The organism is Amycolatopsis ponsaeliensis (genome assembly GCF_030182635.1).
Taxonomy (GTDB): domain Bacteria; phylum Actinomycetota; class Actinomycetes; order Mycobacteriales; family Pseudonocardiaceae; genus Amycolatopsis; species Amycolatopsis ponsaeliensis.
In genome coordinates, this window is record NZ_JAPZLD010000072.1 from 1 (window position 1) to 41,661 (window position 41,661).

Genomic DNA, 41,661 nt, shown 5'->3' on the forward strand with positions numbered 1-41,661 from the left:
CGAGGCCGGCACCCCGCGGATGGGTGACCTCAAGGACCGGCTCGGCGTCACCGGCAGGTCGATCACGTCCCTCGTCGACGGCCTGGAGGACGAAGGGCTGCTCAAGCGGTGTGACGATCCCGGTGACCGCCGGTCGATCCGGCTCGAGATCACCGCCAAGGGCCACGAGCACCTGAGCGAGATCAAGGCGCTGCACGACGCCCACGCGGAGCTGACGTTCGGCATCCTCAGCGACGCCGAACGCGCCACGCTGGTCGACGTGCTCGGCCGGTTGCGCGACCACGTCGCCGGCCGGTTGCCCGAACCCGACCGGTAAAACGAACCGACAATTCCATACCGGCAGAAAACCCGCACTAATCACCATTCCCGTTGCTCGTGAGAATGATTCGTGCTCATGATGTCGGCATGGTTGATTCGATCGCGATCACGGCCGATCTTTCCGATCCGGAATTCCTGCAAAACCCCTATCCCGCCCTGGCCCGGCTCCGGCGCGAAGCCCCGGTCGCGCGCGTCCGGACCGCGTTCGGGTTCGACGCCTGGCTGCTGACGGAGTACGAACTCGTCCGGGAGTCGCTCGCCGACCCGCGGCTGGTCCGCAACGTGCCGGGGGAGGTGGACCCGATCCGGCAGGGGATCCCGGGTGGCGGGGCCGCGGTGGCCGGCCGCGACTTCGTCCCGCCCAGCGTCCTCGACACCGTCGACCCGCCGGAGCACACGCGGCTGCGCGCGCTCGTCCAGCCGGCCTTCACCAGCCACCGGATCGACGGGCTCGTCGGCCGGATCGAGACCGTGGTCGCGCCCCTGATCGACGAACTCGCCGAGACGCCGGAGTGGGACGTCATCCCGCGGATCGCCTACCGCCTGCCCCTGGCGGTGATCGGGGACCTGCTCGGTGCGCCGCGGGGCGACGACCTGGAACTGATGCGGATCATCGCCGGCTTGCTCGCGGAAGACACCGACGAGGACAGCTTCATGGCCCACCGCGTCGCGCTGCACTCGCTGCGCGACTACCTGGTCGCGCTCATCGCCGAGAAGCGCCGGCAGCCCGGTCCGGACCTGACCAGCACTCTCGCCGAAGCCGTGCCGGCGTCGGACGAGGTGGCCGGGTACGAACTGGTTTCGCTGCTGGTCAACATCGTCGTGGCCGGTTACGTGACCACGGGCAACATGATCGGCAGCGGGGTGGCCGCCCTGCTGACGCACCCCGGCCAGCTCGCCCTGCTCCGCGAAGACCGCGCGCGCATCCCCTCGGCGGTCGAGGAGTTCGGGCGCATCGAGGCGCCGTTCACCTCCGTGCTGGCCTTCGCCGCGGAGGACCTGGCGTACGGCGAGGTCGCGATCGAGCGCGGTGACGCCGTGATCGCCTCGCTGACCGCGGCGAACCGCGACCCCGCCCGGTTCGCCGACCCCGACCGGTTCGACATCACGCGCACCGACCACGGGCAGCTCGCCTACAGCCGCGGCATCCACCGCTGCCTCGGCAGCCACCTCGCGCGCGTGGAGCTCGCGGTCTTCCTCGAGCTGCTCCTCGACCGCTTCCCGGTGCTGGAGCTGGACTGCGCCCCGGAAGACCTGCGGTGGCGGGCCATCGGCGAGATCCGCGGGCTGCGGGCCGTGCCGGTCCGCACGGCCTGAGCGGGCTACGCCTCCCCGGCGTGGATCGGCGCCCGGGCCCGCAGGCCGGTCCAGTTCCGCTCGACGTAGCCGAGCGCGGACCGCCGGTCGGCCGGCCCGGACGCGATCCGCCAGCCGGCCGGCACTTCGGCGAAGGCCGGCCACAGCGAATGCTCGTTCGCGTCGCCGACCAGGACCAGGTAGCGGCCGTCCTGGTCTTCGAACGGGTTGGTTCCCACGAAGTTCCCTCCACACCAGAGATGTTCCCGGCCCGGACCGGCCGGGCGCGGCTACGCGTCGACCAGGCCCTCGTCCTCCGCCGCGACGAGGGCATTGGCCCGGCGCACCGCGACGCGGTCGACCTTTCCCGCGGTGCTGACCGGGAACCGGCGCCAGCGCACGAACCTGACCGGCGCGTGCGTCGGCGTCATGTGCCGGGACACGTGGTCCCGCAACGCATCGAAGCCCGGTGGGCGGTCCGCGGCCAGCACCACCCCGGCGTGCAGCTCCTCCACGAGGTCCGCGCGGCGGTGGCCGTAGACGCACGCGTCGACGACCCCGGGGTGGCCCACGAGCACCTTCTCGACCTCCGTCGGCGCGATCTTGGTGTCGTGCACCTTGACCACGTCGTTCATCCGGCCGAACAACCGCAGGTAGCCGGCGTCGTCGAAACTGCCGTAGTCCCCGGTGCGCACCCAGCCGTCGCGCAGCACCGCCTCCGTCAGCTCCGGATCGGCGGCGTAGCCCCGCATGCCGTACGGGCTGCGGACGGTCACCTCACCGACGTCGCCCACCGGTACCTCCCGGCCGGTCTCCGGATCGCGGATGACGACGGCGATGTCGGGCCGCGGCCGGCCGACGGTCGTCCGCAGCGCGGGATCGCCGTGGCCGTCGGCGGGCAGCATGGCGATCGGGCCGGCCTCCGTCGTCCCGTAGGCGTAGTGCAGCACGCCCGGGAAGACGGCGAGCGCCTGCTCGACGCGTTCCGGGGACGCCGGGCAGCCGCCGTAGAGCAGTCCCCGCAGGGACGACAGGTCCGCCGAGCGCGCGGCGGGGTGGCCCGCCAGCTCGTAGAGGAGCGGCACGCCGATGAACGTGTCCGTGATCCGGTACTTTTCGATGTCCCGCAGGAACGGTTCCGGCTCGAACCGTTCGCGCAGCAGCACGCTGCCGCCGGAGGCGATCGCCACGTCGGCCAGGACGCCGCCGGTGTGGCTGGCCGCGCTCACCACGAGGAAGTGCTTCGGTTCGTCCGCGCCGGCGAGCACGAGGTCGTTCCACGCGGCGAAAGGCTTGTACACGCCTTTGGGGCGGCCCGTGCTGCCGCTGGTGTAGATCACCGTGGAGCACTCGGGAGCCTGGGGCTCGAACTCCATCCGGTAGTGGCCGAGCGGCCGGCCGTCCACCGTCACCGTGTCGCGGATCGGCCGGCCCACCCCGCACAGGTGCGGCTGTTCCGGCAGCAGTGCGGCGATCTTCCCGACCCGCTCGGCGTTCGCGTCGTCGAACACCACGAACGACGCGCCGGTCTCCCGGATCATCCGGGCCCGGGCCGCGACCGGGAGCTCGTGCGTCACCGTCCCGTGGTTGGCGCCGCTGATGTGCACGACGACGGCACCGAGCAGGTGCGTGGCGTACCGCGCCACCAGCATCCACGGGCTGTTCACCGCGGTCAGGATCGCGACCGTGTCCCCGGGACCGGCGCCGGCTTCGTGCAGCGCCGACGCGACCCGCAGGACCGCGTAGCGCAGTTCGGCGGCGGTGAACGTCTCGTCGCGCCAGCGGAGGACCGGCCGGTAGCCGTCCCCGGCCAGTTCGCCCAGGATGCGCGCGACGTAGTGCCCGGGGGCCGCCGGCTCAGTGGCTGACATGGCTGTCCCACTTCCCGTTGGAGGTCTGGAGCTGCTGCCGGTCGAGGCCCCGGGGCGGGCGCGACCAGCCCGCGACGTAGGTGCCCTGGCCGGTGATCGCACCCGCCCGGTCGTCGACCAGGAATTCCGCCACGTGCGCGACGCCCGCCGAGTAGGGCTCGGTGCCGTCGCCGGCCGAGCTCAGGCGCGGGCGGGGGTTCGTGGCGCACGCCCGCGGCGCGATGTAGTTCGCGGTGATGCCGAACGCCGCCAGCTCGACCGCGAGGGTCCGGGTGAACCCGATCAGGCCGGACAGCACGGTCTGCGCGTCGCGCCACTCGTCGTCCCCGGTGCCCGTGGCCAGGCCGACGTTGATGACCCGGCCCCACTTCCGGCGGGCCATGTGCGCCGTGGTGGCCCGGCAGCAGACGAACAGCGAACGCAACCGCCGCCGGACCGTGCCGATGTGGTGCTCGAGCGACGGCGACAGATCGGCCGGCACGCCGAGCGGGACGCCGGTGACGAGGACGGCCGGGCTGCCGAGTTCGGAACCGGCCGCGCGTACCGCGCTCTCGAACGAAGTGCTGTCGGCGCAATCGGCTTCGAGGGCGACGCACTGCCGGCCGGCCTGCGCGATCTGCCGGGCCGTCTCTTCGAACCCGGTGAGGTCGGTGTCGATCAGCGCGACGTCGAATCCGCCGCGGGCGAGCCGGACCGCGGCCGCCGGGCCGACGTCGTCGTTCGCGCCCGCGATGACGGCGACCCGGGTCACCGGGCGTCCGGCTGCTGCAAGGTGCGTCGCATGGCGATTCTTTCTGGTCGTTCGAATGCCGAACCGTGCTTTCCGGCCAAGGCTAAGCAACGCACGGCGAATCGGGCCATGCGGTTCCGGTGGAAAGAAGAAACTTCGCCACCGGCAGTTTCCCGGCAGATGCCCCGATTCACTGGCCGGGAAAGTCCGGCGGTCCGCATCCTGGGGAAAGTGGTGTTCGAAAACCGGCTGCGCCGAACAGAGGAGTCCACCGTTGCGAGTACTGTTCACCACCCTGTCCGGCGTCGGCCACCTGTTCCCGATGGTGCCGCTGGCGCAGGCGTTGCGGGACGCGGGCCACACCGTGCTCGTCGCCGGTGACGACGAGTTCGCCCCGGCGGTGCGGGGGGTGGGCCTGCCCGCCACCGCCGTGCTGCCCCCGAGTGACCTGTCCACGCTGCTGAAACCGCCGACGGGCGTCACCTTCGGCCGGTTCGACCCGCAACGGGCGGCCGAGGGCAGCGGACGGCGGTGCGGGGAGGCGGCCGTCCGGGCGCTGCCGGCCGTCCGGCGGCTGGTGGGGGAGTGGCGTCCGGATCTGGTCGTTTCCGAGCCCATGGAGCTGGCCGGCCCGGCCGCCGCGACCGAGGCCGGCGTGCCCTGGGTGCGGCACCACTGGGGGCTGTTCCCGCCGGAAGGCATCCTGGCCGCCGCGACCGCGTCGATGGCGGCCGCCGGGCTGCCACCGCTGGCCGAGCCCGTGCGGACGCTCGACATCTGCCCGGCCGGCCTGCAGTTCCCGGCGGAGGTGCCGGTGACCCCGATGCGGTACGTCCCGCACCACCGGCCGGCCGACGTACCCGCCTGGTTGACCGACGGCGCGCCGGCCCGGCCGCGGGTGTGCCTGACGATGGGCACCATGCTGCCCCGGCGCGACCCGGAGGTCGCCCCGCTCTGGCGGCGGCTGCTGGACGAATTCCTCGGGCACGGCCACGAAGTGGTCATCGCCATCGACCCGAAGGACCGGTCGGTGCTGGGCGACCTGCCCGACGGCGTGCGAGCGGACTGGGTGCCGCTGGCCGTCCTGCTGCCGACGTGCACGGCGATCGTGCACCACGGTGGGATGGGGAGTTCCCTGACGGCCGCGACGTGCGGCGTGCCCCAGCTGGTCATCCCGCACTTCGGCGACCAGTTCCGCAACGCCGGCCGGCTCACCGAAGCCGGCGCGGGCATCAGCCTGTCCCGGGCCACGGAGGACCCGGCGGAGATCGCCGCGGCGGCCGCCGGAGTCACCGACGCGGAGGCGCTCAAGGAGGTTTCGCGGCGGCTGGCGGCGGAAAACGCGCTCCGGCCCAGCCCGGCCGAGGTGGCCGCGGAGCTGGCCGAGCCCGCGACGACGCCGACGGCGTGAATCGAGCTGCCGGGCGGCGGTGGAGGAATCCTTCACCGCCGCCCGGCAGCGCCGTTCACCGGGGGAGCGCGGGCTCGCCCGCCGGAACGTACCGATCGAGCAATGTGGACAGATACCCCGGCCCGAAGCCGAACGTGCCCACTTCGGGCACCAGCCGCCGCAAGCGGTCCAAGCTGACCACCGGGGTGCTCGCCGGTCCGTGCACCACCCGTTTGACGGCCGTCGTGCCGAGCCGGGTCTCGATGCCGGCGATGATGCGCTCGACCGGGACCGGCACCCCGGACGCCACGTTCACCACGGTGTCGCGCACGCCGGCGCGCAGCAGGCCGTCCAGCGCGGCGAGGACGTGGCGGACGTCCACCAGGTCCCGGGAGACACCGCGGCGCACGAGCACCGAACCGGACCGGACCTGGGCGATCAACGCCGGCAGCAACTGGTGCTCACGTTGGCCCGAGCCGACGAGGTTGCTCAGCCGCAAGGTCAGCCAGCCGGCCCCGCTGGCCGCCAGCACCGTTTCCAGCGCCAGCTTGTGGCGGCCGTACGCCGAAGTGGGGAACACCGGCCCGGTCTCGGTGCCCGGTGACGGCGTCCCGTACAGAACCGGCGACGCCGTCGAAAAGAACAACGCCAGCCGGCCGCGGTCCCGGCACTCGAGCGCGACGCGGTACAGCAGCTCGGCTTCGCGGTCGAATTCGGCCGCCGAGTCCACGATCGTGCTCGACACGCCGGCCGCGATCGCCGTCACGCCGGGGTGCCGGTCGCCGAAGTGCGCACGCACGTGCGTGGCCAGGAAACCGCCGCCGATCACCTGCATCGCGGCCGGGCGCTCACATCAGCGCCCGCAGCGCCGCGACCAGCGTCCGGGCCTGGACGTTGAGGTAGTGGCGGTGCTGCAGCAGCACGGTCAGCTGGCTCAGCGTCAGCCACTGGAACTGGCCGTCCGGCCGGACCGAGAACCCGTCGTCGACCTCGAGGATCACGTACCGGCTCCGAGCGTCGTAGAACCGGCCGCCCTCCTCGGAAAACTCGACGTCGAACCAGGTCCGCTCCGGCCGCCGGGCGCGCACCAGGTCCACGTAGGGCGGCTGGCTCTCGGGGGGCAGGTGCCGGTAGTTCTCCGGGACGCACTGCACCGTGGGCGCCAGCTCGACGACGTCCAGGTAGCCGGGCTCGACCCGGGCGTTGATCAGGGCGTGCATCACCCCGTCGAACCGCTTGACCAGCAGCGCGACGATGCCGACCCCGTGCGGCTCGAGCAACGGCTGCTGCCACGAGCCGACCTCCCGGCAGCCGGCCCGCACGTCCACGGCCATGACGCTGAAGAACCGGCCCGACTCGTGGGCGATGGCGGAGTCCGTCCGGTGCCAGCGCTCGATCTCGCGCAGCGGCACCGGTTCGGCGTCCAGCTCGTGCTCGGTGTGCATCCGGGTGATCCAGCTGAGCACCTCCGCCGTGGTGTGCAGGCTGCCCGAGCTGCCGTCCGCCGAGCGGGCGATGGCCGGGCGCGCCGCACCGCCCCGGTCGGCCGCCGCCGGCAGGCAGGACAGCACCGTCCTGGCGTCCATGTTGACCACGTTGTCCAGGTGCAGCAGCCGGTGCAGCTGCCCCAAGGTGAGCCAGCGGAAGTCGTCGCCGTCCTCGACCTCGGGACCGACCTCCACGACCATGTTCCGGTTGCGCTTGCGGTAGAACCAGGCGCCCTGCTCGGACTGCAGGACGTCGGCGATGACCTGCCGCGGGTCGGCCGGGGCGAAGTGTTCCAGGTAGGGCACCACCCGGCCGCCGTGCACCCGGGTGTAGTTGCTGCGGGTCGCTTGGACCGTCGGCGCGAGCTGCAGCCCGTTCGGGTTGCCCGGCTCCGCCTTGGCCTGCATCAGGCAGTGGAGCACGCCGTCGATCTCGCGCACGGCGATGCCCAGGATGCCGATCTCGGGCTGGTGGATGATCGGCTGGGACCACTCGCGCACCGGCCCGAAGTCGCTGCGCACCCGCAGGCCCTCGACCGAGAAGAACCGGCCGCTGGCGTGCGCGAGATTGCCGGTGTCCGGGTCGAAATCCCAGCTGCCCAGCTCGGCGAAGGGGATCCGCCGCACCTCTTGGACGTGGTGCGGCCGCCGGCTTTCCAGCCACGCCGTCACTTCCCGGTGGGTCAGCACCCCGTCGAGCGTCGCGGCGGACTCGGCGATGCGCTCGGGCAGCGAAGCGTCGGTGTGGCGCAGCAGCCCGGTGGACATGGCCATCGGCATTCGGATCCTCCGTTACGCCAGCAGGACCGGCAGTTCGGCGAGCCCGCGGAACGCGGGGATCTCGACCCCGAGCCAGGGCACCTGCGCGGCGGGCACCGCGAGCCGGGTCCCCGGGAAGCGCGTGAACAGCGTCGACAGCGCGATCTGCGCTTCCATCCGGGCCAGCGGCGCGCCGAGGCAGTAGTGCGCACCGTGGCCGAAGCCGAGGTGACCGCTGGTGGCGCGGCCGAAGTCGACGGTGTCCGGATCGGGGAAGCGGGCCGGGTCCCGGTTGGCCGCGGCGATCGCGATCTGGACGAGCGCGCCCTGGGGGATCACCTCGTCACCGATGCGGATCTCCTCGGTGGCGTACCGGAAGGTCGCGTTCTCGGCCGGCCCGTCGAAGCGCAGCAGCTCCTCGAGCGCTTGCGCCATCAGCGCCGGCCGCTCACGCAGTTCGGCCAGCCGGTCCGGGCGCTGCAGCAGGTGGAAGATCGAGTTGCCGATCAGGTTGCCGGTGGTTTCGTGGCCGGCGAACAGCAGCAGCCAGGCCGACGACACGAGCTCCCGCTCGTCGAGCCGGTCGTCTTCGCGAGCGCTCACCAGCGAGCCGATCAGGTCGTCGCCCCGCTCGACGCGCTTGCGGGCGATGAGGTCCACCAGGAACTCGTGCAGCCGGCCCTCGGCCTCCTGCTGGGCGCTGGTGGACTCCTCGTCGAACCCCGTGTGCGCCACCGTCGCCGACCACCGCTGCACGTCCGCCCGGTCCGCTTCCGGCACCCCCAGCAGCTCGCAGATCACCGTGATCGGCAGGGGGAAGCTGAACGCGTCCATCAGGTCGACCGGTTCCCCCAGGGGGATGCCGTCGAGCAGCTCGTCGGTGATCGCCTGCACCCGCGGCCGGAGCGCTTCGACCCGGCGCGGGGTGAAGGCCAGGTTGACCAGCCGGCGCAGCCGGGTGTGCTTGGCCCCGTCGGAGTTGATCATGTTGTCGTCGAGGTGCACCGAGCTGTCGCCGAAGATGGCGACGTAGGCGTCCCACGCGCCGTACATGTCCTTGCTGAGCCGGGGATCGGCGAGTGCGGCTCGGGCGTCTTCGTAGCGGGTGATCACGTAGGCCGGGAACCCGTGGGGTGCCGTCACCGGGCACGCCGCGGCCGACTCGCGCAACCGGGCGTAGGTCGGGTACGGGTCACGGCGGAAGTCCGCCGTGAACATCTCCGAAACGGGGCTGCTGCCCGCGATCTCCGTCATCCGATGGCTCCCTTCGCGTCGAACCGGACCGGCAGCTCGTAGACCGAGCGCAGCAGCAACCCCGAACGCCAGCGCAGCTCGGCGGGCTCGACGGCCAGCCGCAGGCCGGGCAGCCGGCGTACCACGGCCGAAAGCCCCGCGGTGCTCACCAGCTGGCCCACCTTCTGGCCGAGGCAGTTGTGCGTGCCGATGCCGAACGCGATGTTGAGCTCGCCCTGCCGGGTCACGTCGAGCCGTTCGGGCTCGTCGTAGTGCCGGGGATCCCGGTGCGCCGCGGTGATCACCGGGCACACGACGGCGCCCTTCGGGATCACGGCGTCGCCGTACCGCAGGTCCTTGGCGGCGAACCGGAACGTCGCCGTCTGGGTCCCGCTGTCGTAGCGCAGCAGCTCGTTGACGGCGTTGTCCATCAGCTCCGGCCGGGCCCGCAGCAGTTCCAGCTGGTCCGGGTGGGTGAGCAGCGAGTGCAATGCGGTCCCCAGGAAAGCGGTGACCGAGTCGACGCCGGACAGCACCATCGTGACCACCATGGCCAGCAGTTCCTGCTCGGTCATCTCGTCGCGGTCGTGGGCCCGGACGAGATCGCTGATCACGTCGTCGCCCGGCTGCGCGCGGCGCAACCGGATCACCTCGAGCACGAGGTCGCGGATCTCGTACTTGATGCGGTCGAAGTCCTCGGAGTGGTGCTGGTAGCTGGGGCTGGTCAGGTTGCGGCCGAGCTCGCGCAGCCGGGCCCAGTCGGCCGGCGGCAGCACGTGCACCCCGACCAGCTCGCCGATGATCCCGTCGGCCAGCGGCGAGGCGTACCCCTCGATCAGTTCCGCCTCGCCGTCGGCGGCGAACTTGTCGATCAGCTCGTCGGCGAGCCGTTCCGCCGGCTCCTGCAGCGAGCGCGCCTGCCGCGGCGTCATGTTCTTGGAGATCACGCGGCGCAGCCGGGTGTGCTCGGGCGGGTCGAGCATGGACAGGTTGCGGTGGAACGGTTTCAGCTCCGGGTCCATCAGCTGGTGCGCCGCGAGCGAGCCCTCGGTGACCGAGCTGCGGTCCTTGACCAGGTCGGGATCGATCAGCGCCGCGCGCACGTCGTCGTAGCGCGTGAGGAACCAGAGCCGGTTCAGGCCGCCCGGGTAGAACCGCTGGGAAACCCCGTCCTCCTCCCGCATGTGCTCGTAGGTGGCGTGCGGGCAGGCCACGAACTCGGGACTGAAGAGCTCGGGCACCGCGTCCTGCTGGGTCATCGGCTTTCCTCGTCGGTGAAGGTGACGGGCAGTTCGCGGACGGCGCGCAGCAGGATGCCGGGCCGCCAGTCGAGGGTGTCGGGAGGCGCGGCGAGCACCAGATCGGGGAGCCCGCGCAGCACGGTCTCGAGCGTGATCCGCGTCAGCATCCGGCCGAGTTCCGCGCCGAGGCAGTTGTGGATGCCGTGCCCGAGCGCGACGTGGTGCTTGGCGTCCCGCGTGATGTCCAGCCGATCGGGGTCGGGGAACTGCCCGGGGTCGCGGTTGGCCGCGGCCAGGGTCAGCGCGACGACCGCGCCGCGGGGGATGACCGTGCCGCCGAGCTCGACGTCTTCGCTGGTGAACCGGAACGACGCGGTCTGCATGGCGCCGTCGAACCGCAGCAGCTCCTCGACCGCCTTGTCCATCAGCTCGGGGCGGGACCGCAGCAGCTCCAGCTGACCGGGGTCGAGCAGCAGCGCGAGCAGGGCGTTGCCGAGGAAGGCGGCCGTCGTGTCCATGCCGCCGAGCACGAGGGTGACCACCAGGCCGAAGAGCTGGTCGGCGGACAGTTCGCCGCGATCGGTGGCCGCGATCAACGCACTGAACACGTCGGGCCCCGGGTGCTCGCGGCGCCGCGCGATCAGGACCTCGACCATCGCCTTGATCTCGAACTTGATTTCGTCGTAGTCGACGGTCGTCGCGCTGTTGTCCGGGGTGGTCAGCCGGTTGCCGAGCACCCGCAGCCGGTTCCAGTCGAACCCGGGCCAGTCGTCCTCGGGCCGGGAGCCGAGCATTCCGCCGATGATGTGGTAGCACAGCGGAACGGCGAGCTGGCCGACGAGCTCCGCTTTCCCGTCCGGCCGGAACCCGGCGACGAGCTGGTCGGCGTAGGCCGCTGCCTTGTCCGCCATCGCCCGGATGCGGCGTGGGGTGAACTCCTTGGCCACCAGCCGGCGCAACGTGGTGTGCTCCGGCGGGTCCAGCATGATCAACGTCCGGTGGAACGCGGCCAGTTCGGGGTTTCCCCGCCCCTTGGCCAGCCCGCCCGCCGACACCGATTCGCGGCTCTTGCGGAAACGTGGGTCGCGGAACGCCGCGCGGACGTCTTCGTAACGGGAGACGAACCACACCTGCATACGCTCGCCGGCGTACCGCTTGCAGGCCACCGGTTCGTTTTCGCGGAGTGCCTGGTACGTGGGATAGGGATTTGCGGTGAACTCTTCGCTGAACAATGCGGGAGCGTCTGTTTTCGGCATGGTCACCTCGAGTGGCCTGACGGGAAAAAACTCGAACTCGACGTCACCGACGACCTTATTGGCTCACCACGTGCCGGACACCTGAGAGAACGGCAGCAGTGTTCCGGCGGTTTCGGTGCACGTTCGCGCCGGCGCTCCTTCCGGTCCGGCGCGGCGGTTCCGCGGGCCTCTCGGGCGAACTTGGATAAAACGGACTTAGGCGACATCAGTACCTTGACAACATGTCAGACGCATTGATAGACAAACTCATATCTTCCGAACGAGACCCTCCGAGGGTGCGCCATATGGAGATCGACAGTCGGCCTCGGTCATCCGACGCCACCCAGCTGTGTGCGCGCCACCCGGAGCAGCCCGGTGAGCGGGACGGGTCCGCGGATTCCCCTTCCTGTGCCGCCGGGTTCCGGCTCGCGGCCGACCGCGAGCTGCGCGGCCGTTCGCCGACGTCCGCTTGATCCCCGCTCTCGCCGGACCGTCCGGGCACCCTCGGTGCCGAGGTCCGGTGACCAGAGAATTCCACGACGTGATCTCCGGGCAGGGAGATCACGGTACTGTGGTACAAGTTGACAACTGGGGGTTGGTAACCGGGGTGAAATTCAGCGCGAACTGAATTGATTGGACAGCTCACTCCGTCGGGTGTCGGAGTGTGCGCAATAGGTGATCGCGTGCTGGGGCGTTGCCGGGAGGCGCGGACTGGGGGCGCGTGGTTGCCGATCAAGGGTACTCGCGGTTCGGTCGGCTGTTTTTGCGATGGGACCGGCGGGAAATTCTATGGGGGCCTTGTGTTCGAATCAAACGAATCATTCAGAGTTGAATTGCGGAGATTGCGCATCAAGTCCGGCGTCACGCAGGAAGAATTGGCGGAGGCGTCGGGTATCAGCGTGCGGGCGATCAGCGACCTCGAGCGGGGCCGGACCCGCCGTCCGCAACGCAAGACGGTGGAGCTGCTGGCCAGCGGGATGCGCCTGGACGAGCACGACACGGCTCGGCTCGTCCACGTGGCCCGGAAGTCCACGTTGCAGGTGTCGCTGCCGCACGCCGTGGCCGGCGCGGGCCGGTGCGGCCACGACGAGGCCCGTTTCGAGCCGGGGGAACCGGGCCGGATCTGCGAGCTGCCGCCGCGGCTGCCGGGACCGCACACCACACTGCCGGACTACCCGGTGCTCGACGACTTCCTGCAATCCGTGGCCGCGGCCGAGACGTTGGCCCCCGCCAACGGCAACACCGCGTTCATCGTCGGGTCGCCGTGGGTGGGCAAGACGACGGCCGCGGTGCACGCGGCCTACAAGTGGCGGCACCTGTTCCCGGACGGTCAGCTCTTCATCGACCTGAGTCCCGACGGCCAGTCGGCGATGCGGCCGCTCGACGTCGTGCGGCGGTTGTCCCGCTCGGTCGGCGCGCCGGTGGCGGAGGGCTCCGACCTCGAATCGGCCGCCGCCGCGCTGCGCAGCTTCCTGGCCAGCCGCCGGCTGCTCATCGTTCTCGACAAGGTGGTCAGCGAAGCCCAGGTTCGCGAGGTGCTGCCGGGCGTCAGTGCGAGCGCGGTGCTCGCGGTGTGCCGGCGCCGGTTCCCGGCGCAGGCGGGCATGCCGACGGTCTCGGTCGAGCCGCTGTCGGTCGGCCTGTCGGTGGCCCTGCTGGCGGCGGCGCTCGGCGAGCAGCGGATCAGGGACGAGTACGACGCGGCGATCGGGCTGGCCACCCTGTGCGGCGGGCTCCCGCTCGCGCTGCAGTGGGTCAGCGGCCGGCTGCTGCGGAATCCACATTGGACACTGCACCGGATGTTCACGGCGCTGATCAACCCGCAGACGAGGAAGGATCTGATCGGTTCCTGCCAGAGGGACCTCAGCGGCCGGTTCTACACCCTGTATGAAGAGTTGTCCCCGGACACGCAGCGCGCGTTGTGCGCGCTGTCGCACATTCACGCCGACGAGTTCACCTTGGACATGGCGGCCGCGGTGCTCGGCACCTCGGTCGACGACGCCGAGCGGATGATCGAGTACCTCATGGAGTGGCAGATCATCTCGGTCCACTACGACTCGGCGCGTGCGGCCGCGTTCCGGATAAACCCGTTCGTCCGTACGTTCGCGGTGAGCGTGTCGGAGACGAGCGACCCGCTGGCCGACCTCGAGAACGTCCGCCAGCGGGCGACGACAGTCCTGGGCATCCAGGTGTGACCGCCGGCCGATGACGCCGGATCGCATGGCGGGGGGACAGCCGTGCGGTCCGGCGTCACCGACCCAGCCACCCGCTACGCCAAGCTGCCACTGACGTGCGCGGCCGCTCCCGCGTCGGCACCCGGCCGGGGAAGGTCTCGGCGGCTACCGCGGTTCGGACACGCCTGCCTCGAGCACTGCGAGGTCGCGCACCGCGTAACGGTGGTGTTCGGCTTCTTCCTTCAGCACGACCTTGAGGCAGCGGCGCACGACGTACTCCTGGTCGGGATACGGGTCGGCCGGCTTGCGCCCGCACACCCGGTCCAGTTCGGCCGCGGTGAGGCCGTCGACGACACGCCGCATCGTGGCCATGCGGGCCTTTCGCGGCGCGAGCACCTCGTCGAGTGTCGGGGTGGCGTCGAGGGTGAGGCCGAGCTTCGCCGCCTCCTCGGGCGGCGTCCCGCCGGCGGGGAAGCCCAGCGGGTGGTAGGGCGTTTCCTCCTCGAGCACGGCGTTGCCGAGCCAGGCATCGGAGGCGAGCAGCAGATGCCGTTGTGTCTCGACGAACGACCACTCGCCGTCGACCCGCTCGTGGAGTTTCGCGTCGGGCAACAGCCTCGCGCGGTCGAGCGTCGCGCTCCACAGGGTTTCGATGGCGTCCCACGCGGCCCGGTAGTCCTCGGGGGACGCCGCGTTCCGTGCCAGCGCCCGTGCGGGGTGGCGGCGGTCGAGTTCGGCTTCGACGTAGGCGGTTACGTCGATGTCGTTGACGACGACGCGCTCGAAGTCGCCACCGAGGTAGACGTCGCTGCCGTAGCAGTCGACGATCTTCAGGCCGTTCACTTCGCAGTCGCGGATTTCGAGGCCGTCGAGGGTGCACAGGTGGATGCGAGCGCCGCGGAACTGGTCGCTCTGGGCGTATTCGGAAACCATCGGAGCAGTCTTGCGCACCGTGCGGGGGTTCCGCCCATCGGTCGAGCGAGGTCGACTGACGTCCTGGCTCCGGCTGCCTTGGTGCACACTGGGCCGGTGCCCACGCCTTCTCAACCGGATCGAGAGCCGCGTGACGTGGACTGGTACGCGCCTCGTCTCGGGCTCGTCGTCCTCTCTTTGCTCGGGCTGTTCCTGATCGTGTTCGTCACCCTGGGCGACACGCTGCGGCCCGAGTCGGTGGTGCTGCTCGGCGTGGGGTTTCTGCTCTGCGTCCTCGGTGTTTTCCTGCTCAAGGCCGCCAAAGTGGACGCCGAACAGTGGGAAGACGACGGCGAACGGCGCGTCGGCGAGGGTCGGTCTGTCGATGAAATCTCGGCGTACCTCCGGAGTCCGGACTTCGACGACTTCGGCACCTGGACGGCCCGGCTCGCCCTGCGCGTACTGGTCGAAGAAGCCCTTGCCGATCCCGCGGTGGTCAGAGCGCTGGCGAACGAGCAGCTGCAGCGGGAGGACGCCAGGCGGAGCCTGCTCGCGAACGACTCGCTCACCGGGCGGATCCGGATCGAACAGGACCGTTCGGTCAGCGTGGACGAGCACCGGTCACGTCCGGCCGTGCACCAGCTGGTCCGGCTGGCGAACCTGCCCGCCGGGCACTACGGCTGGCTGGCCACCGTCGCGGTGCTCGACGTCGGGTACATCTCGCTGATGCGCGCCGCCTGGCCCCTGTTGCCGCTGCCCTGGCGGGTCGTGGTCGTGGTCGGGTTCATTTCGGTCGCCGTGCTGTCGGCTCGGACGATCGGCAGGCAGGCGCCCGGGGTTCTCGGCTGGACGGGCGACGAGACGGCCACCGAGCCGCATCCCGACCTCCTGCGCTTCGGTGACCGGCACGAGTACCTGCTGGCGGAGATCGTGGTGCCGGCCGTGCACGAATTCGTCCGCGCGAACCGATCGGTCCGCTTCGGGACGCGGCTCGTCCACGCCGACATCGGGGGCCTCGACGAGACCGAGGACGGGGAAACCGTCATAACCGCCGGAGCGGAACGGCTGCGGCGCATCATCGAGCGAGCCGGCTCCGGAGCCGTGGCGCTCGCCGGCTCACGGGGCGTCGGCAAGACGACCGCCATCAAGGCGGTGCGGCAAGGAAGGCTGAGCGCCGGGGGCTCCCGGCCGCTCGTGGTCATGGCTTCGGCGCCCGCCAACTACGAAGCCCGGGACTTCGTGCTGCACCTGCACGCACTCCTGTGCCGGACCGTGATCGACAAGACGGACTTCGCCTTGTACCCCCTGTTGCCCGGCGGGCCGGACGGCCGCCGGGCAGCCATCCGCCGGGGTGCCGGCCGGGTCGTCCGGTTCCTCGTCTTCGCGCTGGTGTTCGGTGGCCTCGCGCTGCTGCTCTGGGGCGGCTCTCCGGTGACGGCACTGCGCGAGGTCGGCGCGCTGGGCTCGGCCGCGGTGGCCGGCCTGCCGTCCTCCGCTGACGTCCTGTGGACCGGTCAGCCGGTCGCGCACCGCATCGCCTGGGGGTTGCTGGGGCTGGTCGCGCTGCGCGCCGTCCTGGCGCTGCTCATCGCGCCGGTGGAGCTGCTCGTGCGCTACCTCCGGCGCCGGCGGCACGACGAACTCTTCCACCTTCGCAAGTCGGCTCTCGAACAGCTGGCGGAGACCCGGTTCCTGCAGACGCACACCAGTGGCTGGTCGGGCAAGCTGAGCCTGCCGCTGAAGGGCGAGGCCGGCCGGACCTGGTCGACGCAGCGGGCCGAGCAGCAGCTGACGCACCCGGAGATCGTCGAGAAGCTGCGGTTGTTCGCCGAACTGAGCTCCGAGGTACTGCGCGAGAACGGCGTGATCGACTGCATGGTGATCGCCATCGACGAACTGGACAAGATCGGCGAGCCGGAGAAGGCGCAGCAGTTCATCAACGACATCAAGGGCGTCTTCGGCGTTCCCGGTTGCTTGTTCTTCGTCTCGGTCTCCGATGACGCGGTGCACAACTTCGAGCAGCGTGGCCTGGGTGTCCGGGACGCGTTCGACAGCGCGTTCTCGGAGATGGTGCGCCTGGAGCACTTCACCCTGAACGAAAGCCGTCAGTGGGTGGCCTCGCGGGTCGCGGGAGTGACGGAACAGTTCTGCTACCTGCTGCACTGCTTGTCGGGCGGCCTTCCCCGGGACCTGCACCGCTACACCGTCGAAGTGATCGACGTGGCCGCCAGGGTGCACGAGCCGAGCCTTGCCGTGGTGGCCGAAACCCTGGTCCGGAAGGATCTTTCCAGCAAAGTGCACGCCCTCGTCGCCCACCTGAGCGGCTTGGAAGCCTCTTCGGAACAGCTGGCATTCGTTGCCAAGCTCCTCGCCGTCCGCGACACCGAGAACGTGCTCGAGCTCGGACGAATGGCGCGGGAGCTGGTTCACGAGACCGAAGCCGATTCGGTGAACCGGATCGATCTTCTCCGGTGGAACGCCGGGTGCTCCGCTTTGTTCTGCGCCACGGTCCTGGAGGTCTTCGTCGACGACCTTGCCCAGGAGGCGCTCACCGAAGAGTTCCACGGGCTCGCTCTCGCCCGCCGCCAGATGCAGGCGCAGCCACACCTGGCGTGGCAGCGGATCGTCGACTTTCGCAAGGCGCGAGATCAGCGGTAATCTGGCTCCTGATGCCGGAATCCCGCCAAGCCTCCCCGCCACCCGCGAAGCCGGGAGGTGTGACGCCTCGGGGTGGGGGCTGGCTGCCGCACGGCTTTCACCTCGGTACGCACTCCCATCCCGATGGCCAGCTCGTCTACGCCGCCGCCGGGGCGTTGGCCACCACCACCGAGCGGGGGACCTGGGTGGCTCCCGCCAGCCGGGTCACCTGGACGCCTCCCGGGTTCGACCACTCCCACCGCTTCTACGGCCGGACCGATGCCCGGCTCGTCGCCATTCCGGCCGATGAATGCGGCAGCCTCGTCGCTTACCCCAGTGTGTTCGCGGTCAGCCCCCTCTTGCGTGAGGCGCTCCTCGCGCTCACCGGCCGGGACCGCCGGCCTCCTGAGGCCGAGAAGCGGCTGCGTGCCGTCGTGGTCGATGAGCTCGGTGAGACGCCTCAACAGTCCCTGCACCTGCCCGAGCCGCGCGATGACCGGCTGCGCGTCGTCACCGATCTGCTGCGGGCCGATCCCGGGCGGGCCACCACCCTGGCCGAACTGGGGCGGGCCGCGGGGGCGAGCGAGCGCACGCTCAGCCGTCTGTTCCACGCCGATCTCGGGATGAGTTTCCACCGCTGGCGCACCATCCTGCGCATCCACCACGCCCTCGTGCACCTCACCGACGGGCAGTCCGTCACCGACACCGCCGTCGCGTGCGGGTGGTCCAACCCGTCGACCTTCATCGAAGCGTTCAGTGCCGTCGTCGGCCAGACTCCGGGCCGCTACCAGGCCGGCCTCCACGGCGACTGACCAAGTTGGCGGCTTTCCGTCATCCGATGACCGGATCCCGGTGGTCGGTTACCCCTCCCGCGTCCACTGTGGTCACATGACCAAGACAGACGAAAACACCACCGTGGCCATCGTGGGTGGCGGCGTCGCCGGTCTCGCGCTCGGCAACTTCCTGCTGCGCAGCGGAATCGGCTGCACAGTCCTGGAGAAGCACAGCCGCGAGCACGTGGAAAACCGGCAGCGGGCCGGATCCCTCGACGCCCACGGGGTGCGCGTGCTGCGGGACTGGGGGCTGGGAGAGGTCGTCGAGGGCGGCATTGGCCACGACTCCGGCGACGTGGGGATGCCGCTGCTGATCGACGGGGAAAAGCGGCTGTGGAAACAAGACGCGGACGACGTCGACGGTGCGTTCTGCCCGCAGCAGGTCGTCGTCCGGAACCTCATCAAGGTGTTCCTGCGCGACGGCGGCGATCTGCGTTTCGAAGCGGAAGACGTTGCGCTGGAAGGCATCGACACCGACCGTCCGGTGGTCCGCTACCGGGACGCCGCGGGTTCGTCAAAGGCTCTCGGTTGCGATTTCGTCGCCGGCTCCGACGGCTATCAGGGCGTCAGCCGGACAGTCATTCCCGACGACGCGCTCACCTGCCACGCCCACGAGTTCGGGTACGCCTGGCTGACCGTCATGGCCGGGGTGCCGGCGGATCCCCCGGCCGTGCTGGCGGTGCACTCGCGCGGCTTCGCGGCGCAGATCACCCGGGGCCCGGAGGCGAGCCGGCTCTACCTGCAGTGCCCGCTGACCGACACCGTCGACCAGTGGCCGGACGAGCGCGTCTGGAATGAGCTCGGCACCCGGTTCGGCGAACCCGTGGCGCCGGGGCCGATCACGAGCAAGCAGGTCGTGCCGCTGCGCGGGGTCGTGTTCAGCCCGATGCGCCACGGCCGGCTCTTCCTCCTCGGCGACGCCGCGCACCTCATTTCCCCGATGAGCGCGGAGGGGATGAGCCTCGCTCTCCACGACGCCGAGACGCTGGCCCGGGCGGTCGTCCGCCACGTCGAGAAGGACGATCCGAGCCTGCTCGACAGCTACTCCGACACCTGCCTCGGCCACACGTGGGAGCGTCAGGCGGCCGCGGTCTGGATGACCGAGACGATGCACGACTCCGGCGATGCTTCGTACGAAGGGGAGTTCCGCAAGCAGGTCGCGCGGAAGAACCTGGAAACCATGGTGGAGCCGGCGGATCGCGTTTCCGGCTGACCGGACGGGGTCAGCGCAGCCGGCGCAGCGCGGCGTCGGCGCAGTCCTCGGGGGTCCGGTCGAAGGCGATGGCCGCACCCGGTGCCGCCTGGTGCACCAGGTTGAGCACCGTTTCGAAGAACTCGAGCAGCGGTTCGTGCGTGCGGATCCCGGCCCCGATCACCACGCAGGCGTAGTCCGCCCGGGTCAGCGCCGCCTCGATCGTGCCCGCGGGATCCGCGTCGAGGTCCACGAGGCACCAGTCCGCGTCGAGGCCGAGGTCGTCGAACCGGGCCCGGCCACGGCCGATCGCCGCTTGCACCGGCGCCGGGTCCCAGCCCTGGATCTTGGCGGGGTCGAGGCCGACCACCAGTACTCGTGCCACTGCTTCCTCCCGGCCACTGCGCGCTGACGCCGATCGTGCCACACGGTCCGGCGGGAAACCGGCCCAGGTTCCGCCGACTGACTCTTGACGCACAGCCGGTAAGCGCCCACAATTCAAACGTACGACAGAATGTTAGCGCTAACATTAGGCCTGGTTTCGACGACGAAGTCGGAGAGATGCCAATGAAGCCGCATTGCCGGACCGCCTCCCGATATCGGGCTGAGCGGCCGAACTCGCGTGAACGGGCGCACGTCGGCGCTCACCGCGTTCCGAGATAGCAGTTCCCGCACCGGATCCACCCGTGCGCGCACGGGTGTCGAAGCTGTGTCCTTTGTGCTCACTCGCGCCAGTGCGCCCGCTTCTGCTGCCGAACGAATTCACGCCGGCTGCACCCCTGCAACGGAGGAACAGAAACATGACTCCACGGCCGAAGAATCGCCGTTCGCGGATGATTTCCCGGACCGCCGCCGCGGTTCTCACCCTCGCCGGAGGGCTGGTCGCCACCACCGGTACGTCGCAAGCCGCCACTCAGGGGCCGTGCGACCTCTACGCGAACGGCGGCACGCCCTGCGTCGCCGCGCACAGCACCACCCGCGCGCTCTACGGTGCCTACAACGGCGCGCTGTACCAAGTCAGGCGGGCGTCGGACAACAGCACCCGCGACATCGGCCCGCTCAGCGCGGGTGGTGTCGCGAACGCCGCCGCCCAGGACTCCTTCTGCGCCGGCACCACCTGTCTCATCACCGTCATCTACGACCAGACCGGCCGGAACAACCGCCTCACGCAGGCGCCTCCCGGCGGGTTCAACGGCCCGGCCGCCGGCGGCTACGACAACCTCGCGAACGCGACCGCGGCGCCGATCACCGTCGGCGGCCACAAGGCCTACGGCGTCTACGTCGCGCCCGGAACCGGCTACCGCAACAACAACACGAACGGCGTCGCGACCGGTGACCAGCCGGAGGGTATGTACTCCGTCTTCGACGGCGCGCACTACAACGGCGGCTGCTGCTTCGACTACGGGAACGCCGAGCGCAACAGCCGGGACAACGGCAACGGCACGATGGAGGCCATCTACTTCGGCAACATCAAGGTCTGGGGCTACGGCACCGGCAACGGCCCGTGGATCATGGCCGACCTGGAGAACGGCCTGTTCTCCGGGGTCAACCCCGGCTACAACGCCAACGACCCGTCGATCAGCCACCGGTTCCTGACGGCGATCGTCAAGGGCGAGCCCAACCACTGGGCGATCCGGGGCGGCAACGCGCAGTCGGGCGGCGTGTCGACGTTCTACAACGGGAGCCGGCCCAACGCGTCGGGGTACAACCCGATGAAGAAGGAAGGCGCGATCATCCTGGGCATCGGCGGCGACAACAGCGTCGGCGCCCGCGGCACCTTCTACGAGGGCGTGATGACCTCCGGCTACCCGTCGGACGCCACCGAGAACGCCGTGCAGGCCAACATCACCGCGGCGGGCTACAGCGTCGGCAGCGCGAGCAGCGGGCTGACCCCCGGCTCGACCGTCTCCCTGCGCGCGACCACGGCGTGCTGCACCGACCGGTACATCCACCACACGGGCACCACGGTGGACACCGCGGTCGTCGGCAGTTCGAGCTCCGCGACCGAAAAGGGCAATGCGTCCTGGATCGTGCGGGCCGGGCTGGGCAACGGATCGTGCGTGTCGTTCGAATCCAAGAACACCGCCGGGCAGTACCTGCGGCACCAGAACTTCCAGCTGTACCTCAACGCGAATGACGGCAGTTCGCTGTTCGCCCAGGACGCGACGTTCTGCCCCGAAGCCGGCCGCAACAGCCAAGGCACGTCGCTGAGGTCGGCGAACTACGCCGACCGGTACGTCCGGCACTACGCGAACGTCGTCTACATCGCCAGCAACGGCGGTTCGAACACGTTCGACAACGCCACCTCGTACAACGACGACGTGAGCTGGCTGGTCAGCGCGCCCTGGACCCCGTAGCCGGGCCGGGTACCGGGGCCACGCCCGAGCACGGACGTGGCCCCGGCCGCCCGTCACCGCGTGAAGGTGAACCAGTTGATGTTCACGAAGTCCGACGCGCCGCCGCCGAACGTCAGGTAGACGTCGTGCACGCCCGTCGCCGACGCGACGATGTTCGCCGGCACCGTCTGCCAGTTCTGCCAGCCGCCGTTGTTCGCGAAGTCGATCTCCGCGAGGACCGGACCCGATGTGCTGTCCAGGCGGGCCAGGATCGCGCCGCTCACGCCGGCCGCCGCGCCGGAGGCCAGGCGGGCCACGAACTGGTGTGGCGAGCTCGAACCGAAGTCGAGGCCGCTGTACTTCAGCCAGTCGCCACCCGCGATCCAGCCGACGTCGGTGCCGCCGCCCGAATCACCGCACGCCTCGTTTTGGGTGCCGCTTTGGGCGCTGAAGGACTCCGCCTGGATCGTCGAGTACGCGCTCGTGCCGCCGGGCGGGGGTGTCGTGCCGCCGCCCGCGCCCGGGCCCAGCGACACCGTCCAGGACGTCGGTGCCGGGTCCTGGAGGTGGCCGTCGACCGGCTGGGCGCCCGTCGGGCCCACGTCGTCGTACGGGAAGGCGTAGCCGATCGTCGCGTGCTGGTGGACCAGGCGCGCGTAGTGGTTCGTCGTCGGGTCCTGGTAGTACTGGGACGGCGGGACGCCGTCGGGCTGGTTGTTGCCCCCACCGACCAGCAGGCTGCTGCGGTTGAGCGCGGCGGCGAGGCGGGCGGCGATCGCGCCGCGCGCGTCCCCGCCGGAGTTGTACAGCGGCCCGCTCGCGCAGCCGAAGATGTCGATCGCGCTCGGCTTGGTGAACGGGACGCCGTTGGTGTTCAGGCCGGCGAACACGATCGTGTCGCCGCTGACCGTGCCGGTGTACGAGCCGATGCTGCCCTGGCCGTTGATCGTCAGCGGGGTCGAGCGGTAGTGGTCCCAGACGGCGTTCAGGTAGCCGGTCCAGTAGCCGCCGAAGTCGGTGGGGGAGTGCCCGGGCGCGAGCACCCGCACGACCTTGCCGGACGCGTCGGTGACGACCAGCCGGTCCCACGGCGCCCCGTCGGTGTTGTGCTGGGCACGCAGCCCGTCGGCGATGGCCCCGAGCGCGCCGTCCGGCAGCGGGCTGACCGACTGCGCGCCGGCCGCTCCCGTCGTGGCCATCGACACCGGCAGCGCCACCATGTCGACGTAGCTGATGTTCGCGTAGAGGTTCGCGCTGTTGTAGGTGAACTCGCAGAACGTCCAGTTCGTCTGCCAGTTGGGGTCCGAGCTGGTGAAGCCCGGCTGCACGAGGCCGGGACCCGGGTTGACGAAGAACTGGATCTTCTTGTCGGCCGAGAACCACACCCGGCCGCCGATGATGTAGTCGTGCAGCGTCACGGTGACCTGGGCCCCGGAGCCGCCCAGCGGGATGGCGTAGTCCGGGATCGGCGTCACCGGCGACGACGGGTTGGGCAGCCGGTGGAACACGCCGTCGGCCGTCACGAAGCCGGGCCAGCCGGAGGTGTCCGCGCCGCTGACGTAGGCGTAGACGGTTCCGTTGCCGGAATTGTTCTTCAGCGTCAACGGCAGGGCCGCCGCGGCCCGCGCTCTCGGCGCGGTCGCGGCAGACCACAGTGGCGCGCTGGTCACGGCGGCGGCGAGGCCGGCGGTGACGAAGGTACGCCTGGACAACATGGCGCCTCCTCGGGGAGGGGCGGCGGCGTCCGTGGCGGCGGCACGCGTCCGCGGGGTGGGGGTCGCCGAACGCTAGGTACGCGGTGGCGGCGTGGTCAACACCGCCAGGTCAGGCAGGGTACGAGCGGCCGCCGAGCCTGCCCTCGCGTACAGGTGCGGCATTCGGAGCAACGCCATTCTTTCCGCGCGGGAATGCCGATCCGGAACGCGAAGAACGCAATTCGGGAGGTGCTTCCTACTCCATTCGTGGACTACTCGTCCGGGACGATCAACTTAGGTTGTCACCGGCAGCGACCTTTTCCGCTAGCCGTACCACGGCCGCGCCGGGTTAGCTGATCACCGGGGCCCGCGCGGGCGGGGTGCCCGAGGGGGAGGGGAAATCGATGATCGAGCACGGGAACGCCGGCGGCGACACCGAGCCTTGCCCTGCTTGCCCCGCGCCGCCCTGAGCGGGCGGCCGAAGACCCGGCGGGAGCACTCCCCCCTCCCGCCTGCGAGGTACGACGTCCGGTGCACCCAGCCCCCAGTACGGTGCGCCGGACGTCGTGCCGCAACCACGAAGACGGACGGGAAAGCGATCGTCCACAAGAGACGGAAAAGGATCAGGCGCCGACCGCGGCGGTGGCCTGGAGGTGCCGGCGGGCGCTCGCGGCCAGCTCGTCGATGTTGCGGTCCAGCAGCAGCTTCAGGTAGCCCGGGCCGATGCCGAAGTCGTCGTACCCGGTGACCAGGGACCGCAGCTTGTCGATCCGCACGTCGCCGCGCTTGGCCGGCATCTCGACCAGCTTGCGCTCGGCGCGTGTGCCGAGGCGCTCCTCCAGCCCGTCGACGATGTCCTCGATCGCCTCGGACCGGCCCGACGCCACGTTGACGACCTCGTCCCGGATGCCCTGGCCGAGCAGCGAGTCGATCATCCGCATCATGTCGCCGACGTCGAGCAGGTCCCGGGAGACCCCGGAGTGCAGCGTGACCGCGCCCGAGAGCACCTGGCGCGTCAGGGACGGCAGCAGCTGGTGCGGCGCCTGGCCCGGCCCGACGATGTGCGACAGCCGCAGGACGAGCCACGGCGCGCCGGAGAGCGCGCAGACGTGTTCGAGGCACAGCTTGTGCCGGCCGTAGGGCGTGAGCGGGAAGACCGCGCCGCCCTCGCTGCCGACCGACTGGTCGGCGCCGTACATGCCGGTCGAGGCGGTGGACAGGAAGATCACCGTGCGGCCGGTGGCCCGGCAGCGGTCGATCACGTCGTAGACCAGCGTCGACTCGCGCTGGAACGCCGAGACGTCGTCGACGAGCACCGTCGAGACGCCCGCCGCGATGAGGGTGACGTCCGGGTAGCGGTCGCCGAAGTGCTGCCGGGTGTGGTGTGCGATGAAGCCGTTCCCGATGATCTCCATCAGCGGGCCACCGTCCGGTCGTCGGACACCCCGGCCGCGTTCGAGAAGACTTCGTCGGCGAGCCGCGCGGTGTCCACGGAAGAAGCGAGCCAAGCCGCCTCGGAGTCGTCGCGCCCGGCCAGCGCGGCGACGCCGAACGAGCGCAGCGACAGCTCGAACTGGTGCGCCGGCGGAAGCCAGATTTCCTCGACGTGGTCCTGTTCTTCGATGCGCAGCACCGGTTGCCGGCCCGGCGGCGGCGTGAAGGCGCGGTCCAGTGACAGCGCGGCGGCGCTGCCCCAGAGCTCGTAGCGCGAGCGGTAGCTGTGCTGGAAACCGAAGTCGAGGGACGCGGTGACGCCGGTCGCCGAGGTCAGCAGCGCGTGCCCGGCGACGTCCACGCCGCCCTCGTCGAACCGCAGGGTGGCGCCGGTGACCCGCAGGTCGGGGCCCAGCAGGAAAAGCGCCGCGCGCAGCGGGTAGACGCCGACGTCGAGCAGCGCCCCGCCGCCGAGCGAGGGCTGGTAGCGGATGTCGTCGGCGGGCAGCGGCGGGATGCCGAACGACGCGGTGAACGTCCGGAGGTCGCCGAGGCGGCCGGCGTCGAGCAGGTCGCGCACCCGCGTGTGCTGGGGGTGGTGGATGAACGTGAAGTTCTCGCGCAGCACCAGGTTCAGCTTCGTGGCGAGCTCGGCCAGGTCCTGGGCCTGCTCGAGGTTGAGCGTCAGCGGCTTCTCGCACAGCACGTGCTTCCCGGCCAGCAGGGCCTTCCTGGTCCACTCGTGGTGCAGGCTGGTCGGCAGGGAGACGTACACGGCGTCGACGTCGGAGCGGTCCAGCAGCTCGTCGTAGGTCGTCGGCGTGGCGTGGAAGCGCGCGGCGAACTCCGCGGCCTTCTCCGGCGAGCGGGCCGCGACGGCGGTCAGCGCCAGTTCGTCCACGGCGGCCGCGGCGGGCAGCGTGCGCCGCGCGGCGATCGACGAGCAGCCCAGCGCGCCGAGCCGCAGGGCCCGGCTCACCGCAGCCCCCGCAGGCACGCGATCAGGCTGCGGGCCTGCACGTTGACGTAGTGGCTGTGCCGCAGCAGCTCGTTGAGCTGGTTGAGGGTGAGCCAGCGGAAGTCGGCCAGTCCGGCGTCCGGGAAGTCCGCGGGCACCTCGATGATCTGGTAGTCGCTGTACGCGTGGTGGAACCGGCCGCCCTCTTCGGAAAGCTGGGCGGAGAAGAGCACTTGGTCTTCGCGTCTGCCCAGCACCATGTCGAGGAACGGCGGCCGGTCCGCGGCCGGGGTGAGCACGTAGTTGTCCGGTGTGCACTGCACGGTCGGGGCGAGCTCGACCACGTCGAGGTAGCCGGGTTCGACGCGCGCGTTGAGCAGGGCGTGCAGCACCCCGTCGACGCGTTTCACCAGCAGGGCCACCACGCCCGCGCCGTGCGGCCGGACCAGCGGCTGGGTCCACTGCGCGACTTCGCGTCCGTTGGTGGTGATGTCGACGGCGATGATGCTGAAGAACAGGCCGAGCTCGTGCGAGATCTCGGACGGCGTCCGGACCCAGTTCGCGACCTCGCCCAGCGGGAGCGAGCTGGTGCGCACGACGTGCTGGGCCTGGCGCGAGGTGATCCAGCTGAGCACCTCGGTGCGCGTGTGCAGGCTGCCGGTGGGCTGGGCCGACGAGCGGGCCACGGCCGCGGCGAGGTCGCTCACAGCGTCGGCCTCGTGGCCTTCGAGCCCGGCCGGCATGCAGGACAGCACCGTACGGGCGTCCATGTTGACCAGGTTGTCGTGCTTGAGCAGCTCGTGCAGCTGGCCGAGGGTGAGCCAGCGGAAGTCGTCGGGCAGGTCGTCTTCGCCGGCGAACTCCGCGGCCTCGACGATCATGTTCCGGTTGCGCTTGCGGTAGAACCAGGAGCCCTGTTCGGACTGCAGGACGTCGGCGAGCACGGTTTCGGGGTCCGGGTCGCGGAAGTGGTCCAGGTAGGGGACCGGCCGCCCGCCGTGCACGCGGGTGTAGTTGCTCTTGGTCGCCTGGACCGTCGGCGAGACCTGGACGCCGTTGACGTTCCCGGGCTCCGACTTCGCCTGCATCAGGCAGTGCAGGACACCGTCGATCTCCTTGACGAGGATGCCCAGGATACCGATTTCCGGCTGGTTGATGATCGGCTGCGACCAGTGCGTGACCGGGCCGTGGTCGGTGTCGACCTCGAGCCCTTCGACGCCGAAGAACCGGCCGCTTTCGTGCCGCAGGTTCCCGGAGCCGGCGTCGAATCCCCACTGCCGGAGCTCGCCGAACTCGATCCGGCGGACCTCGTGGCGGTGGGCCAGGTTGCGATCCTCGATCCACTTGGCGACCACGGAGTTCGGGGTCGCGACACCGTCGGTGGCGGCCGCGGACTTGGCGAGCCGGTGTGGCAACGTCACGTCCGGTTTGCGGAGCAAGCCGGTTCCAGTGTGACGCTCCATGGATTTTCACCTCGCGTGGCCGGCGGACGGGATGTCCTATTTGTAGCGAGGAGAAACTAGGAGGAATGCTGGTCTTTCCCGCGGCGCCGGTTCCTCCGGGCGCGAGCCGGGTGTCGCGGTTCGGGTGCCGGCGGTCCGGCAAAGGTCTTGAATGAGTCATTCAGGACCTCCCAAGACCTGAATGACTCATTCAGGACGTCACCGCACCCGCCGACGCCACCGGAAGAACGCCGGGTCGGACCCGGCGAAGTCCTGGTCCGACCCGGCCTGCCGCGCGCCGGGCGTCGCGAACAAGTCATGGGGCACCTCCGGCGTCGCGAATGAGTCATTCGCGACAGCGGGAGCCGGGTGGTCAAGCCGAGCCACGCCCGGGCACCGGAACCACACAGCACTAGGCGAATCATCGGATTTCCTGTGCACGCACCCGGTGGGCGCTCCCGGCCGACTTAGGGTGCCCGGCGTGGACGTCTCCGGCGGGCATGTCGCCTTCTTCGGTTTTCCGGGCTTCGGTCACCTCCGGCCGACACTGCCGGTCGTGCGCGAGCTGCTTTCGCGCGGGCACGAAGTGTCGTACGTGGTCGCCGAGCGGTTCGCCGGCGTGGTCGCCGAGACCGGCGCGAGAGTGGTGACCTACCCCTCGGCGTTCCCGGAGTCGATGCCGGACGTGCACACCGCCGACGACCTCGCCGAGGTCCTCGCGCACTACCTCGACGAGGCCTACGCCCCGCTCGCCGCCGCGTGGCCGGAGTTCGCGGACCGCCCGGTGGACCTCGTGGTCCAGGACGTGCTGAGCACCGACGTCGGCACGCTGGTCGCGCGGCGCGCCGGCTGCGGCGTCGTCCGCCTGTTCGCCGGCTTCGGCGGCAACGACGAGGTGCCCCTCAACGGCAGCGAGACCGAGCTCGAAGGCCCGCCGCTCGACCCCGCCCACCCCGCGCTGGCGGCGTGCGGCGAGCGCATCACGGCGCTGCTCGGGAAGTTCGGCCTGGACACCCCGCCGGAGTTCGCGCCCGGCGGCGGCGAGGTCGTGGCGAACCTCGTGTTCGTGCCCCGCGCCTTCCAGCCCCGCCCGGAGTGCTTCGGCGACGACTTCGTGTTCGTCGGCCCCACCGGTGACGACGGCGCGGCCGCCGACGGCTGGGCCGCGCCCGCCGAGGACGTCCCGGTCGTCCTGGTGTCGCTGGGCACCTCCTCCAACAGCAACCCCGGGTTCTTCACCGCGTGCGGGCAGGCGTTCGCGGGCACCGGCTGGCGGGTTGTGATGACCACCGCCGGGCACGTCGGCGACGACCTCGCGGCGGCCATGCCGGACAACGTCGAGCTGCACTCCTGGCTCGACCACCGCGCGGTCCTGCCGCACACCGACGTCGTCGTCTGCCAGGCGGGGACGGGCTCCCTGATGGACGCGTTCGGCCACGGCGTCCCCGTGGTCGCCGTGCCGCAGCGCCCGGAGGCGCGGGTGACGGCGCAGCAGGTCGAGCGGCTGGGACTGGGCCGCGCGCTGCTCGACGACGTGACCGGGGACGACGTGCGCGACGCCGTCCTGGCCGTCGCCGCCGACGCGGCCGTGGCGGCCGAGGTCGCGGGTATGCGGGCCGCCATCCAGGCGTCCGGGGGCGCGAAAAAGGCGGCGGACGTGCTCGAACGCGCCGTGCGCGCAGGCGACGGGGAAAAGGCATGAGCGACGACGACAAGCTGCGCGGGTACCTCAAGAAGGTCACCGCGGACCTGTACCGGACGCGCGAGCGGCTGCGCGACGCGGAGGACCGCGAGCACGAGCCGATCGCGATCGTGGGGATGAGCTGCCGGTTCCCCGGCGGCGTCCGGTCGCCGGAGGACCTCTGGGACGTCGTGGCCTCGGGCCGCGACGCGATCTCGGGGTTCCCGGTCAACCGCGGCTGGGACCTCGACGCCCTCTACGACCCGGACCCGGACCGCGCCGGGAAGTGCTACACCCGCCAGGGTGGTTTCCTGCACGACGCGGACGAGTTCGACCCGGAGTTCTTCGGCATCTCCCCGCGCGAGGCGCAGACGATCGACCCGCAGCAGCGGCTGCTGCTCGAAACGGCCTGGGAAGCCTTCGAACGCGGCGGGATCGACCCGGCGTCGCTGCGCGGCAGCAGCACCGGCGTGTTCGCCGGGGTGATGTACAACGACTACGCCACGCGCCTGACCGACCTGCCCGCGAGCCTCGAAGGCTATGTGGGCAACGGGAGTGCGGCCAGCATCGCGTCCGGCCGGGTGGCCTACACCTTCGGGCTCGAAGGCCCGGCGGTCACCGTCGACACCGCCTGTTCGTCGTCGCTCGTCGCGTTGCATTGGGCCGCGCAGGCGCTGCGGCGCGGCGACTGCTCGCTGGCGCTCGCCGGCGGCGTCGCGGTGATGTCGACGCCGGTGACGTTCATCGGCTTCAGCCGGCAGCGCGGTCTCTCGCCGGACGGCCGCTGCCGCTCTTACGCCGACGCCGCCGACGGCACGGGCTGGGGCGAGGGCGCCGGTTTCCTGTTGCTGGAACGGCTTTCCGACGCGCGCCGCAACGGCCACCCGGTGCTCGCGGTGGTGCGCGGCTCGGCCGTCAACTCCGACGGCGCGAGCAGCGGGCTTACCGCGCCGAACGGGCCTTCGCAGCAGCGCGTCATCCGTGCCGCGCTCGCCGACGCGGGGCTGTCCGCCGCGGACGTTGACGTCGTCGAGGGCCACGGCACCGGGACCACGCTGGGCGACCCGATCGAGGCGCAGGCGCTGCTGGCGACGTACGGCCGGGAACGCGCCGGTGGAGCCCCGCTGTGGCTGGGCTCCGCGAAGTCGAACTTCGGTCACACGCAGGCCGCGGCCGGCGTCGGCGGCGTGATCAAGATGGTGATGGCGCTGCGCAACGAGCTGCTGCCGCGCACCCTGCACGCCGAGATCCCGTCGTCCAAAGTGGACTGGGACACCGGCGAGGTCGAGCTGCTGCAGGAGGCCGTCGCGTGGCCGGCGGGCGAGCGGCCGCGCCGGGCCGGGGTCTCGTCCTTCGGCGTGAGCGGCACCAACGCGCACACGATCATCGAGCAGGCCCCCGAACCCGAGCCGGCCGAGGTGGGTGGCCCGGCCGGGCTGGTGCCCGCGATCCTGTCGGCGAAGAGCCCGGAGGCGCTGCGCGAGCAGGCCGCCCGGTTGCTGTCGCAAGTGGACGGACTCCGGCCGGTCGACGTCGCGTATTCGCTGGCCACCACGCGAGCCGCGTTCGAGCACCGCGCCGTCGTGCTGGCGGAGACCGCCGAGGAACTGCGCGACGGTCTCACCGAGCTGACGTCCGCCGGCGAAACCACCCCGGGCAAGACGGCTTACGTGTTCGCGGGCCAGGGAGCGCAGCAGCCGGGCATGGGACGCGGGCTGTACGCCGCGTTCCCCGTTTTCGCGCAGGCCTTCGACGAAGTCTGCGCGGGCTTCGCCGGACTGCGCGAGCTGATCTTCGACGGTGGCGACCTGGACCGGACCGAGGTGACCCAGCCCGCCCTGTTCGCCCTGGAGGTCGCGCTCCACCGGCTGCTCGTGTCCTGGGGCCTGACGCCCGACTTCGTCATGGGCCACTCGATCGGCGAGCTGGCTGCCGCGCACGTCGCCGGGGTGTTCGACCTCCCGGACGCGTGCCGGCTGGTTGCCGCGCGGGCGCGGCTCATGCAGTCGGTGCCCGACGCCGGCGCGATGGCCGCCCTGCGCGCCACCGAGGACGAGGTCCGGCCGCTGCTGGGCGAGCGGGTCGCCCTCGCCGCGATCAACGGTCCTGACGCCGTGGTCGTTTCCGGTGACGTCGACGCCGTCGAGGAGATCGCCGCGCGGTTCGCCGGGTCGAAACGGCTGCGGGTCAGCCACGCGTTCCACTCGCCGCACATGGACTCGATCCTGGACGCGTTCCGCGCGGTCGCGAAGACCGTCACCTACACGGCGCCGAAGATCCCCGTGGTCTCGAACGTGACCGGCGAACCGGCCGACGTCGCCTCCGCGGAGTACTGGGTCGAGCACGTCCGCGCCACCGTCCGGTTCCACGACGGGATGCGCTGGCTCGCCGCGAACCGCGTGACCCGCTTCGTGACGCCCGGGCCCGGCGGTGCGGCCGCCGCGATGGCCGGCGACTGCGTGCCGGACGCGGTGGTGGTGCCGGTGCTGCGCCGGGACCGGGACGAGGTGCGCACGGTCATCGAAGCCGTCGGACGGCTGCACGTCGCCGGGTTCAGCCCGGACTGGGAAGCCGTGTTCGCCGGGCGGGGCGCGCGGGTCGTGGACCTGCCGACCTACGCCTTCCAGCGGGAACGCTACTGGCTGGACGGGCAGCGGGCGGTCAAGCCGGCCGGTGCGCTGTACCGCGTCGAGCAGGTCCCGGCGACCGCCACCAGCCCGGCCGTCGACTGGCACGAACTGGACCCCGCCGCGGACGTCCCGCCGGTGGTCTTCTTCCGCTGCAAGGCCGAAGGCGATCTCGTCGAGGCCGCTCACCGTTTGACGCGGGATGCTCTGCACCTGCTGCAAACCTGGCTGGGCGACGATCGCTACGCACGATCGAAGCTGGTCTTCGTCACCCGAGGGCTCGCCGGTGCGGCGGTGCGGGGCCTGGTCCGCTCCGCACAAGCCGAACACCCCGGCCGGTTCGTCCTGGCGAACGCCGCCGAACTGCCGGCCGCGTTCGCCATCGAGGAGCCGGAAGCCACCTACACGGGCAGCGAAGTCACTGTGCCGCGGCTCGTGGAGTCCACTTCGGACGGACTCGGCGTCCGGCTCGAAGGGACGGTGCTCATCACCGGCGGGGCCGGTTCGCTCGGCGGCGCGCTGGCCCGGCACCTGGTCCGCGCGCACGACGTGCGCCGGCTCGTCCTCGTGAGCCGGCGGGGACCGGATGCGCCGGGCGCGCGGGACCTCGAGACGGAACTGGCCGCGGAAGGCGCCGAAGTCGTCCTCGCCGCCTGTGACGTCACCGACCGGGAAGCCCTGGCCGGGCTGCTCGGCGAGGTCGGCCCGCTCGCCGCGGTGGTGCACGCGGCCGGCGTCCTCGACGACGGCGTCGTCTCCTCGCTGACCCCCGAGCGGCTCGACGCCGTCCTGCGGCCCAAGCTCGGCGCGGCCTGGCACCTGCACGAGCTCACCGAAGGCCTGTCCGCGTTCGTCCTCTTCTCGTCCGCCGCCGGGGTCCTCGGCGGGGCCGGGCAGGGCAACTACGCGGCGGCCAACACGTTCCTCGACGCGCTCGCCGCGCACCGGCGGGACCTGGGACTGCCCGCGGTGTCGCTGGCCTGGGGCCCGTGGGTACCCGACGGCGGGATGACCGGGCAGCTCACCGACGCCGACGTCGCCCGGATGCGCCAGGGCGGGGTGCGGCCGCTGCCCGCCCGCGACGCGCTGGCCCTGTTCGACCGCGCCCTCGCCGGCTCGGACGCGCTGGTCGTGCCGATCGACTTCGCCGCCGACGACCTCGACACCACCCGGCCGCTGCTCGGCGGGCTCGCCGGTGACCAGCCCACCCCGGCCACGCGGCTCACCGGTGATCCCGCCAGTGCCCTCGACCTGGTCCGGGCGCAGGTTGCCGCGGTGCTCGGCCACTCGGCGGCGTCCGTGCGCGCGGACCGGCCCTTCGCCGACCTCGGCTTCGACTCGCTCACCGCGGTCGAACTGCGCAACGCCCTCGGCCGCGAGACCGGCCTGACGCTGCCCTCGACCCTCGTGTTCGACCACCCGACGCCGCGCGCGCTCGCCGAGCACCTGCTCGGCGCGGCCGGTCCCGGGCCCGCCGAGACGGCCACCCGGGCCGTCGACGAGCCGATCGCGATCGTGGCGATGAGCTGCCGCTTCCCCGGCGGGGTCGGCACGCCCGAGCAGCTGTGGGAGCTTCTTGAAAGCGGGCGCGACGTCATCGCGCCGTTCCCCGGCGACCGCGGCTGGGACCTCGACACGCTCTACCACCCGGACCCCGACCACCCCGGCACCTGCTACACGCGGGAAGGCGGCTTCCTCGCCGACGCGGCCGGGTTCGACCCGGAGTTCTTCGAGGTGTCGCCGCGCGAAGCCGTCGCGATGGACCCGCAGCAGCGGCTGCTGCTGGAGACCTCCTGGGAGGCCTTCGAACGCGCGGGGATCGACCCGTCGGCCCTGCGCGGCAGCCGCACCGGCGTCTTCGCCGGGACCAACGGCCAGGACTACTCGTCGCTGCTGCGGGATTCGGCGGACGACGTCGCCGGGCACCTCGGCACCGGCAACGCGGCGAGCGTGCTGTCCGGCCGGGTCTCCTACACCTTCGGGCTCGAAGGCCCGGCCGTCACCGTCGACACGGCGTGCTCGTCGTCGCTGGTCGCCCTGCACCTCGCGGCGCAGTCGCTGCGCTCGGGCGAGTGCTCGCTGGCGCTGGCCGGCGGGGTCACCGTGATGTCCACCCCGGCCGGGTTCGTGGAGTTCAGCCGCCAGCGCGGGCTGGCCGAGGACGGCCGCTGCAAGGCCTTCGGCGAAGGCGCCGACGGCACCGGCTGGTCGGAAGGCGCCGGGATCCTGCTGCTGGAACGGCTTTCCGACGCCCAGCGCAACGGCCGCCAGGTGCTGGCGGTCCTGCGTGGCTCGGCCGTCAACCAGGACGGCTCGAGCAACGGGCTCACCGCCCCGAACGGCCCTTCCCAGCAACGCGTGATCCTCGCCGCGCTCGCCGACGCCGGGCTCGCGCCGTCCGATGTGGACGCCGTCGAGGCGCACGGCACCGGCACGCGGCTCGGCGACCCGATCGAGGCCCAGGCGCTGCTCGCGACCTATGGGCAGGACCGCGAGCGTCCCCTGTGGCTGGGCGCGATCAAGTCCAACCTCGGCCACACTCAGGCCGCCGCCGGGGTCGCCGGAGTGATCAAGATGGTCCTCTCGCTGAACCACGAGACCTTGCCGCGCACGCTGCACGCCGACGTCCCGTCGGAGCGGGTCGACTGGACCGCCGGGAACGTCCGGCTGCTCACCGAGCCCGTCGCCTGGCCGGCAGCGAGCCGGCCGCGCCGGGCCGCGGTGTCCGCGTTCGGCTTCAGCGGGACCAACGCGCACGTCGTGCTGGAGCAGGCCCCCGCACCGGTCGAGTCCACTGTGGACGAGACGGCGTCGCTTCTCTGGCCGGTGTCCGGGCACACCGAGGCGGCGCTGGCTGCGCAGGCTGCCGCCCTGCTTCCGGTGGCGGCCCAAGACATCGGTTCCGCGCTGGCCGCCCGGACCGCGTTCGACCACCGGGCCGTCGTCCTGGCCCCCGACCGGGACACCGCGCTCCGGAACCTGCGGCGGCTGGCCGAAGGCGGCGAAGGGCCCGGCGTCGTCCGCGGTCGTGTCTCCGACGAGGGCCGTTCGGCGTTCCTCTTCACCGGCCAGGGCGCCCAGCGCGCGGGCATGGGACTCGCGCTGCGCGAGGAGTTCCCGGTGTTCGCCGACGCCTTCGACGCGGCCTGCGCGCGGTTCGACCTCCCGCTGCGCGAGGTGATCGCCGAGGGCGGCGATCGGCTCGACCAGACGCGATTCGCCCAGCCCGCGCTGTTCGCGGTCGAGGTGGCGCTGTTCCGCCTGCTGGAGTCGTGGGGGCTGACCCCGGACTTCGTCATGGGCCACTCCGTCGGCGAGCTCGCGGCCGCCCACGTGGCCGGGGTGCTGAGCCTCGACGACGCCTGCACGCTGGTCGCCGCGCGCGGCCGGCTCATGCAGGAGCTGCCCGCGACCGGTGCGATGGTGGCCCTGCGCGCGACCGAGGAGGAGGTCCGGTCGCTGCTCACCGCGTCGGCCGGGATCGCCGCCGTCAACGGGCCCGCGTCGATCGTCGTGTCCGGCGTCGAAGAGGACGTCCTCGGCATCGCCGCGCACTTCACGCGGCTGGGCCGGGAAACCAAGCGGCTGCGCACCAGCCACGCGTTCCACTCCCCGCTGATGGACCCGATGCTCGCGCGGTTCCGCGAGGTCGCGGCCGGCCTGTCCTACCAGGACCCGAAGATCGGGCTGGTCTCGAACCTCACCGGCCGGCTCGTCACCGCCGCCGGGCCCGAGCACTGGGTCCGGCACGTGCGCGACGAGGTCCGCTTCGCCGACGGCGTCGGCCGGCTCGCCTCCCTCGGCGTCACCCGGTTCGTCGAGGTCGGCCCGGACGCCGTGCTCTCCGCGATGGTCGGGGACTGCGTCGACGGCGAAGTCTTCGTCACCGCGACCCAGCGGCGTAAGCGCCCCGACGTCGAGGCCGTCCTGACCGCGGTGGCCGAGGCCCACGTACACGGCTTCTCCCCGGACTGGACGACGTTGGTCGCGGCAGGCGAGCGGGCCGAGCTGCCGACCTATTCGTTCCAGCGCCGCCGGTTCTGGCCCGCGGCCGCCGGCCGCACCGGCGACGTCGCGACCGCCGGGCTGGCCGCCAGCCCGCACCCGTTCCTCGGCGCCACCGCCGAACTGGCCGGGTCCGCGGGCGTCCTCGGCACCGGACGGCTCTCCCTGCGCACCCATCCCTGGCTCGCCGACCACGGCATCGGCGGTTCGGTGCTCTTCCCCGGGACGGCGTTCGTGGAGCTCGCCGTCGACGCGGGCGACCGCGCCGGCCGCACGCAGCTCGAGGAGCTGACGCTCGGGGCGCCGCTGGTGCTGCCCGCGACCGGCGGTGTCCGGCTCCAGGTCCTGACCGGCGCGCCGGACGAGTCCGGGGCGTGCTCGCTGACCATCCACTCGTGCGCCGAGGACGCGGCCCCCGACAGCCCCTGGACGTTGCACGCGAGCGGCGTGCTGACGCCGGCGGTCCCGGTGCGCGGCGACGACCTCACCGAATGGCCGCCCGCGGGCGCCGAGCTTCTCGAGACTGACGGGCTCTACGACCGGCTCGCGGACAGCGGATTCGGCTACGGCCCGGTCTTCCAGGGGCTGCGGAAGGCTTGGCGGCACGGCGAAGACGTCTTCGCCGAGGTCGAGCTGCCGGAGGACGCGGACGCTTCGGCGTTCGGGCTGCACCCGGCGTTGCTCGACGCGGTCCTGCACGCGGCGGCGTTCCTGCCGTTCGCGCCCGCTCCGAACGGCAGGCTGCCGTTCTCCTGGCGCGGGGTGTCGCTGCACGCCGAGGGCGCGCGTGGCCTGCGGGTGCGGCTCACCAAGACCGGGCCTGAGTCCCTCGCGATCACGATCGCCGACTCCGCCGGCCGGGCCGTCGCGACCGTGGATTCCCTGGCCCTGCGGGAGTTCTCGCCGGACCAGCTCGTGGCCCGCCCGGACGCGCTCCACCGGCTCACCTGGCCCGCTCACGACGGTGACGTAGTGGATCCGTCGTGGACGGTCGTCGACTCGCTCGCCGATGTCACCGACGTCACCGACGTCACCGATGTCCCGGACGTCGTCGTGGTCCCCTTCGCGACGCGGCCGGTGCGCGAGGCGACGCACCACGCGCTCGCCCTCGTCCAGGCCTGGCTCGCCGATGACCGCTTCGCCGCGGCGAAGCTCGCGCTGCTGACTTCCGGCGCGGTCGTCACCGAAGAAGGTGACGGCCCGGCCGATCCCGCCCTCGCCGCGGTCTGGGGCCTGGTGCGCTCGGCGCAGTCGGAGCACCCCGGCCGGTTCGTGCTGGTGGACGCCGGCGACCCGGCCGACCTCGCCGCCGCCCTGGCGACGGGGGAGAACCAGGTCGCGGTCCGCGCCGGCACGGCCCGGGTCGCGCGGCTGGCCAAGGAAACGGACGCGCTCACCGTCCCCGCCGGGGACTGGCGGGTCGACATCGCCGACCGCGGCACCCTCGACGGGCTGACCGTGGTGGCCTGTCCCGAATTCGCCGAGCCGGTCGCGCCGGGCGCGGTGCGGATCTCCGTGCGCGCCGCCGGCGTGAACTTCCGGGACGTCCTCAACACGCTCGGCATGTACCCGGGCCCGGCCACCTCGCCGGGGCTGGAGGGCGCCGGGGTCGTCACGGCGGTCGGCGACGGCGTCACCCGGTTCGCGCCCGGCGATCGCGTGATGGGCATGTTCGGCGGCGCGTTCGGGCCGGTGGCGGAGGTCGACGAGCGCATGCTCTGCCGGCTGCCCGCCGGGATGTCGTTCGCGCAGGGCGCTTCGGTGCCGGTGGTGTTCCTGACCGCGCTCTACGCCCTGACCGACCTTGGTGACCTGCAGGCGGGCGAGACCGTCCTGGTGCACGCGGCGGCGGGCGGCGTCGGCATGGCCGCGGTGCAGCTCGCGCGGCAGCTCGGTGCCGAGGTGTACGGCACCGCGAGTGCGGGCAAGTGGGACACGTTGCGGGCTTCGGGCCTGGCGGACGACCACATCGCGTCGTCGCGGACGCTCGACTTCGAAGCCGAGTTCCGCGCGGCGACCGGCGGACGCGGTGTCGACGTCGTGCTCGACTCGCTCGCCGGGGACTTCGTGGACGCGTCCCTGCGGCTGCTGCCGCGCGGGGGCCGGTTCCTGGAGATGGGCAAGACCGACGTGCGCGACCCCGAGCGCGTCGCGGCCGAGCACCCGGGCGTCCGGTACCAGGCGTTCGACCTGGTCGAGGCCGGGCACGACCGGATCCGCGAGCTGTTCGACCGGCTGCTGGAGTGGTTCGAGGCCGGGGTGCTGACGCCGGTGCCGGTCACCTCCTGGGACGTCCGGCGCGCCCCCGCGGCGTTCCGGCACGTGAGCCAGGCGAAGCACGTCGGCAAGGTCGTGCTGACCGTGCCCGCGCCGCTCGACGCGCACGGCACCGTGCTGATCACCGGCGGCACCGGCGGGCTCGGGCGGCTGCTGGCCCGGCACCTCGCGGACTCCGGCGTCCGGCACCTGCTGCTGGCGAGCCGGCGCGGTCCGGCGGCCGAGGGTGTCGAGGAACTGCGGGCCGAGCTGTCCTCGCTCGGGGCCGAGACTTCCGTTGTCGCGTGTGACGCGGCGAACCGGGAAGCGCTTGCGAAGCTGCTGGCCGACGTGCCCGCGCGGCACCCGCTGACCGCCGTGGTGCACGCGGCCGGGGTGCTCGACGACGGGCTCGTCGGCGCGCTGACCCCGGAGCGGCTGGACGCCGTGCTGCGGCCGAAGGTCGTCGCGGCCGCGAACCTGGACGAGCTGACGCGGGACCTCGATCTGTCCGCGTTCGTCCTGTTCTCCTCGGCGGCCGGGGTGCTCGGAGCGCCGGGTCAGGGCAACTACGCGGCCGCAAACGCTTTCCTGGACGCGCTGGCCCGGCAACGGCGATCGGCGGGACTGCCCGCGCTGGCGCTGGCCTGGGGACCGTGGCTGCCGACCGGCGGCATGACGGCCGGGCTGTCCGACGCCGACGTGCGCCGCATGGCGCGGTCCGGGCTGCCGCCGCTGCCCGCGGACCAGGGACTGGCGCTGTTCGACGCGGCGCTGGGCGCGCCCGACGCGGTGCTGGTGCCGATGCTGGTCGACGCGCGCGTACTGGGCTCGACCGACGTCCCGGAGCAGCTGCGCGGAGTGGTCCGGACCGCCGTCCGGCGCCGCACGGCCGGTGCGGGAGCGGCGGAGGCCGACCTGCGGCAGCGGCTCGCCGGGACGTCCGGTGAGGACCGGCGGCAGGCGCTGCTGGACCTGGTGTGCGCGCAGGTGGGCGCGGTGCTGGGCTACGGCGGCGCGGAGACCGTCGACCCGCTGCGGGTGTTCAAGGAGCTGGGCTTCGACTCGCTGACCGCGGTGGAACTGCGCAACCGCCTCAGCGCGGCGAGCGGGATCCGCCTGCCGGCGACGCTGATCTTCGACTACCCGACCCCGGCGGCGCTGGCCGGCTACGTGGGGGAGGAGCTGTTCCCGGACTCCCCCTCGGAGGAGCCTGACCAGGAACAGGAGATCCGCGCGGCACTGGCGTCCATTCCGGTCGCGCGGTTCCGCGAGGCGGGGTTGCTGGAGGCGGTGCTGAAGCTGCGGGACGGCGGCCCGGCCCCGGAATCCCCCGACGACGACGCGTTCGGCGAGATGGGGGTCGACGACCTCGTGCGGCTGGCCCTCGGCGACGAATAGCGTCGCGCGAAACGGAAGCGGCCGTCCTGGTGACCCCCCGACCGGGACACCAGGACGGCCGCCGAGTTCCGTCGATGGCAGGATTTCAGGATTCTCAGGAGATGAAGAACCGGCGCCGTCCGGCGGCCGTCGTCTTGCGGGAAGTGGCGCTGCGCACGAAGAACAGCAGACCCACGACGATGGTGACCCCGCCGCCGATCACGCCGATGGTGTGCTCTCCCGCGTTGATGATGATCGCGACCCCGCCCGCGACGAGAATCAGTCCCATGACGAGGGAAACGAAGGGACGTCCTTGTTCTTTGGCCATCGGAAACTCCTCGTGAAAAGTAGTCGACGAAATCTCTTGTGATCGATTCAAGCACACGGCGATCACCGTTGTGAGTCCTCGAAAGTCGTCTTCCGACCATCGAAAGTTGACGTTCCCCCGAGTTGCCGGTCGCGCCGGGTGCTGGGAAGATCACGCAGGTACGGGGGTTGCAACTTTGGTTGCGGTGACAAGCGACCTTGTGTACTAGCCCGGCGGTGGTGGCAGCCGGTTGACTTGTCCTCAGGTACTACAGGATTCGGATACGGAGCAGGCGCTTGATCACAGCACGAGATCTGACGAAGCGATACGGGGACACGACGGCCGTCAACGGCCTGTCGTTCGACATCAAGCCTGGCGTCGTGACCGGTTTCCTGGGGCCCAACGGGGCGGGCAAGTCGACCACGATGCGCATGATCCTCGGCCTGGACGCCCCCAGCGGCGGCTCGGTCACGGTCAACGGCAAGGCCTACCGGGACCTGCCCGCGCCGATGCGGGAGGTCGGGGCGCTGCTCGACGCGAAGGCCGTCCACGGCGCGCGCACGGCGTACCGGCACCTGCAGTGGGTGGCGCAGGCCGGCGGCATCCCGCGCAAGCGGGTGGACGAGGTGCTCGACACCGTCGGCCTCACCGAGGTCGCGGGCAAGAAGGTCGGCAACTTCTCCCTCGGCATGTACCAGCGGCTCGGCATCGCGACCGCCCTGCTGGGCGACCCGCCGACGCTGCTGTTCGACGAGCCGGTCAACGGCCTCGACCCCGAGGGCATCTACTGGATCAGGACCCTGATGCAGGACCTCGCCGCCGAGGGGCGGACGGTCTTCGTGTCGAGCCACCTGATGAACGAGATGGAAGAGACCGCCGCGCACGTCATCGTGATCGGCCGGGGCGAGCTCATCGCCGACATGCCGATCGCCGACTTCACCCAGCGCAGCGCGCGCAGCCACGTCCACGTGGTCTCGCCGCAGGCCGCCGAGCTCGCCGAAGCCCTGGAACGGGCGGGCGGCAAGGTGACGAAGCTGGACGACGGCTCGCTCAACATCGTCGGCCTGGACGCGCCGGAGATCGGCGACCTCGCACTGGAGCGCCGGCTCGGGCTGCACGAGCTCACGCCGGTCCGCGCCAGCCTCGAGGCCGCGTTCATGGATCTCACCAAGGACAGCGTGCAGTACCGCTCGCACAATGGCGCGGCACCGGAGGAGCACAAGGTTCTCGAGACGGCCCGCGCGCTCGCGGCGGAAGGGAGTGAATGACGTGACCACCGCAACGGCTTCGCTGCCGGAGACGAAGGTCTCGCCTGGCATCGGCAACACGCTCGCCGCGGAGTGGACCAAGCTCAAGTCGGTCCGCTCGACGTGGCTCGTCGTCATCGCCGCGGCCGTCGTCAGCGTCGGGTTCTCCGTGCTGTTCAGCTTCCTGACCGAGCAGGACTACAAGAACCTGCCCGCCGGCCAGACGATGGACTTCGACTCGGCCGGCACCGCCATGGTCGGGATGAACCTCGGCCTGATCCTGATCTCCGTGCTCGGCGTGCTCGCCGTGTCCGGTGAGTACTCGACCGGAATGATGCGCCTCACGCTGGCCATCACCCCGCACCGCGGCCGGGTCCTGATCTCGAAGGCCGTGGTCGTCGGGCTGCTGGCGTTCGTGCTCGGCACCCTGTTCGCGGCGGCGGCGTTCTTCATCGGCCAGCTGGTGCTCGGCATCAACCCGGCCATCCCGACGCTGGGCCTCGGCGGCCCGGGCGTGCTGCGCAGCCTGCTCGGCTGGGGCGCGGAGTTCGCGGCGTTCGCGCTGCTGGCCCTGTCGTTCGGCGTGATGATGCGCAGCGCGGCGGGCGCGATCGCGACGGCGATCGGCTTCATCTTCGCCCCGGCGATCCTCGGCGCGCTGCTGCCGCAGTGGGTCCAGCGCGACATCCTCGCGTACTTCCCGGCGTCGGCCGCGGAGCAGCTGAGCACAGCCCAGCTGAAGACGGACTCGGTGACGTACCTGGGCCCGCTGACCGGCGGCGGGACGCTGCTGACGTGGGTCGCGGTCGCGCTGGTGGTGGCGTTCTCCCTGATGGGGAAGCGCGACTCCGGCTGAGAGGTCTGCCGCGGCAAGAGGTCGTGAGTGAGAAACAGGGTTAGAACTGTCGATGGGCGCTGGCGTGCGCTCGCGGGTGGGATGAGAATCGGTGGGCGTGTCGCCGGTCGACGTCGGCTGTGTTTGGCCG

Annotated in this window: 26 protein-coding genes and 1 pseudogene; 12 read left to right on the forward strand and 15 right to left on the reverse strand. The window is 71.6% G+C overall.

Translation table 11 applies throughout. The annotated features are described in order from the left end of the window. Together QQ657_RS52195 and QQ657_RS52200 are read left to right on the forward strand one after the other, a co-directional pair. A partial coding sequence (locus tag QQ657_RS52195; RefSeq protein WP_284749934.1) for a MarR family winged helix-turn-helix transcriptional regulator occupies positions 1–316 on the forward strand: 316 nt, incomplete at its 5' end. Between the two features lie 89 nt (positions 317–405). After that, entirely contained in the window at positions 406–1,635 is a 1,230-nt protein-coding gene (locus tag QQ657_RS52200; RefSeq protein WP_284749935.1) for a cytochrome P450, read from the forward strand. Positions 1,636–1,640: 5 nt separating this feature from the next. On the opposite strand, the gene QQ657_RS52205 is transcribed toward QQ657_RS52200, so the two are convergent. Genes QQ657_RS52205 through QQ657_RS52215 form a run of 3 tightly spaced genes read right to left on the reverse strand, consistent with a single transcriptional unit; the run spans position 1,641 to position 4,236 of the window. Beyond that, positions 1,641–1,853, reverse strand: a complete 213-nt coding sequence (locus QQ657_RS52205) for an MbtH family protein (protein ID WP_284749936.1) — start codon at positions 1,851–1,853, stop codon at positions 1,641–1,643. Between the two features lie 51 nt (positions 1,854–1,904). Beyond that, entirely contained in the window at positions 1,905–3,485 is a 1,581-nt protein-coding gene (locus tag QQ657_RS52210) for a class I adenylate-forming enzyme family protein (RefSeq protein ID WP_284749937.1), read from the reverse strand. Then, a complete protein-coding gene (locus tag QQ657_RS52215) occupies positions 3,472–4,236 on the reverse strand; it encodes an SDR family NAD(P)-dependent oxidoreductase (RefSeq protein WP_284749938.1) in 765 nt (254 codons plus the stop codon). Before QQ657_RS52215 ends, QQ657_RS52210 begins: the two co-directional genes overlap by 14 nt. 253 nt (positions 4,237–4,489) lie before the next feature. Here QQ657_RS52215 and QQ657_RS52220 point away from each other — a divergent pair, with 253 nt between their 5' ends. Beyond that, positions 4,490–5,626: a nucleotide disphospho-sugar-binding domain-containing protein gene (locus tag QQ657_RS52220; RefSeq protein WP_284749939.1), complete on the forward strand. Its 1,137-nt coding sequence runs from the start codon at positions 4,490–4,492 to the stop codon at positions 5,624–5,626. Between the two features lie 55 nt (positions 5,627–5,681). Here QQ657_RS52220 and QQ657_RS52225 read toward each other — a convergent pair whose 3' ends face one another. The 5 genes from QQ657_RS52225 to QQ657_RS52245 are packed head-to-tail and all read right to left on the reverse strand — an operon-like array spanning position 5,682 to position 11,581. Further along, complete coding sequence (locus QQ657_RS52225) at positions 5,682–6,440, reverse strand: NAD-dependent epimerase/dehydratase family protein (protein WP_284749940.1); 759 nt, start codon at positions 6,438–6,440, stop codon at positions 5,682–5,684. Positions 6,441–6,453: 13 nt separating this feature from the next. Continuing rightward, positions 6,454–7,866: an NDP-hexose 2,3-dehydratase family protein gene (locus tag QQ657_RS52230; protein WP_284749941.1), complete on the reverse strand. Its 1,413-nt coding sequence runs from the start codon at positions 7,864–7,866 to the stop codon at positions 6,454–6,456. An 18-nt stretch (positions 7,867–7,884) separates the two neighbouring features. Beyond that, positions 7,885–9,105 carry a cytochrome P450 family protein gene (locus QQ657_RS52235; protein ID WP_284749942.1) on the reverse strand — a complete coding sequence of 407 codons (1,221 nt, stop codon included), beginning with the start codon at positions 9,103–9,105 and terminating at the stop codon, positions 7,885–7,887. Next, the gene (locus QQ657_RS52240) at positions 9,102–10,343 is read right to left on the reverse strand and encodes a cytochrome P450 (RefSeq protein ID WP_284749943.1); all 1,242 of its coding nucleotides are present in this window, start codon (positions 10,341–10,343) and stop codon (positions 9,102–9,104) included. Before QQ657_RS52240 ends, QQ657_RS52235 begins: the two co-directional genes overlap by 4 nt. Next, positions 10,340–11,581, reverse strand: coding sequence for a cytochrome P450 (locus tag QQ657_RS52245; RefSeq protein WP_284749944.1), 1,242 nt, complete (start codon positions 11,579–11,581; stop codon positions 10,340–10,342). The genes QQ657_RS52240 and QQ657_RS52245 overlap by 4 nt, the downstream gene beginning before the upstream one ends. Before the next feature lie 779 nt (positions 11,582–12,360). Here QQ657_RS52245 and QQ657_RS52250 point away from each other — a divergent pair. Then, positions 12,361–13,755 (forward strand): helix-turn-helix domain-containing protein, encoded by a 1,395-nt coding sequence (locus tag QQ657_RS52250; protein ID WP_284749945.1) that lies wholly within the window; start codon positions 12,361–12,363, stop codon positions 13,753–13,755. 144 nt (positions 13,756–13,899) lie between these two features. On the opposite strand, the gene QQ657_RS52255 is transcribed toward QQ657_RS52250, so the two are convergent. Beyond that, on the reverse strand, positions 13,900–14,667 hold the full coding sequence (locus QQ657_RS52255) for a DinB family protein (protein WP_284749946.1): 768 nt from the start codon (positions 14,665–14,667) through the stop codon (positions 13,900–13,902). Between the two features lie 96 nt (positions 14,668–14,763). On the opposite strand from QQ657_RS52255, the gene QQ657_RS52260 reads away from it, so the two are divergent. The 3 genes from QQ657_RS52260 (at position 14,764) to QQ657_RS52270 (ending at position 19,329) form a co-directional block, all read left to right on the forward strand. Continuing rightward, entirely contained in the window at positions 14,764–17,304 is a 2,541-nt protein-coding gene (locus QQ657_RS52260; RefSeq protein ID WP_284749947.1) for a hypothetical protein, read from the forward strand. A gap of 11 nt (positions 17,305–17,315) precedes the next feature. Continuing rightward, the gene (locus QQ657_RS52265; RefSeq protein WP_284749948.1) at positions 17,316–18,095 is read left to right on the forward strand and encodes a helix-turn-helix domain-containing protein; all 780 of its coding nucleotides are present in this window, start codon (positions 17,316–17,318) and stop codon (positions 18,093–18,095) included. A 76-nt stretch (positions 18,096–18,171) separates the two neighbouring features. Next, complete coding sequence (locus QQ657_RS52270; protein ID WP_284749949.1) at positions 18,172–19,329, forward strand: 4-hydroxybenzoate 3-monooxygenase; 1,158 nt, start codon at positions 18,172–18,174, stop codon at positions 19,327–19,329. Between the two features lie 10 nt (positions 19,330–19,339). Here QQ657_RS52270 and QQ657_RS52275 read toward each other — a convergent pair whose 3' ends face one another. Then, positions 19,340–19,693, reverse strand: a complete 354-nt coding sequence (locus QQ657_RS52275; protein WP_284749950.1) for a hypothetical protein — start codon at positions 19,691–19,693, stop codon at positions 19,340–19,342. A 448-nt stretch (positions 19,694–20,141) separates the two neighbouring features. On the opposite strand from QQ657_RS52275, the gene QQ657_RS52280 reads away from it, so the two are divergent. Further along, positions 20,142–21,665 carry an alpha-L-arabinofuranosidase B gene (locus QQ657_RS52280; protein ID WP_284749951.1) on the forward strand — a complete coding sequence of 508 codons (1,524 nt, stop codon included), beginning with the start codon at positions 20,142–20,144 and terminating at the stop codon, positions 21,663–21,665. A 53-nt stretch (positions 21,666–21,718) separates the two neighbouring features. Here the strand turns inward: QQ657_RS52280 and QQ657_RS52285 are convergent, their stop codons facing one another. The 4 genes from QQ657_RS52285 to QQ657_RS52300 all read right to left on the reverse strand — a co-directional run bounded on the left by QQ657_RS52285 (position 21,719) and on the right by QQ657_RS52300 (position 27,193). Next, positions 21,719–23,359: a beta-1,3-glucanase family protein gene (locus QQ657_RS52285; protein ID WP_284749952.1), complete on the reverse strand. Its 1,641-nt coding sequence runs from the start codon at positions 23,357–23,359 to the stop codon at positions 21,719–21,721. Positions 23,360–23,961: 602 nt separating this feature from the next. After that, positions 23,962–24,753: an NAD-dependent epimerase/dehydratase family protein gene (locus QQ657_RS52290; RefSeq protein ID WP_284749953.1), complete on the reverse strand. Its 792-nt coding sequence runs from the start codon at positions 24,751–24,753 to the stop codon at positions 23,962–23,964. After that, entirely contained in the window at positions 24,753–25,769 is a 1,017-nt protein-coding gene (locus QQ657_RS52295) for a Gfo/Idh/MocA family protein (RefSeq protein WP_284749954.1), read from the reverse strand. The genes QQ657_RS52290 and QQ657_RS52295 overlap by 1 nt, the downstream gene beginning before the upstream one ends. After that, a complete protein-coding gene (locus tag QQ657_RS52300; protein WP_284749955.1) occupies positions 25,748–27,193 on the reverse strand; it encodes an NDP-hexose 2,3-dehydratase family protein in 1,446 nt (481 codons plus the stop codon). The genes QQ657_RS52295 and QQ657_RS52300 overlap by 22 nt, the downstream gene beginning before the upstream one ends. A 181-nt stretch (positions 27,194–27,374) precedes the next feature. On the opposite strand from QQ657_RS52300, the gene QQ657_RS52305 reads away from it, so the two are divergent. Continuing rightward, positions 27,375–28,874, forward strand: a complete 1,500-nt coding sequence (locus QQ657_RS52305; protein WP_434056866.1) for a macrolide family glycosyltransferase — start codon at positions 27,375–27,377, stop codon at positions 28,872–28,874. Continuing rightward, positions 28,871–39,142 (forward strand): annotated as a pseudogene (locus QQ657_RS52310) (type I polyketide synthase); the annotation flags it as partial. The gene QQ657_RS52305 and the pseudogene QQ657_RS52310, both read left to right, overlap by 4 nt. 94 nt (positions 39,143–39,236) lie before the next feature. Here QQ657_RS52310 and QQ657_RS52315 read toward each other — a convergent pair. Beyond that, complete coding sequence (locus QQ657_RS52315) at positions 39,237–39,449, reverse strand: hypothetical protein (protein WP_284749958.1); 213 nt, start codon at positions 39,447–39,449, stop codon at positions 39,237–39,239. 275 nt (positions 39,450–39,724) lie between these two features. Here QQ657_RS52315 and QQ657_RS52320 point away from each other — a divergent pair, with 275 nt between their 5' ends. Together QQ657_RS52320 and QQ657_RS52325 are read left to right on the forward strand one after the other, a co-directional pair. Then, the gene (locus QQ657_RS52320; protein ID WP_284749959.1) at positions 39,725–40,696 is read left to right on the forward strand and encodes an ABC transporter ATP-binding protein; all 972 of its coding nucleotides are present in this window, start codon (positions 39,725–39,727) and stop codon (positions 40,694–40,696) included. A gap of 1 nt (position 40,697) precedes the next feature. Further along, positions 40,698–41,531, forward strand: a complete 834-nt coding sequence (locus tag QQ657_RS52325) for an ABC transporter permease (protein WP_284749960.1) — start codon at positions 40,698–40,700, stop codon at positions 41,529–41,531. Positions 41,532–41,661: the final 130 nt, after the last annotated feature.

Coding starts and splice junctions, on each gene's coding strand:
- QQ657_RS52200 (WP_284749935.1), top strand. CDS start 406: ATGGTTGATTCGATCGCGATCACGGCCGATCTTTCCGATCCGGAATTC.
- QQ657_RS52210 (WP_284749937.1), bottom strand. CDS start 3,485: ATGTCAGCCACTGAGCCGGCGGCCCCCGGGCACTACGTCGCGCGCATC.
- QQ657_RS52225 (WP_284749940.1), bottom strand. CDS start 6,440: ATGCAGGTGATCGGCGGCGGTTTCCTGGCCACGCACGTGCGTGCGCAC.
- QQ657_RS52230 (WP_284749941.1), bottom strand. CDS start 7,866: ATGGCCATGTCCACCGGGCTGCTGCGCCACACCGACGCTTCGCTGCCC.
- QQ657_RS52235 (WP_284749942.1), bottom strand. CDS start 9,105: ATGACGGAGATCGCGGGCAGCAGCCCCGTTTCGGAGATGTTCACGGCG.
- QQ657_RS52240 (WP_284749943.1), bottom strand. CDS start 10,343: ATGACCCAGCAGGACGCGGTGCCCGAGCTCTTCAGTCCCGAGTTCGTG.
- QQ657_RS52245 (WP_284749944.1), bottom strand. CDS start 11,581: ATGCCGAAAACAGACGCTCCCGCATTGTTCAGCGAAGAGTTCACCGCA.
- QQ657_RS52255 (WP_284749946.1), bottom strand. CDS start 14,667: ATGGTTTCCGAATACGCCCAGAGCGACCAGTTCCGCGGCGCTCGCATC.
- QQ657_RS52265 (WP_284749948.1), top strand. CDS start 17,316: ATGCCGGAATCCCGCCAAGCCTCCCCGCCACCCGCGAAGCCGGGAGGT.
- QQ657_RS52270 (WP_284749949.1), top strand. CDS start 18,172: ATGACCAAGACAGACGAAAACACCACCGTGGCCATCGTGGGTGGCGGC.
- QQ657_RS52280 (WP_284749951.1), top strand. CDS start 20,142: ATGATTTCCCGGACCGCCGCCGCGGTTCTCACCCTCGCCGGAGGGCTG.
- QQ657_RS52285 (WP_284749952.1), bottom strand. CDS start 23,359: ATGTTGTCCAGGCGTACCTTCGTCACCGCCGGCCTCGCCGCCGCCGTG.
- QQ657_RS52290 (WP_284749953.1), bottom strand. CDS start 24,753: ATGGAGATCATCGGGAACGGCTTCATCGCACACCACACCCGGCAGCAC.
- QQ657_RS52300 (WP_284749955.1), bottom strand. CDS start 27,193: ATGGAGCGTCACACTGGAACCGGCTTGCTCCGCAAACCGGACGTGACG.
- QQ657_RS52305 (WP_434056866.1), top strand. CDS start 27,375: ATGACTCATTCAGGACGTCACCGCACCCGCCGACGCCACCGGAAGAAC.
- QQ657_RS52315 (WP_284749958.1), bottom strand. CDS start 39,449: ATGGCCAAAGAACAAGGACGTCCCTTCGTTTCCCTCGTCATGGGACTG.